General features: G+C 46.9%; 58 protein-coding genes (1 of these 58 running past the window's edge). 39 read left to right on the top strand and 19 right to left on the bottom strand.

Annotation, left to right across the window (positions count from 1 at the left end):
- Both E4663_RS16610 and E4663_RS16605 read right to left on the bottom strand, forming a co-directional pair.
- A protein-coding gene (locus tag E4663_RS16610) for a choice-of-anchor J domain-containing protein (RefSeq protein WP_241657227.1) crosses the window boundary here: on the bottom strand, positions 1–2075 show its 5' portion. It extends 31 nt beyond the left edge of the window; only the first 2075 of its 2106 coding nucleotides appear in the window; it begins with the start codon at positions 2073–2075; the stop codon falls past the left edge of the window.
- A 204-nt stretch (positions 2076–2279) separates the two neighbouring features.
- The gene (locus E4663_RS16605; RefSeq protein WP_135328458.1) at positions 2280–3806 is read right to left on the bottom strand and encodes a BCCT family transporter; all 1527 of its coding nucleotides are present in this window, start codon (positions 3804–3806) and stop codon (positions 2280–2282) included.
- A 332-nt stretch (positions 3807–4138) separates the two neighbouring features.
- Between E4663_RS16605 and E4663_RS16600 the strand changes: the two genes are divergently transcribed.
- From E4663_RS16600 to E4663_RS16575, 6 genes are read left to right on the top strand one after another with little or no spacing between them, the layout of a single operon-like run.
- The gene (locus E4663_RS16600; protein WP_135328457.1) at positions 4139–5545 is read left to right on the top strand and encodes a cytochrome ubiquinol oxidase subunit I; all 1407 of its coding nucleotides are present in this window, start codon (positions 4139–4141) and stop codon (positions 5543–5545) included.
- A complete protein-coding gene (gene cydB, locus E4663_RS16595; RefSeq protein ID WP_135328456.1) occupies positions 5536–6546 on the top strand; it encodes a cytochrome d ubiquinol oxidase subunit II in 1011 nt (336 codons plus the stop codon). The genes E4663_RS16600 and cydB overlap by 10 nt, the downstream gene beginning before the upstream one ends.
- Complete coding sequence (gene cydD / locus E4663_RS16590) at positions 6546–8270, top strand: thiol reductant ABC exporter subunit CydD (protein WP_135328455.1); 1725 nt, start codon at positions 6546–6548, stop codon at positions 8268–8270. Before cydB ends, cydD begins: the two co-directional genes overlap by 1 nt.
- Positions 8263–9993 carry a thiol reductant ABC exporter subunit CydC gene (gene cydC / locus E4663_RS16585; RefSeq protein ID WP_135328454.1) on the top strand — a complete coding sequence of 577 codons (1731 nt, stop codon included), beginning with the start codon at positions 8263–8265 and terminating at the stop codon, positions 9991–9993. The genes cydD and cydC overlap by 8 nt, the downstream gene beginning before the upstream one ends.
- Positions 9994–10005: 12 nt before the next feature.
- A complete protein-coding gene (locus tag E4663_RS16580; RefSeq protein ID WP_158290527.1) occupies positions 10006–10500 on the top strand; it encodes a flavodoxin domain-containing protein in 495 nt (164 codons plus the stop codon).
- Between the two features lie 12 nt (positions 10501–10512).
- Complete coding sequence (locus E4663_RS16575) at positions 10513–10941, top strand: YbaN family protein (RefSeq protein WP_241657226.1); 429 nt, start codon at positions 10513–10515, stop codon at positions 10939–10941.
- A gap of 297 nt (positions 10942–11238) precedes the next feature.
- Here E4663_RS16575 and E4663_RS16570 read toward each other — a convergent pair whose 3' ends face one another.
- From E4663_RS16570 to E4663_RS16560, 3 genes are read right to left on the bottom strand one after another with little or no spacing between them, the layout of a single operon-like run.
- Positions 11239–11928, bottom strand: a complete 690-nt coding sequence (locus E4663_RS16570; protein WP_135328452.1) for an ABC transporter ATP-binding protein — start codon at positions 11926–11928, stop codon at positions 11239–11241.
- The gene (locus tag E4663_RS16565) at positions 11921–12295 is read right to left on the bottom strand and encodes a GntR family transcriptional regulator (RefSeq protein WP_135328451.1); all 375 of its coding nucleotides are present in this window, start codon (positions 12293–12295) and stop codon (positions 11921–11923) included. Before E4663_RS16565 ends, E4663_RS16570 begins: the two co-directional genes overlap by 8 nt.
- On the bottom strand, positions 12296–13045 hold the full coding sequence (locus E4663_RS16560) for a hypothetical protein (RefSeq protein WP_135328450.1): 750 nt from the start codon (positions 13043–13045) through the stop codon (positions 12296–12298). It abuts the gene before it with no gap.
- 113 nt (positions 13046–13158) lie between these two features.
- Here E4663_RS16560 and E4663_RS16555 point away from each other — a divergent pair, with 113 nt between their 5' ends.
- The 3 genes from E4663_RS16555 to E4663_RS16545 all read left to right on the top strand — a co-directional run bounded on the left by E4663_RS16555 (position 13159) and on the right by E4663_RS16545 (position 15363).
- A complete protein-coding gene (locus tag E4663_RS16555; RefSeq protein WP_079478571.1) occupies positions 13159–13503 on the top strand; it encodes a YqfO family protein in 345 nt (114 codons plus the stop codon).
- 127 nt (positions 13504–13630) lie between these two features.
- Positions 13631–14281: an SDR family oxidoreductase gene (locus E4663_RS16550; RefSeq protein WP_135328449.1), complete on the top strand. Its 651-nt coding sequence runs from the start codon at positions 13631–13633 to the stop codon at positions 14279–14281.
- 155 nt (positions 14282–14436) lie between these two features.
- Complete coding sequence (locus E4663_RS16545) at positions 14437–15363, top strand: ribose-phosphate diphosphokinase (RefSeq protein WP_135328526.1); 927 nt, start codon at positions 14437–14439, stop codon at positions 15361–15363.
- Between the two features lie 389 nt (positions 15364–15752).
- On the opposite strand, the gene E4663_RS16540 is transcribed toward E4663_RS16545, so the two are convergent.
- A complete protein-coding gene (locus tag E4663_RS16540) occupies positions 15753–16463 on the bottom strand; it encodes a general stress protein (protein ID WP_135328448.1) in 711 nt (236 codons plus the stop codon).
- 206 nt (positions 16464–16669) lie between these two features.
- Between E4663_RS16540 and E4663_RS16535 the strand changes: the two genes are divergently transcribed.
- The 4 genes from E4663_RS16535 to E4663_RS16520 all read left to right on the top strand — a co-directional run bounded on the left by E4663_RS16535 (position 16670) and on the right by E4663_RS16520 (position 20654).
- Positions 16670–18277 carry an FAD-dependent monooxygenase gene (locus E4663_RS16535; protein WP_158290526.1) on the top strand — a complete coding sequence of 536 codons (1608 nt, stop codon included), beginning with the start codon at positions 16670–16672 and terminating at the stop codon, positions 18275–18277.
- Between the two features lie 84 nt (positions 18278–18361).
- On the top strand, positions 18362–19261 hold the full coding sequence (cidR, locus tag E4663_RS16530; RefSeq protein ID WP_135328446.1) for a cidABC operon transcriptional activator CidR: 900 nt from the start codon (positions 18362–18364) through the stop codon (positions 19259–19261).
- Positions 19262–19753: 492 nt separating this feature from the next.
- Positions 19754–20290 (top strand): acyl-CoA thioesterase, encoded by a 537-nt coding sequence (locus E4663_RS16525; protein WP_079478577.1) that lies wholly within the window; start codon positions 19754–19756, stop codon positions 20288–20290.
- Positions 20283–20654, top strand: a complete 372-nt coding sequence (locus E4663_RS16520; protein WP_135328445.1) for a hypothetical protein — start codon at positions 20283–20285, stop codon at positions 20652–20654. The genes E4663_RS16525 and E4663_RS16520 overlap by 8 nt, the downstream gene beginning before the upstream one ends.
- Positions 20655–20734: 80 nt before the next feature.
- Here the strand turns inward: E4663_RS16520 and E4663_RS16515 are convergent, their stop codons facing one another.
- From E4663_RS16515 to E4663_RS16505, 3 genes are all read right to left on the bottom strand, one after another.
- Positions 20735–22048, bottom strand: a complete 1314-nt coding sequence (locus E4663_RS16515; RefSeq protein WP_135328444.1) for a DUF5667 domain-containing protein — start codon at positions 22046–22048, stop codon at positions 20735–20737.
- A 232-nt stretch (positions 22049–22280) separates the two neighbouring features.
- Positions 22281–22853 carry a YdeI/OmpD-associated family protein gene (locus E4663_RS16510; protein WP_135328443.1) on the bottom strand — a complete coding sequence of 191 codons (573 nt, stop codon included), beginning with the start codon at positions 22851–22853 and terminating at the stop codon, positions 22281–22283.
- A gap of 197 nt (positions 22854–23050) precedes the next feature.
- Positions 23051–23617, bottom strand: coding sequence for a TetR/AcrR family transcriptional regulator (locus tag E4663_RS16505; protein ID WP_135328442.1), 567 nt, complete (start codon positions 23615–23617; stop codon positions 23051–23053).
- A 271-nt stretch (positions 23618–23888) separates the two neighbouring features.
- Between E4663_RS16505 and E4663_RS16500 the strand changes: the two genes are divergently transcribed.
- Positions 23889–25829: an efflux RND transporter permease subunit gene (locus tag E4663_RS16500; protein WP_135328525.1), complete on the top strand. Its 1941-nt coding sequence runs from the start codon at positions 23889–23891 to the stop codon at positions 25827–25829.
- A gap of 2 nt (positions 25830–25831) precedes the next feature.
- Positions 25832–27607, top strand: coding sequence for a YhgE/Pip domain-containing protein (locus E4663_RS16495; RefSeq protein ID WP_338323658.1), 1776 nt, complete (start codon positions 25832–25834; stop codon positions 27605–27607).
- 1034 nt (positions 27608–28641) lie between these two features.
- On the opposite strand, the gene E4663_RS16490 is transcribed toward E4663_RS16495, so the two are convergent.
- From E4663_RS16490 to E4663_RS16480, 3 genes are read right to left on the bottom strand one after another with little or no spacing between them, the layout of a single operon-like run.
- Positions 28642–29730, bottom strand: a complete 1089-nt coding sequence (locus E4663_RS16490) for a LolA family protein (RefSeq protein WP_135328441.1) — start codon at positions 29728–29730, stop codon at positions 28642–28644.
- A 14-nt stretch (positions 29731–29744) separates the two neighbouring features.
- Entirely contained in the window at positions 29745–31208 is a 1464-nt protein-coding gene (locus E4663_RS16485; RefSeq protein WP_158290525.1) for a sensor histidine kinase, read from the bottom strand.
- Complete coding sequence (locus E4663_RS16480; RefSeq protein WP_135328439.1) at positions 31208–31906, bottom strand: response regulator transcription factor; 699 nt, start codon at positions 31904–31906, stop codon at positions 31208–31210. Before E4663_RS16480 ends, E4663_RS16485 begins: the two co-directional genes overlap by 1 nt.
- Before the next feature lie 228 nt (positions 31907–32134).
- Between E4663_RS16480 and E4663_RS16475 the strand changes: the two genes are divergently transcribed.
- Both E4663_RS16475 and E4663_RS16470 read left to right on the top strand, forming a co-directional pair.
- Entirely contained in the window at positions 32135–32722 is a 588-nt protein-coding gene (locus E4663_RS16475; RefSeq protein ID WP_079478585.1) for a TetR/AcrR family transcriptional regulator, read from the top strand.
- A gap of 11 nt (positions 32723–32733) precedes the next feature.
- Entirely contained in the window at positions 32734–33993 is a 1260-nt protein-coding gene (locus tag E4663_RS16470; RefSeq protein ID WP_135328438.1) for an MFS transporter, read from the top strand.
- 27 nt (positions 33994–34020) lie between these two features.
- Here the strand turns inward: E4663_RS16470 and E4663_RS16465 are convergent, their stop codons facing one another.
- Positions 34021–34533, bottom strand: a complete 513-nt coding sequence (locus E4663_RS16465) for a DUF3189 family protein (RefSeq protein WP_135328437.1) — start codon at positions 34531–34533, stop codon at positions 34021–34023.
- An 83-nt stretch (positions 34534–34616) separates the two neighbouring features.
- On the opposite strand from E4663_RS16465, the gene E4663_RS16460 reads away from it, so the two are divergent.
- Positions 34617–34916, top strand: coding sequence for a hypothetical protein (locus E4663_RS16460; RefSeq protein WP_135328436.1), 300 nt, complete (start codon positions 34617–34619; stop codon positions 34914–34916).
- A 38-nt stretch (positions 34917–34954) separates the two neighbouring features.
- Here E4663_RS16460 and E4663_RS16455 read toward each other — a convergent pair whose 3' ends face one another.
- Together E4663_RS16455 and E4663_RS16450 are read right to left on the bottom strand one after the other, a co-directional pair.
- Entirely contained in the window at positions 34955–35977 is a 1023-nt protein-coding gene (locus tag E4663_RS16455; RefSeq protein ID WP_135328435.1) for a hypothetical protein, read from the bottom strand.
- 42 nt (positions 35978–36019) lie between these two features.
- Entirely contained in the window at positions 36020–36868 is an 849-nt protein-coding gene (locus tag E4663_RS16450) for a PspC-like choline-binding domain-containing protein (protein ID WP_135328434.1), read from the bottom strand.
- A 171-nt stretch (positions 36869–37039) separates the two neighbouring features.
- Here E4663_RS16450 and E4663_RS16445 point away from each other — a divergent pair, with 171 nt between their 5' ends.
- From E4663_RS16445 to E4663_RS16410, 8 genes are all read left to right on the top strand, one after another.
- Positions 37040–38080 carry a serine hydrolase domain-containing protein gene (locus E4663_RS16445; RefSeq protein ID WP_135328433.1) on the top strand — a complete coding sequence of 347 codons (1041 nt, stop codon included), beginning with the start codon at positions 37040–37042 and terminating at the stop codon, positions 38078–38080.
- Positions 38067–38891: an alpha/beta fold hydrolase gene (locus E4663_RS16440; protein ID WP_135328432.1), complete on the top strand. Its 825-nt coding sequence runs from the start codon at positions 38067–38069 to the stop codon at positions 38889–38891. The genes E4663_RS16445 and E4663_RS16440 overlap by 14 nt, the downstream gene beginning before the upstream one ends.
- 55 nt (positions 38892–38946) lie before the next feature.
- Positions 38947–39135, top strand: a complete 189-nt coding sequence (locus E4663_RS16435; protein ID WP_135328431.1) for a hypothetical protein — start codon at positions 38947–38949, stop codon at positions 39133–39135.
- A gap of 11 nt (positions 39136–39146) precedes the next feature.
- Entirely contained in the window at positions 39147–39377 is a 231-nt protein-coding gene (locus E4663_RS16430) for a hypothetical protein (RefSeq protein ID WP_139376848.1), read from the top strand.
- A gap of 13 nt (positions 39378–39390) precedes the next feature.
- A complete protein-coding gene (locus tag E4663_RS16425; RefSeq protein WP_135328429.1) occupies positions 39391–39849 on the top strand; it encodes a GNAT family N-acetyltransferase in 459 nt (152 codons plus the stop codon).
- Positions 39850–39984: 135 nt separating this feature from the next.
- On the top strand, positions 39985–40971 hold the full coding sequence (locus E4663_RS16420) for a LytTR family transcriptional regulator DNA-binding domain-containing protein (RefSeq protein WP_135328428.1): 987 nt from the start codon (positions 39985–39987) through the stop codon (positions 40969–40971).
- A 100-nt stretch (positions 40972–41071) separates the two neighbouring features.
- Positions 41072–41911 carry an ABC transporter ATP-binding protein gene (locus E4663_RS16415; protein WP_135328427.1) on the top strand — a complete coding sequence of 280 codons (840 nt, stop codon included), beginning with the start codon at positions 41072–41074 and terminating at the stop codon, positions 41909–41911.
- Positions 41908–42609, top strand: a complete 702-nt coding sequence (locus E4663_RS16410) for an ABC transporter permease (RefSeq protein ID WP_135328426.1) — start codon at positions 41908–41910, stop codon at positions 42607–42609. The genes E4663_RS16415 and E4663_RS16410 overlap by 4 nt, the downstream gene beginning before the upstream one ends.
- A gap of 249 nt (positions 42610–42858) precedes the next feature.
- Here E4663_RS16410 and E4663_RS16405 read toward each other — a convergent pair whose 3' ends face one another.
- Positions 42859–43281, bottom strand: a complete 423-nt coding sequence (locus E4663_RS16405; protein WP_135328425.1) for an organic hydroperoxide resistance protein — start codon at positions 43279–43281, stop codon at positions 42859–42861.
- 156 nt (positions 43282–43437) lie between these two features.
- Between E4663_RS16405 and E4663_RS16400 the strand changes: the two genes are divergently transcribed.
- Positions 43438–43881, top strand: coding sequence for a MarR family winged helix-turn-helix transcriptional regulator (locus E4663_RS16400; protein ID WP_135328424.1), 444 nt, complete (start codon positions 43438–43440; stop codon positions 43879–43881).
- Between the two features lie 39 nt (positions 43882–43920).
- On the opposite strand, the gene E4663_RS16395 is transcribed toward E4663_RS16400, so the two are convergent.
- Entirely contained in the window at positions 43921–44442 is a 522-nt protein-coding gene (locus tag E4663_RS16395; RefSeq protein WP_206663497.1) for a TetR/AcrR family transcriptional regulator, read from the bottom strand.
- A gap of 112 nt (positions 44443–44554) precedes the next feature.
- On the opposite strand from E4663_RS16395, the gene E4663_RS16390 reads away from it, so the two are divergent.
- The 6 genes from E4663_RS16390 (at position 44555) to E4663_RS16365 (ending at position 49233) form a co-directional block, all read left to right on the top strand.
- Entirely contained in the window at positions 44555–44989 is a 435-nt protein-coding gene (locus E4663_RS16390) for a hypothetical protein (protein ID WP_135328422.1), read from the top strand.
- A gap of 107 nt (positions 44990–45096) precedes the next feature.
- The gene (locus E4663_RS16385) at positions 45097–45843 is read left to right on the top strand and encodes a TspO/MBR family protein (protein ID WP_135328421.1); all 747 of its coding nucleotides are present in this window, start codon (positions 45097–45099) and stop codon (positions 45841–45843) included.
- 215 nt (positions 45844–46058) lie between these two features.
- Positions 46059–46742, top strand: a complete 684-nt coding sequence (locus E4663_RS16380) for a response regulator transcription factor (protein WP_193554862.1) — start codon at positions 46059–46061, stop codon at positions 46740–46742.
- Positions 46739–48091 (top strand): sensor histidine kinase, encoded by a 1353-nt coding sequence (locus tag E4663_RS16375; RefSeq protein WP_135328420.1) that lies wholly within the window; start codon positions 46739–46741, stop codon positions 48089–48091. The genes E4663_RS16380 and E4663_RS16375 overlap by 4 nt, the downstream gene beginning before the upstream one ends.
- Positions 48092–48134: 43 nt before the next feature.
- Positions 48135–48638: a PepSY domain-containing protein gene (locus E4663_RS16370; protein WP_135328419.1), complete on the top strand. Its 504-nt coding sequence runs from the start codon at positions 48135–48137 to the stop codon at positions 48636–48638.
- Positions 48639–48729: 91 nt separating this feature from the next.
- Complete coding sequence (locus tag E4663_RS16365) at positions 48730–49233, top strand: PepSY domain-containing protein (RefSeq protein ID WP_158290523.1); 504 nt, start codon at positions 48730–48732, stop codon at positions 49231–49233.
- A gap of 43 nt (positions 49234–49276) precedes the next feature.
- On the opposite strand, the gene E4663_RS16360 is transcribed toward E4663_RS16365, so the two are convergent.
- Positions 49277–50473, bottom strand: a complete 1197-nt coding sequence (locus tag E4663_RS16360) for a cytochrome P450 family protein (protein ID WP_135328417.1) — start codon at positions 50471–50473, stop codon at positions 49277–49279.
- Between the two features lie 193 nt (positions 50474–50666).
- Here E4663_RS16360 and rpsN point away from each other — a divergent pair, with 193 nt between their 5' ends.
- From rpsN to E4663_RS16335, 5 genes are all read left to right on the top strand, one after another.
- Positions 50667–50936 carry a 30S ribosomal protein S14 gene (rpsN, locus tag E4663_RS16355; RefSeq protein ID WP_135328416.1) on the top strand — a complete coding sequence of 90 codons (270 nt, stop codon included), beginning with the start codon at positions 50667–50669 and terminating at the stop codon, positions 50934–50936.
- Positions 50937–51062: 126 nt separating this feature from the next.
- Positions 51063–52118, top strand: a complete 1056-nt coding sequence (locus tag E4663_RS16350) for a metal ABC transporter solute-binding protein, Zn/Mn family (RefSeq protein ID WP_135328415.1) — start codon at positions 51063–51065, stop codon at positions 52116–52118.
- Between the two features lie 341 nt (positions 52119–52459).
- Positions 52460–52873 carry an RrF2 family transcriptional regulator gene (locus E4663_RS16345; RefSeq protein ID WP_135328414.1) on the top strand — a complete coding sequence of 138 codons (414 nt, stop codon included), beginning with the start codon at positions 52460–52462 and terminating at the stop codon, positions 52871–52873.
- Positions 52874–52986: 113 nt separating this feature from the next.
- The gene (locus E4663_RS16340; protein ID WP_135328413.1) at positions 52987–53697 is read left to right on the top strand and encodes a nitroreductase family protein; all 711 of its coding nucleotides are present in this window, start codon (positions 52987–52989) and stop codon (positions 53695–53697) included.
- Between the two features lie 148 nt (positions 53698–53845).
- Positions 53846–54697 (top strand): VOC family protein, encoded by an 852-nt coding sequence (locus E4663_RS16335; RefSeq protein WP_135328412.1) that lies wholly within the window; start codon positions 53846–53848, stop codon positions 54695–54697.
- 487 nt (positions 54698–55184) lie between these two features.
- Here E4663_RS16335 and E4663_RS16330 read toward each other — a convergent pair whose 3' ends face one another.
- Complete coding sequence (locus E4663_RS16330) at positions 55185–55580, bottom strand: DoxX family protein (RefSeq protein ID WP_135328411.1); 396 nt, start codon at positions 55578–55580, stop codon at positions 55185–55187.
- Positions 55581–55704: 124 nt separating this feature from the next.
- Here E4663_RS16330 and E4663_RS16325 point away from each other — a divergent pair, with 124 nt between their 5' ends.
- Positions 55705–56070, top strand: a complete 366-nt coding sequence (locus E4663_RS16325; protein ID WP_135328410.1) for a winged helix-turn-helix transcriptional regulator — start codon at positions 55705–55707, stop codon at positions 56068–56070.
- Positions 56071–56357 lie beyond the last annotated feature (287 nt).

Here is a 56357-nt window from a genome sequence, read left to right as displayed (position 1 = left end):
TACTTCACTTCGTACTCGAAAGAGACCGGGTTCAGGCTATCTTGAGGAGCAGCGTAGTATGTTGTCATATACGTTTTTCCTTTGCGGAAAGCTTGCTGCAAGTCCAATGCTTCCTCTTGGGTGATGTTAAATGGATCCACTTCGATGACTTGATACTTGCCGTTCTGTTTCTCTTTAATGAACGTGACACCATAATCAACGTATTGTTCAAGCAGTTCAGCCTTGGACATGAACGGTTCTTTAGTTGTGCCGTCGTAGTTCAAGCCAATCTCTGGAACTTCGATATTATCGATGAACCAGCCTGCATCGTTGTACCCCCAATCTGTAAGGTAACGGAAGGAGATGTGTACTTCTTGACCAGCGTACTCGGACAGATCGAATGATTCCGATTGATAGTCGTCGAAATGACCAGTGAAACCTGGTACGTTTTCTTTAATCTTCGGATAGCCTTCTTCGACTACGTCGGTGCGTGTATTCTCATTGGATAGGGAGGTCCAAGTTTGTCCATCGTCTGTCGAAACTTGAACGACACCGTAATCCCATGTTTCTTCAATGTCCACATAATGATCGAAGTTCAATGTTGCTTTGTCTACATCTGTTAAGTCAGCTTTGAAGATGAGGTTGTTGTCTAGTTCATCTCCTTCGCCACCCCATAGTACTTCGTTATCAGAACCTAGTGGATCCTGTAGGGATTCCCAGATATTCGACTCGAAGTCTGTACCGTTGAAGTTCAACGTGTCCACTTTTTCATGCGGAGAGAAGTCGAACTCTTTGAAGTCCGTTCCCCATGCTGGTACGCCTTCTTTTTCGTATGTCTTCGCTTTTTCGAAGTTGACTGTGAATCCGCGCTCTCCATCCTCTGTTGGCAACTCGCGCAGGTCAATGTTCTCAAAACCGTACTTACCACCTTTGAACTTGTCATCATCTACAACAAGGGCAGTAGAGAAGTCTTGATACACGTCATTGAAGGTTACACCAAGGTTGAAGTCTTCATAGGCTTGGTTGTAGCTTTCAATACTATTCGCTCCGTCTTTGGCTACGTGGCGAATGAATTCTTGTCCGAAACGTTCGTAGTTGTACAGCGTGAACAGTTGGACGAGTCCATAGTCTGCGATCGTTTCCGGACCTGTAGCTGCATTTACGTGCTCATCCCAATTCGTAAGGGAGTTCTCTGGGTGGTCCAAAAGGAAGTTGATAGAACCGGAATCCAGTCCATAGCCACCGAGGTACTCAGAGAACGTGGACATTCCTTCGTTCAGCCATGACGTTTCGTCTCCATCGTTATCCGCGTGGATCAAGTGTTGGAATTCGTGGATGGTCGTACCGTAGAATGTGCTCTCTAAACGATTTTCCCAGTCACTGGAATCAATAGAGATAATGTTTCTGTCCATATAGTTTTCAAGCGTCTGCCAGAAGAAGCCCGCGACAAAGAATGGATACTCCGGATCAGCATAGTTGTCGTCCTTGATGTTACTTACGTGGATCATCACTTTGTCGCCGTCTCCATTGTAGTAACCTTCTGGAACGATCCCCAAGTCTTCCAGCTGAGCATTGGTTCCGTCTAGTGCATCGGGTGTACCGAAGAATTCTGTTGCTTTATCGTATATGTTTTCATCGAATTCTTTTGCCATTTTATCGACTTGTTCCTGAGTGACGACGTGCGCATCTCGCGGGTCACCTTCACCGAAAGATAAGTCATTCGCTACCCATACTTCTACATGCTCGCCTACGCTGCGAAGAGTGAAGTCTTGGAATCCGAGGTCACGGTTCAAGAACTGCTTCGTACCCCCGTCGTATGTAAAGTTGCCGTCTGAAGAATCATTTGCGGCCTCTTCTTCATTAAAGTTCGTTTCGTTCGCGTTCTCTTTAATGGTTTGAAGGGCTTCTTTTTGGAAGCTCTCACTTTCTGACTGTTTCTGAAGTTTTCCGTCGATGTCGATTCGATCACCATATCGTTCGACATTCCAATTCTCATACGTTGAACTGGATTCGGCATGTGGCGTTGCTACCGGAGTGATTAAAGACAGTGCGAGTGCCCCTGTCGATAGCAAGGCGGTTAATTTATGCTTGTTCAAAATGATTCCCCCTGAAGAAATTTTTGTAAAACCATATGTCTTATTATGAAGAATATTAAGAAAATTTTGAATGGTTAATTCGAATGAAGTTTTTCGTGCCACGAATGAATTGTCCGGGGACATAAGGAGTGGGTACAAGGAATCGTTTAGTGCATATTAGCAAAAACATAGCCTCTCTTATAGGAAAGAGAGGCTATGTTTCGATTAGCTTGATTTTCTATTTTGGACTTTCTCTTGCTTCCTTTGTGGAATCTCTTCTTGCCGGATCATCTTGATAAACGCATACACGAATAAGATAATAACCACCGTAAATGGCAGAGCGGAGACGAGGGAAGCAGTTTGCAGGGCATTCAATCCACCGGCAATGAGAAGGACAGCTGCAATCGCCGCCATCAGCACGCCCCAGACCATTTTGATCAACAAAGCAGGTTGGAGGTCCCCGTTCGATGTCATGCTTGCCAGGATATAAGTGGCCGAGTCCGCAGACGTGATGAGGAACGTCGCAATCAACAAGATAGATAAAATCGATAGGATGCTCGTCATCGGTAAGTATTGATACGTCTCGAACAACGCGACAGTTACGTTTTCACTTACAGCTTGAGCGATATTCGTTCCATTGTTCAAGTCACTGTTCAATGCGGCACCGCCAAATGTAGCAATCCAGAAACATGCAATGACAGGTGGCACGATCAAGACGCCGAAAATGAACTCACGGATCGAGCGTCCTCGCGATACACGGGCGACGAACGCACCGACAAATGGCGACCAGGCAATGACCCACGCCCAGTAGAAGATGGTCCATTCCCTCAGCCAAGAACCGTCCCCTTGATAAGGGGTGAGGCGCAAGCTGTAATGGACGAAGTTCGCAATGTAGTCACCAATACCGAGTGTGAAACTATTCAGTACGAACACGGTCGGTCCGGCAATAAAGACGAAGACTAGTAGAACAAGGCAGAGTCCTAGATTGATATTACTCAGCCATTTGATTCCTTTATTCAATCCGGTTGAAGAAGAAAGTAAGTATAATCCGAGCAGGGCTGCTGTAATCAAGAGTTGGACCCATTTGGCGTTAGGGACATCAAAGACAGCGTTCAAACCGCCGTTCATTTGAAGGATACCGAGTCCGAGTGATGTGGCGATCCCCATCACGGTTGCGATGACGGCTAGCGAATCAATCGCATTTTTGACGGGTTTCTTTTTCCCGATTACAGGTTCTAGAGCTGTCGAGATGAGTCCGTCTTTATTTTTCCTGAATTGCAAGAAGGCGATGAGAAGTCCGACAATCGCAAAAACGGACCACTGATTCACACCCCAGTGGAAAAAGGCATAGCCCATTGCAACTCGCGCTGCTTCTTCGGTTTGCGCTTCGAGACCAGTAAAGGGTGTCTCAAAGAAGTGGCTCATCGGTTCCGCTACACCCCAGAAGACAAGTCCCGCACCGAAACCAGCTGAAAACAGCATGCCGATCCAGGTGAAGAAGGGGTATTCTGGTTTGGAGTCTTGCGGTCCGAGCTTGATTTTCCCGTATTTACTGAATGCCAGCCCGATGAGGAAAAGGACAAATCCGAAGACGGATAATAGGTAAAACCAACCGAAGTTTATAGTCGTGAAGTTGAAGAGAGTGGAGGCGACGGCCCCGAACCCTTCCGGATTGATCGCTCCTATGATAACGAGTATGAGAACGACAGTTGAAGAAATGAGGAAAACGGGATTGCTTAGTTGTTTTTTCATGAGATCTCCTTTCGAGTGGATCGAATGAGTTGCTAAGTATATACCCTCTCAAATCTCTTGGAAACCAAATATAGGAAATAGGGACGAGAGGTGGTTATCTATCATTTTCCCGCTGTAATCAACGCTACTCTTGTTTTATCCATCAAATAACGACGTCAATCGCCGGTTTCGACACGGTTCTCGATCATGATTCTAATTGGTCACGATTTCGTTACAGATGTGCCACAAAGTATACATAATTACCTACGCCATTCGGATGAAAAAGGAATAAAATAGAAGTGTGATATGGACTGTGAAGTGGTGAGCAAAGGAAAAGGTTGGAGGGATGAGCGATGACAGAACTGATGCTGGCAAGGTTGCAGTTCGGAGCAACGACGATTTTTCACTTTTTATTCGTACCATTATCGATCGGTCTGGTATTCATGGTGGCGTTGATGGAAACGTTCTATGTCGTAAAAGGCCAGGAAATTTACAAACGGATGGCCAAATTTTGGGGGCACTTATTCTTAATTAACTTCGCAGTTGGTGTCGTTACCGGTATCATTCAAGAGTTTCAGTTCGGGATGAACTGGTCGGAGTATTCTAGGTTCGTAGGGGACGTGTTCGGGGCGCCGCTTGCCATCGAAGCACTGCTTGCCTTCTTCATGGAATCTACGTTCATCGGTCTATGGATTTTCGGATGGGATCGGTTGAGTAAGAAGGTTCACCTGTTATGCATCTGGTTGGTGTCTTTAGGTACTGTGTTATCTGCATTATGGATTTTGGCTGCGAACTCTTTCATGCAGGAGCCGGTCGGTTTTGTGATGAACAACGGACGTGCTGAAATGAATGACTTTTTCGCCTTGTTGAAAAACCCGCAGTTATTAGTAGAGTTCCCGCATGTCATCTTCGGGGCGCTCGCGACAGGTGCCTTTTTCATCGGAGGGGTTAGTGCGTACAAACTGCTCCGGAAGCAGGAAGCCGAGTTTTTCCGTCGTTCTTTTAACATGGCGATGGTCGTTGCGATGATCGCAGGTGTCGGGGTAGCGTTCAGTGGTCATGAACAGGCGCAGCATTTGATGGAGTCCCAGCCAATGAAGATGGCAGCGAGTGAAGCACTGTGGGAAGACAGTGGGGACCCGGCGAGTTGGAACTTGTTTTCAATAGTCGATGTGGAAAACCAGGAGAACAAGTTTGAAATCTCCATTCCTTATGCACTCAGCTATCTGACGTATGAAGAGTTCTCCGGAAGCGTTCCCGGGATGTTGACCCTCCAGGAGCAATATGAGGAAAAATACGGCGAAGGCAACTACATTCCGCCGGTGAAAACGACGTTCTGGAGTTTCCGGATCATGGCGGGTGCGGGATTGATTATGATTCTCGCAGCAAGCGCAGCACTGTGGTACAGCTTCAAAGAACAATTGATGGAAAAACGCTTCTTCTTGAAACTGATGGTCGCTTTGATTTCCTTCCCGTTCCTTGCAAACACAGCGGGCTGGATCATGACGGAGATCGGACGACAGCCGTGGACAGTATTCGGATTGATGACGACATCCGCTTCTGTTTCACCGAACGTGTCGGTTGCGTCTCTATTATTCTCTTTCATTGCCTTTACGCTTGCTTATACAGCATTAGCTATTGTTCTAGTCTACTTATTCGTTAGAGAAATCAAGAAAGGAACGGAGCATCAGGGAGAGAAAGAAGATCGTCATGAGTCGATCGATCCGTTTGAAAGGGAGGCGTATCACACATGGAACTAAGTGAACTTTGGTTTTTGCTCGTTGCGGTGTTGTTTATCGGATTTTTCTTCTTGGAAGGCTTCGACTTCGGTGTCGGGATGGCGACGCGTTTCCTTGGACGGAATGATTTCGACCGACGGATGATGATCAATACGATCGGCCCATTCTGGGATGCCAATGAGGTATGGCTTTTAACAGGGGGTGGCGCGATATTCGCCGCGTTTCCGCACTGGTATGCAACGATGTTCAGCGGTTACTATATCCCGTTTGTCTTCGTCCTGCTCGCTCTGATCGGGCGCGGGGTGGCGTTCGAGTTCAGGGGCAAAGTTCACTCGCTCAAATGGACGCGCACGTGGGACTGGGTGATCTTGTTCGGAAGTATTCTCCCGCCATTCTTGTTCGGGGTATTGTTCACCAGTCTATTGCGGGGAATGCCAATTGACGAGACGATGACGTTACGCGCTGGATTCAGTGATTTCATCAATCTGTACACCGTCACTGGTGGGGTTACGGTTACGCTCCTTTGCTTCCTGCACGGCCTCGTGTTCCTAACGATCCGTACGGTCGGAGATCTGCGCGAACGTGCCCGTCATCTTGCCGAGCGGCTTATTTTCATCGTACTCGGAATGTTGATTTTGTTTGTCGGCATGTCTTATCTGGAAACGGATTTATTCACGTATCGTCCGCTTGTGACGTTACCGATGGTTGGTTTGATTGTCGTGAGTTATGTGGTCAGCATCTTGGCATTGAGAAAGCAGAAAGATGGATTGAGCTTTGTGATGAGTGGTCTCGGCATTATGCTGACCGTGGCAACGATCTTTTCCGCGCTGTTTCCACGCGTCATGGTCAGCTCACTGGGGAGCACATTCGATTTGACGGTCTATAATGCCGCATCAGGCGCTTATTCGCTGAAGGTGATGACCATTGTTGCGATGACGCTGTTACCATTCGTTCTCGGGTATCAAATTTGGAGCTACTACGTGTTCCGTAAGCGCGTAGACGGAAAGGATATGGTGTACTGATGGGAAGAGACCTCCTCACATACGATGGCATCAAACGAATACTCGGCCTGTTGATTGGTATAACGGTGATCCAAGCTGCGGCCATCGTCCTGCAAGCGGTCCTGCTTGCTGAGGTGGTCACCCATCTGTTTCAAGGTGGGGCATTTTCAGAAGTCTATGCAGAGACTGTTTTGTTTGGAGGGTTTTTCTTACTCCGTCATGCGATGCATCATGTTAAACAGCGAGCAGCTTACCGCTATTCGGAAAAAATCGGAACGGACCTGCGTAGGCTGGTTCTGGACCGTTTGTTCCAGCAAGGACCACGAGTTGCAAGGAAAGTAGGCACAGGAAATGTAGTGACGATGCTGATCGAAGGCGTTTCTGAGTTCAAGCAGTATCTGTTGCTCTTTTTACCGAAGATGGCGGATATGCTCGTCATTCCTGCTTTGGTTGCAGTGTATGTGCTCAGTGAAGACCTGACGTCTGCAATCATTCTAATAGCGACCGTACCGATTCTCGTTGTGTTCATGATTCTACTAGGCTTAGCAGCTCAGAAAAAAGCAGACCGGCAGTGGAGCATGTACCGGGTATTGTCGAACCACTTCGTCGACTCGCTGAGAGGTATAGAGACGCTGAAGTTTCTTGGATTGAGCAAAACGCACGCCAAGCAGATCGAAGGCGTGAGTGAGCGCTACCGGAAATCGACGATGGGAACGTTGAAGATGGCGTTCCTCTCCTCCTTCGCGATGGACTTTTTCACAATGTTGAGTGTCGCGACGGTTGCGGTGTTCCTCGGTCTGCGTCTCGTCGAAGGGGAGATGTTGCTGCAGCCAGCACTTGCGATTCTAATTCTTGCTCCGGAGTACTTCTTACCGATTCGGAGTATTGGCTCCGACTATCATGCGACGTTAAACGGACAGGAAGCTGGGAGGAAACTGCGGGAGATTGTGGCGATGCCTAACTTTGAAGTAGAGGCGAAGTGTCCAGTCGGAACATGGACATCGGAAAGCTGCTTACAACTTGAGCAAGTGAGTATCCAGCATGAAGAAGGGGACGCTCCTTCTTTGGATCGAGTAGAACTAGAGGCAAGAGGTTTTCAGAAAATCGGAATTGTCGGAGAGAGCGGTGCCGGGAAATCTACCCTGATCGATCTTCTTGGCGGTTTTCTCCAAGCAACAGGAGGTTCCGCCACTGTGAACGGTGAAGCGTATAAGCATTTGCAGCGTGAGGATTGGCAGAAGCAAGTCAGCTACATTCCGCAACACCCTCATTTATTCGAAGGAAGTTTGTATGAAAATATTGTGTTCTACCGCCCAGAAGCGACGAAAGAAGAGGCGGAGTGGGCGGCGGCTCGTGCGGGATTACTCGACTTGCTTCGGGAGCTTCCGGACGGACTGGAAGAGCGGATCGGACAGAGTGGACGAAGCTTGAGTGGAGGGGAAGCGCAACGTGTCGCTTTAGCAAGAGCTTTTCTCGTCCAACGGCCAATTTTACTTCTAGATGAACCAACAGCTCACTTGGATGTGGAAACCGAATATCAGGTAAAGGCAAGAATGAACGATCTGTTTCGTGGCAAGCTTGTATTTCTCGCAACCCATCGTCTGCATTGGATGCTTGATATGGACTATATCTATTTTATAAAAGAAGGACGTGTCGCAGAGAAAGGCACACATAAAGAGTTGATGGATAGGCGAGGTCATTATTACGAGATGGTAGAGGCAGCGAGGAGGGGCGAATATGCATAGTTGGGTTTTTCCTTATATAAAAAAACATCGCAGGTTGCTGATGGTGGCGATCGCGCTCGGCGTACTGACCGTATTTTCCGGCGCCTTCCTCCTGTTCACATCGGGTTACTTGATTTCAAAAGCTGCGACGAGGCCGGAGAACTTACTGATGGTGTATGTGCCGATCGTCGCTGTGAGAACGTTTGGAATCGGGCGTGCTGTCGTTCGGTATTTGGAGAGGTTAGTCGGTCATGACGTCGTACTTAAAATTTTGGCGCGCATGCGGGTAGATGTGTACGAAGCGATGGAACCACAAGTCCTGACAGCGAAGTTCAAAATGAGAATCGGGGATGTACTCGGTATTTTGGCGGACGACGTTGAGCGTCTCCAAGATATTTATTTGAAAACGGTCTTCCCGGCATTGGTCGGGTTGAGCCTTTATCTCATGAGTGTTGTGGCACTTGGCTTCTTCTCAATTCCGTTTGCGGTGTTGATGGCGATTTATGCAGGGGTGCTCGTCTTCGTTTTCCCTTTGATCAGTCTGCTTGCGTCCAAAATGAGGCGCGTGAAAATGAAGACCGGTCGCCATGAATTGTACGAATCGTTGACGGATGCCGTGATGGGCATTGCTGATTGGCAATTCAGCGGTCGTCAATCAGAGTTTGTGGAAGCTTACGAACGGGATGAAGCAGTAATTCAATCGCTCGACAGACAACACCAGCGTTTCTCGCGTTGGAGAAATACGATGGCGCAGCTCGTCGTGCTAGCGATGGTCATCTCGACGCTTGGATGGGCGGCGGGGATGACATCTGAAGGGGCGTTTTCCTATACGCTGATTGCCGCTTTTGTTCTCGTGTTGTTTCCTTTAGCCGAAGCGTTTTTGCCATTATCAGACTCGATTAGTGAACTGCCGTCTTATCAAGATTCACTGAAAAGGCTGGACGATGTATCTGGTCAGGAAAAGCCGGCTCCACGGACTTGTGAGCTGGAAGATGTGAGTTCTCTTTTGTTGAAAGTGGAGCACGTATCTTACCGTGCGGACGCGAAGCAAGTGCTTGAGGACGTGTCGTTCTCGATTCTTCCGGGGGAGAAAGTTGCGTTGCTCGGTCCTAGTGGAGCTGGAAAATCCACTTTGATGAAGTTGATCCAAGGCGGTTTGAAACCGAACGAAGGGGCTGTGAAGTTGAACGGAGTGGATGCTCATAAGATCTCCAACCTATCCGATGGAGTCGCCGTCTTGAATCAACAGCCGTACATTTTCGATACGACGATACGCAACAACATCCGTCTTGGCTGTCTTGATGCAAGCGACGAAGAGGTGGAGTGGGCGGCCAAGCAAGTCCAATTGCATGATTACATTATGAGTTTGCCAGAAGGATATGACACGAATCTTCAGGAAACGGGGGCCCGCTTTTCTGGAGGTCAGCGCCAACGGATTGCGCTGGCTCGGATTTTGCTTGAGGATGCCCCGGTTGTCCTATTAGATGAGCCGACCATCGGTTTGGACCCTGTTACGGAACGGGAGCTTATGACGACGATTTTTAACGTGCTGGACGATAAGTCTGTTCTATGGATTACACACCACTTGGCTTTCGTTCATAAAACGGATCGGGTGTTGTTTCTTGAAAAAGGGAAGCTCGTCATGGAAGGTGCGCATGAGAAGTTGCTTTATAACGAGCGGTATGCGCAATTATATGAGTTGGATCATCCGTTTGAAAGGAAGACAAAACAAGCCATCAGTTAGGAGGAATTGATGATGAAAACGTTGATTGTGTACGCGACAAAGCATGGTAGCACAGAAAAGGCGGTCGGTATGTTGGAGGGAGATTTATCTGGGGATGTCCGGGTGATGAATGTGGATGATGCGTGGGGTGTTGATTTGGAGCCGTTCGACCATGTGATTCTGGGCGGGCCGATTTATATGGGGGAGCTACACGAGAAGCTTTCGGCTTATGCGGCACGTTATCAGGATACTTTGCTACAGAAAAGAGTAGGATTGTTCATCTGCGCGGGGATGGAGGATCCGTTCATCCTTCAGGCAGAGCTTGAAAATGCTTATCCAGAGGATTTGTATGAACACGCTGCAGTGAAAGAGGTGTTCGGCTATGTCCTTGATTTCCGACAATTGAAGGCGCAGGAAAGGAAGGACCTTCGGATCAATGGTGTGACGGAAAGTGAGTTCAAACTGTCCGCTCCGGTCATTACAGAATTTGCCTTAGCGATGGAAAGAGGATTTGTTAGAAAGGAATGACGGTGTAGTGATATGCTAATGGAAAGACAAGTTGTGTTGGAGAGATCAAGCATGAATTCATTTGTTAGAATCCTACTCATCGTCATCGGAAGCATATCGCTTGGGCTCGGCGTGCTGGGCATTGTTCTGCCACTCGTGCCGACAACGCCTTTTCTGTTGCTGACCGCCGCCTGCTACGTTCGTAGCTCAGACAGGTTATACAACTGGCTGATGACGAATAAATGGTTCGGCTCTTATATAAGAAATTACAAGGCTGGAAGAGGTATTCCGATCAAAGCGAAGATATCGGTGCTGATCATGATTTGGTTCTCGTTCTTATTTTCCGCGATTTATATCGCACCGAACCTTTTCTTGAGGGCCGGCTTCATTTTTGGGGCGTGTTTCTTTACGGTTGTGATCTATTTGACGAAAACGTACCGGCCAGGGGAAGACGAGACTTGATGTCTCGTCTTTTTTTATTGTGGAGAGCGGTGGTGATTGGACGTAGGAAGGGCTGGTTGTGGGGGAACGGTCGAATAAGAGGAGGTAATACGCCGAAGTGGGCGCTGGTTGTGGTAGAAAGGTCGAATAAGAGGAGGTAATCCGCCAAAGGGAGTGCTGGTTGTGGTAGAAAGGTCGAATAAGAGGAGGTAATACGCCGAAGAGAGCACTGGTTGTGGAAGAAATGTCGAAAAAGGAATTCGTGAGCGACACAGACTTATCCCTCAAAAAGAAAAAAGGGACAGATGCCCTGTCCCCTCATTGCATGTTCTGTTTGAGCCAGCTTTCGACGTCGAGGTGGTGGTTGGTGCGGATGTTGTCGACGCTTTGCTGAGCGTATTTTTTACCTTGGTGGATGATGATCACTTCGTCTAGGAGCGGTTCGACGTCGCGGATTTCGTGTGTCGTGATTAGTAGCGACTGGTGCTCGAAGTCGACGAACTGGATGATGCCTTTGACGATCGATTCGCGTACCATCGGGTCGAGTCCTGACAGAGGCTCATCGAGTAAAAGGTATGGAGCTTCGCGTGCGACTGTTACGGCAAGTTTGGCTCGACCGAGGTTTCCTTTTGATAGGTGGGAAAGTTTCTGGTCACCATCAAGCGACAGAAAGGCAAGGATATCCCACGCTTTTTCCCTATTGAAGTCTTCGAACTGGCTGTCGTAAAAGTCGACGAGCTCTTTGATTTTGAAATAGGGGAAGAAGCGGGTGCTGTCTGTCATGAAAGCGATCTGGGAGGCGGACTTTCTCGTCACCGGTTCTCCGTTGAGTGAAATCGAACCATTCGACGGGTGCAGCAGTCCTGCAAGCAGTTTCATTATGGTCGATTTTCCGCTACCGTTTTCTCCGATGATGCCATAGATCCGGCCCGGCTCGAGGTGTAGATCGATGCCATCTACTGCTTTCTTTTTCCAAAATCGTTTGGTCAGTTGCCTTGCTTCAATCATCTTGCTCCCCCTCTTGGTAATGTGCTAATCCTTCCGACATCTCTTCTAACGTGAACCCGAGATCGCTCATGTCTTGAACGAACGAATGGATATACGTTTCCTTCATCTTTTCCCTCAGCTCATGAAGTTTCCCTGTATCCTCTGTTACAAAAGTCCCTTGGCCACGTCTTGATTCGGCAATGTTCATTTGTTCCATCTTCCTATAGACACGTTGAATCGTATTGGCGTTGACGCCTGTTTCCACGGCATATTCCCGGACGGATGGCAGTTTGTCACCTGGCTTGCGTAACCCTCTGATGATTTCGCCAGCAAGTCGATCAATCAACTGCTGGTAGATCGGCTTATCTGGTTGAAAGTCGATACCCATCTACGCTTCAACCTTTCGATCGAGCACCCACATCCCAAGGGAAAGCAAGATGCCATTAAGTAGTAGGAAGAATGCTATTTTTCCAACTGTGAGAGCTTTTACTCCAAAGTCGAAGTAGATCATTCCGACTGGACCACCGCGCTCGTAGGCGAAGAATTGCGGTCCGAAGGCAGTCAAGGTTTCGTATAGGTTGCTGCCTTGAATGGAAGAGATGAGCCCTGTAATGGCAAAAAATAGTCCGATGCAGACGATCACGCTTAATCCCCCGATGTACTTTTTCATCAATTGATGCAGTGACCAAAGCAAGAATAATATGAACGCAAACGTCAGGCCGATTCCGGAGAGAAAGACTGACATTCGGATGAAGAGCCCTGATATTTGGGAAAGTTCGAGCGTCAGTTCCCTACCTGCTGTGAAAATGCCGAACGTTACAACCAGCGCCAGGGAGAAGAAATAGAACGTCATCGACTGCAACATTTTCACACTCGCCAGTCCGAAACCGGAGCGAGGGGAGTGGAGTGTGATGTCGAGATGGTCGGCTTCTTTGTTGAAACTGTGCAAGACCATACCAGCCATGTAGAACATGTGAACAATCATCAGTGCACTCGTCGTGGAAATGTAGCGACCTGTCTCCATCATGAGTGGTGCGAAAAGCAGCCAGAGAATATTGAACACCATCACGGTCGCATAATACCCGCGCATCATGATCCATTCTTTTTTCCAGAGTCCTTTAAAAGCAGTAGAATTCATCGGTTCTTCTCCTTTATGTATTAGTGTACTAGTTAAATAGTACACTAGAAAATATTAGAAAACAAGAGGCGTGTTATACTAACTACGATACATCTTGGAAAGGGTGAACTTTTATGAAATTAGTGGAGATCTACCGTGTAAAAACGTTTGTTATAGAAGAGAATTTGGAGAAGGTGAAGCAAGGTGTCTTGTCGATCGATTCCTTGCAGGTCGGTAATTACAAGAATGTCATGTGGCAGTCGCAGCCTGGTGTCGAGCAGTTCGTTCCGTCTGAAGATGCGGTGCCGACAGAAGGAGGCATCGGTGAGAAAACGGATGTTGCTTCGATTCGTCTCGAGTTTTCGATACCTCGTGATGAAGCGCTGTTGAGGAAAGTGATTGAAGAGGGCATTTATCCGAACCATCCTTGGGATGAGCCGGTCGTTCAAGTGTCCGAGGAGCTCGAAGCACGGACGTAAACCGATTCAAATAGAGCATCCAACCGTTCTTTCTACACTCGAAATGTTTTTTTCTGCTCCTTTTTGGTTACATATATAGGAGTGATTAGGAAAGTAACTTCGTTTTACTATAGAAAGGATGATCGGAATGAAAGTACTAGTTGTTGGAGCAAATGGACAAGTTGGGAAGCATTTAGTGAAGTTCATTCAAGAAACGGATGACATGGAAGCAAAAGCGATGATCCGGAAAGAAGAGCAAGCTTCTTATTTCAAGGATCTCGGAGCAGAGCCTGTAATTGTTGATCTTGAGGACGATCCGGAGAACGTGGCGAAGGCTTTTGATGGTGTCGATGCGGTCGTGTTCACGGCTGGATCTGGACCGAATACAGGACCGGATAAGACGATGATGATCGACTTGGATGCTGCTGTGAAGACGATTGAAGCAGCGAAGTCCAAAGGGGTAAAACGATACGTAATGGTCAGCTCCTTCGATACGACAAGGGAAGCGATTCAATCCGCACCTGAATCCTTTGCGCCGTATGTTGCCGCGAAACACTATGCAGACGATTGGTTGAGAAGAACGGATCTTGATTACACAATCGTACACCCTGGTGGTCTTACCAATGATGAGGGCAACGGCAAAGTGGAAGCGGCAGAAACCGTCGCGCGTGGGGAAATCGCACGGGAAGACGTGGCACGCGTCCTACTTGAGACGTTGAAGAATAAATCAACAACAGGTAAAGAGTTCCAAGTTGTCAGTGGATCGACATCCATTGAAGATGCACTGAAATCACTATAAAACGTAAGAGGCAGTCTGCTGAAGGAAGCAGGCTGCTTTTTTTTGCATAGTACCTGAAATTCTTGATAGCAAAGAGCATGAATCTTCCTTCCGATTAGTGATATAATGAGTCCAGATATGATTGGGAGGGTCCGATATTGAATAATGAGTCAGAGATGAAGTTATTTACTTTAAATTCGAACGAGCCATTGGCAAGTGAGATCGCAGAGATCTTAGGCATGCCGATCGGGAAAAGCAAAGTCGTTCGATTCAGCGATGGAGAAGTGCAAATTGGCATTGAAGAAAGTGTACGTGGGGACGATATTTACATCATCCAGTCGACAGCACAGCCTGTAAATGATCACGTCATGGAATTGCTGATCATGATTGACGCGCTTAAGCGTGCCTCAGCAAGAACCATCAACGTTGTTATTCCATATTACGGCTACGCCCGTCAAGACCGTAAAGCTCGCTCTAGAGAGCCGATTACAGCGAAGTTGATGGCGAACTTGTTAGAAAAAGCGGGCATCGACCGTGTCATCACGCTTGACCTGCATGCGCCTCAAATCCAAGGATTCTTCAACGTTCCTGTCGACCAGCTGCTAGGGATTCCTATTCTTGCGGAGCACTACCAACAGCAGCAACTAGAAGATGTCGTTGTTGTCGCACCAGCGACAAGTGGCCTGCGTCGCGCTAGACGGATGGCGAACATCCTTGATGTGCCGATTGCCTTTGTCGATAAGCGTGAGCCGGAACCGAACATGCCGGAAGTGATGAACGTCGTCGGTTCGGTTGAAGGAAAGAACGTTATCATTGTCGACGATATGATCGATACGGCTGAAACGATTGTCCAAGCTGCTTCGACGTTGATTGAGAATGGTGTGAAAGATATTTATGCTTGTGGTACGCATGCTGTCTTGTCAGAGCCTGCTGTACAGAAGGTCGAGGACTCCCCGATCAAAGAGCTGGTTGTAACGAACTCGATTCTACTTCCAGACGAGAAGAATATTGCTAAGATGAAGCAACTGTCTGTTGCGCCGTTGATTGCGGATGCGTTGATGCGTATTCAACAGGATCAGTCGGTCAGCGAACTGTTCGATTAAGGAAAAAAGCCTGCTCACGAAGAGCAGGCTTTTTTAGTGTTTCGAGAAAATTCCTTCGGTTCTTCTATATGTAGAAAGCGGTGTTGGAGAAACGGTCCGCTTTCCGCAGGCGTCCGGTGAGCCTCCTCGCTCCCTTCGGTCTCTGTGGGGTCTCACGCTGTACTCCGGTCCTGCAGGAGTCTACCCGTTTCTCCAACACCTTATCTAAAATAAGTGTGAACCTCTTGAGATTATATATCATGTATAGCAGGATCTGATTTCAGAAACCTCAATAGGTGGCGCAGAAAGTGAGTTGCTTTCCAGCCTACTAAAACACTCTGTTCATAAGAAAATCGTTCTCCGTTTTTTCAACAACTTGAAAAAACTACTCAATGAACAGGCTTTTCTATTTATAATCGTTTATTCGACTCGTGTACCTCTGCTCTTCTAGAACGTGTTCTTGTCTCTTTTCGGTCCGAGTTTTCGTTCATAAGTTTAGAATAGGTTTTATCTTTCAAACTAGGGGATTCTTTGTGTTGTTCAGCATTTGTGGAATTCGTATGTTGAGAAGTGCTTTGATAATTTTCCGGATACATCGACTGGTTTTCCGTATGGTTGGAGAGGAAGGTTTGATAGACTTTGTCTTTCAATTTTTCTGTTGCTTCTACGATGACGATGATCTTCCCGTTCTTCAGGTGATTTTCGTAATGCTGTGCTTCATGCTCCGGCATGCCGGCTCCGACAAGTGCCCCGACAATACCGCCGCCGCCTGCTCCTATGCCCGCGCCGGTGAGAGCCGCAGCGATTGGACCAGCTGCTGCGATCTGGCCGATTCCGGGGATGGCGAGGAGTCCTAAACCAGCAATGAGCCCGCCGATTCCGCCTAGTGCACCTCCTGAAACGGCTCCTAATCCTGCCCCTTTTCCTGCATTCTTACCACGGCTACTTTTATTAGAAGTGACGGATGTATCCATTTCGTCTTCCAAGACGCTCACTTTACTCTTGTCCTTGGCAAAAACGGAAATGTCATTCGATCCATAACCGTGATGCTGTAGTTCTGTTATCGCCCTTTCTGCCTGTCCCACTTTCGAAAATACGCCGCCGATAATTTTATTTCCCATCATATGTCCTCCTTTAAATAATTGCTCAACCCTTCCATTCCCTAATGCTGGGAATTTAACCGCTCATCCTTAAGTTTGGGTAAAATGGAGTAAAGCGAATGAATAGGTTGACCTATGCTTTAAGATAGCTAATCAGGGTAAATCCATAAGGACGGGTAATGATAGGTAATGATCGATTAGACATCATATGGAAAGGAGCACGGCTCATGACTTCCGTGATAGAAACTGATGTACTGATTATCGGCGCTGGACCTGCCGGGCTGATGGCAGCCAATATGCTGCAAAAACAAGGAGTAGACTTCATCTGTTTAGAGAAAAGGGCAGAACCTTCCCAACTTTCGAAAGCCCTCGGAATCCAGGCGCGCAGCCTTGAGCTTTTTGAACTGCTCGGAGTTCACAAGCCTTTTCTCAAACAAGGATATCCTGGCCCTGGTGCGAAGCTTCATCTTGGTGGAGAGAATCCTTCCCTTGTCGAGCTTTATCATATTGAAAGCCGCTATCCGTATATGCTGATCGTTCCCCAAAGTGATACGGAACGGATTTTGGAAGAGCATTTGGAGTCTCTCGGTGGCAAAGTGAAGCGAGAAGAGGAAATGCTGGAGGTAAGGGAAACAGAAGACGGCGTGTATGTGAGGACGGGAAAAGAAGAATACCAGGCGCGTTATTTACTCGCCTGCGACGGTGCACATAGTCCGGTTCGTGAAGCGTTTGATGTTCCGTTCGAAGGTCAAGATGAAGGATACACCTTTTTTCTCGGAGATGTAGAGATTCCGGAATTGAATGAAGTGTTCATCAATATGCACATCAACGACCGCGGCGCCCTTGGCATTTTCCCATACAAAGATGGGAGTTACCGAGTGGTCGGGCTGGATCGTTCGAAGCAAAATGAGCCTCACAAAGATAAGCCGACATTTGAAGAAATGCAGGAGAGTGTCCGTACTATTCTGGAAGACCCTTTTACTATCGCGGATCCGAAGTGGCTCTCGAATTTCGGGACGTCCCATAGGCAGGTTCCGAATTACCGAAAAGGACCTGTGTTCTTCATCGGCGATGCAGCACACGTGCACAATCCGATGGGTGGCCAGGGCATGAACCTCGGGCTGCAGGATGCAATGAACATCGCCTGGAAACTTAGCGTCGTACTCAAAGGGATAGCAGGGGATCCGTTCTTGGATAGTTATCATGAAGAACGCTGGCCGCTCGGGAAAGATGTATTGAAAGAAACGTCTCGTATGTTGAAAGTAGCCAACCTGGAAGGTGCCCAAGGAAAGATCCGCAACTGGACAGGGAAAGCGGCGCTGACACAGAACTGGGTGCAGAACCGGATCGCGAATCACTTATCGAATATTTATAACGAGTATGAAGACGCAGAACGCAATAAGTCTTTGAAGGACCCGTCCCTCTCTAGAAAAGCTCTCCAAGCAGGTCGCCGCTTACCGGATCACTTGCTGTTCTTTGATGGTACGACAGACGAACGACTCTACCCCCTTATCGAACGACATGGTCATCTGTGTCTGATCTACACCGATGCTGAGAACGATGACTTGACCGACTATGCCTTTCTCCTTTCGAAAAAAATAGAGGAGGATTACCCTGATTTGATCAAGGTCTTTCTTGTAGCAAAAGGCGGAACGGTCGCACTCGGTCAGGAAAAACTTCCGATCATTTACGATGTTCACCGTCACTTGAATCAAAACGTCGGCATGAAGGAAGGGCACACGCTTCTTGTGCGCCCAGACGGTCACGTCGCTTTTCACGACACAGCGGCCGATGTAAGCCAAACGATGAGAAAGCTCGAAACCTTTTTCCAATAATGTGAAAAGCCCTGTAGCATTTCTGGTTGCAGGGCTTGATTCATGTTCCGTAGAATGGAGATAACTGAATCAAGGAGAGATACGATGGACATCCGACACTTGCAGTATTTCATAGAAGTCGCCCGCTTCCAAAGTTTCACCAAGGCGGCGGAACACTTGTTTATTTCCCAACCGACCATCAGCAAAATGATCAAGAACTTGGAGGAGGACCTTGGCGTGGAGCTGTTCGAACGGACGAAGCGCAAAGTCGTCCTCACCGATGCTGGGCGCCTGATACTCGCGCAGGCTAAGACGATCGACAAAGCTTTTCAAAACCTACAAACCCAGCTGGATGACCTTCTTGGTCTGCAGAAGGGGCATATCCGAATCGGTCTGCCGCCGATCATGGACGCCGACCAGTTCATCAAAATCCTCGGAGGGTTTCACGACCAATATCCGCACATCACGTTCCAGCTCGTCGAGGATGGCGCAAAGAAAATCGAAACGAACATTCTGAGCGAAGACTTGGATGTCGGCATTACGGTTTTGCCGACGCAGGAGGACCGGTTTGATTACTTTTTCTTATCCAATGAAGACCTGGAAGTCGTCCTGCCGCCGTCTCATCGGCTTGCCGACCGGAAGCAGATCCGACTTGAGGAACTTGCTGATGAGAACTTCATTCTGTTCAATAAAGACTTCGTTCTGAATGACAAAATCCGTTCGTCTTGCCATGAAGTAGGATTCACGCCGAAAGTGATTTCCGAAAGCTCGCAATGGGATTTTATCGGCAAAATGATTGCCGCAAACTTCGGCATTTCGATGCTGCCAAAAAGCGTGGCATCGTTGCTGAAAGAAGAAGTGAAACGAGTCCACGTCATCAATCCGACCATCGCCTGGGACTTGGCGATCATCTGGCCGAAAGAACACTACATATCGTATGCCACGAAGGAGTGGCTCACTTATACGCAGAACCGTTTGACGGTGGGAGCGGAGGACCAGCTTTGAGGAGCTGGTCTTTTTTTTGTGGAGAGGGGGTGTTGTGGGGAATCGGTGGTCAGTAGTTGACGTATTGGAGTCGGGGGAGGAGCGAAATGTCATATAGAGGGTCTGTAGATGACGTTTTGGTGGGAAAAGTGGTGCGGAACGTCACATAGAGAGGCTGTAACTTACGTTTTTGTAGAAAGCTAGTAGCAAAATGTCAGCTAGAAGGTTTGTAAGTGACATTTTGGAGTGGGAGGAGGTACAAAACGTCAAATAGGATTCCGTACATCGACGTTTGGAACAAAAAAGAGATGGAGGTCGTCGAATTAGCACATCATAGGGCTCCAATTGCGTTTTTTCATGCCCTTTATCAATGGATGAAAACATTTACATAGATATTGTCTATAAGTTCAATGCTGATTTGCTATTTCACTTTCAGAAAATTCGGGTCTACACTAAAGCCATAACGTTAACGAAGGCATGCCTGAAACTTAAGCGGAAGGAAGGCAAATCATTATGGAATCCAAACGAACGAAAGAAAGTTTAGTAATCAATACAGACCAAGTCATGATCAACGATTTGAATAATTACAACACGCTGTTCGGAGGCGTGCTGATGAAAAAGCTTGATAACAACGCGACGTTATCAGCGAGAAGGCACGCTCGCGTGAAGGAGTGCGTGACAGCTTCAACAGACTCAATTGATTTTCTTCACCCGATTCATCAAACGGATTCGGTTTGTGTGGAGTCCTTTGTTTCCTATACAGGCAACAAGTCGATGGAGATTTTTTGTAAAGTGATTGCGGAAGACATGATTACTGGAGAACGACGGATGGCGGCAACGGCTTTCTTGACGTTCGTTGCGCTTGATGAAAATAAAAAAGCGATTAAAGTACCGAATGTTATTCCGGAGACGGAAGAAGAGAAGTTTCTTTATCAGTCCGGAGAGGAGCGAGCGGAAAGACGTCATGGTCGCCGGGAGCACAGCAGACAGTTGACGGAAATCATCGGTCTTGAGAAACCATGGGAGAAAGGGGAAGATCTCTATGTTTAAGCTGGCGAGTTTGAATACGTTGTACGATGCGAAAGCGGACCTGCAGGAACTGGGGCGTCAATATCCCGACGTTTATGAAAATCTGAAACACGTGGTCAGTTTCACGAGACAGATGCAAATCAAATACGGCTATATGAGAGCATTGTTAATGGAGGAAGATTTGAAGACGACGTACCCGGAATTCGTCAAAGGCTCTATTCTTAATTTGTATAAACAAGAAGTGGACAAGCTGAAAAACCATGAAGATTTTACGGTCGTACAGGACATCCTCAGCAAGTATCGGGAGATCGGGAATGCGAAGATATTCTTGCTGGTACTGGGAGCACGACCGGAAATGCTGCAAGGCTCTACTATTATTAAATGAGAGTTTAACTTAAAAAGATATAAGAAAAGAGGCAATGATTCTAGGAAACAATCATTGCCTCTTACATAAAAAAGAGATCGTTAATCGCGACCGTCCTCGTCTTCGTGGTCGCCATCTTCATCGTAATCGTCATCATCGCGCCCGTCGTCTTCACGCTCAGCATCTTCGTGTTCACGTTCTTCCTCGCGCTTAGCTTCTTCGCGTTCGCGTCTTTCCTCACGCTTAGCCTCTTCGCGTTCGCGTTTTTCCTCGCGCTTAGCCTCTTCACGTTCGCGCTTTTCCTCGCGCTTAGCTTCTTCGCGTTCGCGTTTTTCCTCGCGCTTAGCTTCTTCGCGTTCGCGTTTTTCCTCGCGCTTAGCCTCTTCGCGTTCGCGTTTTTCCTCGCGCTTAGCCTCTTCGCGTTCGCGTTTTTCCTCACGCTTAGCTTCTTCACGTTCGCGCTTTTCCTCGCGCTTAGCCTCTTCGCGTTCGTCTTTTTCTTCCTGCTCAGCCTCTTCTTCGTTGGCTTCTTCCTCGTCTACCTCATCGTAAACATCATCATCAATCTCGACATATTCTACTTCTTCCTGATCTTCAGCTTCTGTAGTTGTTTCAGTCTCTTCTTTTGCTTCTTCTTTTTCTTCTGAGGAAGCATTTTCTTCTTCTTGGGAAACATCATCTTCGGAATTCAGGTCTTCTGTGTCTTCTTCGTCTGAAGTTTGCTCGTCCTTTTTCACACTAGCCACTTCAGATGGGTGAACGCCGAGTTCCTTAGCAACATCGCCGAAGCCTTTATCTCCTTCTGTGAATAGTGCTGCTACGTCATCAATGGACTCTCCAGATTTCTCAGAGAGGAGGAATACTTGGGCGATTTGGCCGTAGCCTAAGCCTTGTTCGCGGAGATCGGAGACTTTCTCTTTAGCAAGTCCTTTCACAACGGATGGCAGTTGTTTGACTACTTCCGTTCCTTCATCTAATTCCTCTTTCACTTCGTCTTCCAATTTCTCTTCTACGTCTTCATCAACGTCTGTTGCCTCTTCCAACTCGATTTGGAGGTTTTCTAAGGCGTCTGCTTCCAGCTCATCGTTCAGAATAAGTTCAGATAAAGACTCTTCTACTGAGCCTAGGTTTTCTATGTAGTCTTCTATGATGCGGAGAACAAGTTCGTCTTTCTCGTTCTCATTCATTTCTTTGGCTTCTGCAAGTCGTTCTTTGGATATGTTCAGCAGGATCTCCGTCTCTTTTTCCTTATCCATCGTGACAAAAAGGTGGACATCTTCAAAGAATTGGTCCAGAGAATAGAATAGCTGATCGGGCGTCGTTCCGGGGTCTATTTCGTCCGATGACGCCGAAACGGTGGTACCGAAGGCGAGGGTGCCTGTTAGAAGTGCGGGGATAATCAAACGTTTTTTCATCCATATTCCTCCTAATGCTTGTTTTACGGTGAAAAGTAAGCGTACGGCAACTGTCCTTCCACCAATAAAACAAGTATACAATTATAAAAATAGCACCAATAGAGGAGGGGGTAAAAACATGTGTTAATACCTAGGTAATTGTTATTTATCCTCAGTTCACATGGCAGGAAACACCCATGTGAAGTCGTTCAAAGTCCCGTCACTATTACATTTAAATGGAAGCGGATGCAAACTACTTATCATTCAATCCTTTTCCTTCCAAAATATGCTGGCTGTATTTCTCGATTCTTCTTGACCGAGTTTCTGATTTTTTCGCTTTAGAAAAATGGAGAATGTACGCTCTCTGTCGGCCAGGCGTCAACGACTCGAATGCCTCCTTAAAAGCAGGATCTTCGTCGAACTTCATTTCGAGCTCGTCTGGAATCTCGTATGTTTTCTTTTTCTCTACTTTAAGTCCTGCCTTCTCGACTTCCATCGCTTCGAGCACGTAGTCTCTTATCGCATTTTCCACTTCCAAAATATCCTCCACGTTAGTGAACCTCATCTGGCGGGCGGATTGGACGTTCTCGGTTTGCTGGATGAGCAAGTGTTGTTCATCCTTCAGCAATGCCCCTTTGAAAAAAAGAAGCGCACAGTATTCTTTGAAGCCTTGGATGAGGACGATGTTCTTCCCGCCGTCGGTGTAGCAGGGCAAATTCCATTTCAACTCCTCGGTAACAGGGCAGTCAATAATGATTTCTCTTAGCGTCTCGAATTCTTGTTTCCAGTTGGATTTGGAGATGGATTGTTCTACTTCTTTTGTCATGAATAATCAACCTTTCTATCTTTTGGATATTTTTGTTAAAATGAAAGAAAAGGAGGTTTTCCTGTGAGTTTTGTCATCGCCGTTCTCGGTCTGGTTTCCGCCGTGATGGTTCTATATTACATGGGTGCTTCCGGATTCGATTTCACTGGTAGAAAAGACGATGAGTAGCTCGGTTCCTATAAGGGAGCCGGGTTTTTTTATTCGAAATAGGACAGGCCGTTGTTGATGAACTGATTAATCATCTCAGCCATTTCCCTCGGAGATTCCTTCAAATCTTGGGCGATCCATTCCTTGATAACATGAATGGCGCCGCTGATCACGAACGAACTTAAATACTTCGACTCTTCGGTGCGCAGTTCATTCGCTCGCGGCCATGTGTTGATCATGAAGTTGCGCGTCAAATCCATCAGACGCTTCTCGAAGGTCGGGGCGGACTGATGATTCAGAAGCGTCTGGAACATCAAACGATTCTCCGTAATGTATTCCAATATCTTCTCTGTCATCTGCAAGGATTCTTCTTCCTTTTCATAATCATAGCTGTGCAGGTAACGGTTCATGTCTTCGGTGATTTCGTCTTCAATTTTGTGAAGGAGGTCGTAGTGATCGGTGTAGTGGGTGTAGAAGGTGGAACGGTTGATATCAGCGAGCTCGCATATTTCCTTCACAGTGATCGAGGACAGAGACTTATTCGCAAGCAAGGTGATCAGGCTATCCTTCAACACTTTGCGTGTGTATTTTTTGCGGCGGTCTAATTTTTGGCTCATAAAGTGGGCTCCTTCTGTGACATTTGTGTGACAATCCAACATTAATCCGTCATTGTGTTGGAAAACTGACGTAAACAATAAAACTGTTTGTTGTCTATCCAACACGGTGTTAATAAAATGATAGAGTGTGTCATCGTGAATTGCAAGAGAGGGGGAGAACGGATTGTGGGCTTCTAAGATTATTGAACATAAGAAGAGTATTGTCATCATTTTTACAATCGTTACATTACTGAGTGCGGTCGCTCAGCTTGCCGTATCAGTCAATTATAATATGGTGGATTATCTGCCAGGGAATTCCCCTTCATTACAAGCAACAGATTTAATGGAGGAAGAATTCGATGAGCCTGTGGAGAATGCCCGGGTCATGGTCCGTGACGTCTCGATTACCGAGGCGCTGGATTATAAAGAGAAATTGGATGAGATCGACGGGGTTACGAACGTCATGTGGCTCGACGACGTCATCGATTTGAAAGTACCCCTTGAAATGGCGAATGAAGATACCGTCGAATCCTATTACGAAGGGGAATCGGCTTTATTTTCGATAACGATTGAAGAAGGAAAAGAGGTCGAGGCGACAGACGCGATTTACGCCTTGATCGGAGAGGATAACGCTCTCGCTGGGGAAGCCGTCAATACGGCGGTTTCACAGAAAATGACCGGCAGTGAATCGATGTATGCAGCAGCACTGCTCGTACCGATGATCATCATCATCCTGGTCATTTCGACGACATCGTGGGTCGAGCCGGTGTTCTTCTTAACGGCGATCGGGGTATCCGTGCTGATCAACCTCGGGACGAACATTTTTATTGGAGAAATCTCCTTCGTCACCCAGTCGGTGGCGCCGATTCTGCAGCTCGCCGTGTCGCTAGACTATGCGATCTTCTTGCTGCACAGCTTTTCAGATTATCGAAAAGAGACGAGTGATCCGAAGGAAGCGATGCTGCGTGCTATGAAGCGTTCGTTCCCGGCGATCATCGCCAGTGCGTCGACGACGTTCTTCGGCTTCACGGCGCTGACGTTCATGGACTTCGGCATCGGAGCCGATCTAGGATTGAACTTGCTGAAAGGGATTCTGCTCAGCTTCATCAGTGTAATGGTCTTCCTACCAGCACTGACGCTCGTGTTTTACAAATGGATCGACCGTACGAAGCACCGCTCGTTCGTTCCTGATTTCAAAGGGATCGGGAAACACGTCATGAAGCTGCGCGTGCCGAGTTTCATCTTGTTGCTGATTGTGATCGTGCCAGCCTTTTTAGCACAAAATGAAACATCTTTCATTTATGGAACAGGGGAGCATCCGGATAACACGAGAGCCGGACAGGACGTAGAAGCGATCCAGGAAGAGTTCGGGAAGAATATGCCGATGGTGCTGCTCGTACCGGAGGGAGACCGCGCTAAGGAAGAGGAGCTTGTGCAAGATCTTGAGGATATGCCGCTTGTCTCGAGCGTCATGTCGTATGTGAACTTAGTCAGTCCGGCGATTCCGCCTGACTATTTGGAGGAGTCGATGACCGAATCGTTCTACTCTGACAACTATGCGCGGATCACGCTCTACACCGAAACGGATGCAGAAGGGGAAGAAGCCTTCTCTTTAGTGGAAAAAGTGAAAGAAACGGCGAACTCTTATTATGACGAGCCTCATCTGCTAGGCGAGAGTGTGACGCTCTATGATATGAGGGACATCGTGCAGGACGACAACACGTTAGTGAACACCTTGACCGTTGTGACTGTAGCACTAGTACTCGTGCTGACGTTTCGGTCGATTTCGATTCCACTCGTATTGCTCGTCACGATTCAATCATCCGTATGGGTCAACTTATCGTTCCCATACTTTACAGAGACGCCGCTCGTCTACGTCGGCTATTTGCTGATCAGTACAATCCAGCTGGCCGCGACCGTCGACTATGCGATTTTGTTCACAGAGTACTACAACCATTTGCGAAAAGAAATGCCTGCACTCCAGGCGATCAAGAAAACAATCGATGACAAGATCTTCGCCATCTTCGTATCGGCAGCGATTCTGTCGAGTGTCGGATTCATTCTGTTCATCACGTCATCGAATCCGATCGTCTCGTCCATCGGCTTGCTGCTCGGACGCGGAGCACTGCTTGCCTTCTTGATGGTGGTATTCGTCCTGCCAGCTTTGCTTGTGCTGCTGGACGGATTCATTAGGCGAACGACTTGGAAAGCGAACTTTTACAAGGGGGAATGATCATGTTCAAACGAATAACGGTTTCGGCGCTTGCGGCTCTTCTTGTCCTGCCGTCCCTACCCGTTTCAGCGGCGACAGGGTCCTACTCCGAAAAGCATGAAGTCGTCTATGCGACACTCGATGCGAACGGAAGTCAGGAAGAGATGTACGTCGTGAACAATTTTACAATGGAAAAGCCGGGGGACATCACTGATTTCGGACCTTACACGAGTGTTCACAACTTGACGAACCTCGAAGAAATTAACCAGTCCGGCAATAAAGTGGAAGTCACCACAGAAGAAGAAGAATTCTACTATCAAGGGGACCTAGAAGGACAGGACCTGCCTTGGGACATCCGTGTTTCCTACAAGCTCGACGGAAAAAAGGTGAGCCCTGAGGAGCTGGCCGGGAAAGATGGATCCCTTGAGATACACATCAACACGAAGAAAAACAAACAAGCGGAAGACGTTTTCTTTAATCATTATTTGATGCAGATTTCGCTTACGCTTGACGGGGACCGCTACGAAAACATTCAAGCACCAGAAGGAACGGTCGCGAATGCCGGAAAAGACCGCCGCGTAACGTATACGGTCATGCCAGAAAAAGAAGGCAGCTTCGTCATGAAAGCTGATGCGACCGACTTGGAAATGGAGCCGATCGAATTCGCGGCGATCCCATCGTCCATGTCAATCGACGCACCGGACATCGGCGGCGTGAAAAGTGACATGACGTCCTTATCCGATGCGACGGCTGAAGTGAACCGCGGCGTCGGCGAATTGAAAAACGGCATCACTCAAACGAACAACGGAGCGGCAAGTCTCTATGACGGCTCCGTTCAATTCCGTAACGGCATCAATGAATTGAGCAGTGGTTCGGATGAACTCGTCCAAGGTTCTGCCCGTATCCAATCAGCGCTGGACGAAATAAGCCAGTCTGTCAGCGGATCTGGTGGAGGCAGCCTCGGTGATTTTGCAAAAATGGAAGAGGGGCTGCGCCAAATTGCGGGAGGTTTGCAAGAAGTCGAAAACGGGCTGGTTGGCTTGAAAGACCAGTACAGCCAAGCGAACCAAGCGCTCGGCCAATCGATTGATGCCATTCCAGGCTATGAAATCACAGAAGCAGACATTCAAAAGCTCTACGAAAGTGGTGCAGACAAGGCCGTAGTCGACAAGTTGCTGGAAACATACAAAGCAGCTCAAACCGTTAAAGGAACGTACGCGGAAGTCAGAGAAGCATTCGGCGCTGTTGCACCTGCGCTTGATCAAAGTGCTGGGGCGTTAAGCGACATGAGTGCGAACTTGAACGGCATGGCGGACCAACTCTCAAGCAGTCTCGATAACGTCGACATCGATGAATCGATGAAGCAGCTGCAAGAAGGACTCGGTCAGCTCGCCAGCCAGTATCAAAGCTTCCACGCTGGACTGAAAGACTATACTGGCGGCGTCGACCAACTTGCCGGCTCTTACTCAGATCTTCATAACGGCATCGCCGGATTGACGAACGGAACGAGTGAGCTTGAAAATGGAGCAGCACAGTTGCACAACGGCACATCAGAGCTCGCTTCCGAAACAAGCGATCTGCCAACTCAGATCGATCAAGAGATTGATAAAATGGTAGAAGAATACGACAAATCGGATTTCGAACCTGTATCGTTCGTTTCGTCTAAGAACGAGAAGGTGGGTTCCGTCCAATTTGTGATTAAAACGGAAAGCATCAAGAAGCCGGAAGAAAAGGAAGAAGCTCCTGAAGTAGAAGAGGAGAAGAATTTCTGGGACCGGTTAGTAGATTTGTTTAAATAATTTTATAGGGGAGGCATTGCTCATTGTGGGCAATGTCTCTTTTTTATGTAGTGGAGTGCTGTATCTGCCGAATTGAAGTGGGGGCTTGAGGAAAATGTCAGATAGGGAGCGCTTCTCTGACATTTTGAAAAAGGAATTGGTACGAAAGGGCAGAGAGAAGCTGTTTCTCTGCCATAATGAGACGTTCGGTACTGGAAAAGGGCAGAGAAGGACCGTCTATCTGCCAAAAAGGAGGGTGAGGTCATGCAAAAGGGAAGCTAGCCGCCCCACATACTTTGAAACTTCTCGCGAGTTTGAACGTATACATACTAAACATTGGAGGTGAAAGACATGTTCTTCCGCATCTTCCACAAAGCTAACCGCCCGACCAAAATCGCACTCCTGGCTGGATCCGTTCTTCTACTATTGTCAGGCATCGTCTTGCTAGCCTTCTAACGAAACGAAAAAGACCAGCCCTTAACGGACTGGTCTTTTCTCAACAGCTTAAGTGACTCAACCATACAAGAATCATCCTCGATTCTTACACGAACTACTTACCAGAAGGATCATTCTTCTCTAGAATTCGCTTCCTTCGATTTCATGGTAACGTTCATTTGGTTCTTCTCTGCACGCCTCCTACAAGTATGGATCTCACTTTCCGTGGCCTTGGAAAAGGAGAACTTGCAAGTGTTCGTTATTCGCTTCTCCATCTCTATGTAGAGGGGGGAGGCACGAATTTCAGAACTACGCCAGAGGGTCTTCCTCATGCTTCACTTCTAAGCATGTCTTGACTACGGGGCCGTAGTGTAGGGCGAATATGCATCCTCTGCACTGGATCGGTGTTCCCTTCATCCCGGCTCTCGTTTCCTCTTTAAATGGGAAACGAACTCACGATGGTTGAGCCACTTAAGCTTTTGATTACAATTACATTATAGCACCATACCTATAGAAAATCCAGTAAAATGTTAGCGTTTTCATTATTAATTTGACGAGGTTTCGGGACTGGTTGTCCAAGGTGCATTTTTTTCGACAAAAAAGAGGCCGAAGCCCCTTTTTTACTCGTTCACTGGTTGTAGGTTTTCTACGATTTTCAGCAATTGTTCTTTCGAGATCTCTGGATTCTGAACGAGAAGAGAGTAACGTAGTCCGTTCTCATCCCAGACAAGGTTCGTGATGACATCTTCTGAATAAACGGCATCTGTTCCGCGTACTTCCAACTCTTCTTCTTCGCCTAGCCCCATCGATAAGCTTTCATCCGGAGACTCGAAAGAACTGAGTGTGAATTGGAGGAATCCGTCCTTATGAAATTCCTGACTTACTTCCGTGCGGTCAAAACTTTGCATGTAAAAAGATTCAATCCGTTCGACGTTGTAGGAATCATTTTTTACGGTGAGCAGTGGTTTGCCATAGTCTGAAGCGGCTTCTTCGAGTGTAACTTCTGTCGACGGGTTCATTTCTTCAAAAGGCTTCACTTCTACATCTTCCGGTAGCTCGATTTCGAAGGTGCTTGCATCAAACTCAGGATTGATCTCAAGTTCTGACACGGAATAATTCACTTTCATATCCTTGGATTCTGTAACGGATTTGACGATGAACCAGTCTTCGGTTGTTAGCCAGTATTCTTCGATTCCGGTCAAGCCTTCACCTTCTTCTTTAGGGACGGCTTTGATGTGGTACGTATCGAACCCATTCCATTTTTCTTCCCCGATCAGCTCCACATTGTGTGTTTCCCGTGTTTGCTCGAGTCGTCGTTCGATTTGGGCACGCTGGCTTTGAGTGGCGGCTCCTTCTTCTGTTTCGGGTGCATCCATTTCGAAGGCAGCGTCTTGCAGGGCGGAGTAGCTGATGATCTTCTCCCCATCATTGAGGGTTTTCGATATATCCCCGTTCGCTGCTTCTGTAATAATCTTCGTCTTGTTGTTTTCGTTATCTGTCCATTGCTCGATCGTCGAGTCATCGATTTGTTCTTCCCCTTTGAAGACTTCCATCTGACCTTTCATATGGAATCCTTTCACAGCACTTTCCTTTGCGACTGCTTTTGCGACGATTTGATCAGGGGAATAGTTAGCGGCTTCTTCTGCAGAACACGCACCTAAAACTAATCCACAGCTGATCACGAGTGTACTCATCCATAATTTCTTCATCTTAAATCACTCCTTTATATTTGCGGAAACCTCATCACGATCAAGGTCCCTCTCTGTTCGAATGACCAAAGCTTCATTTCTCCATCGTGTTTCTCGGCAATTTGTTTAGCGATGCTCAGACCAAGTCCCGCGTGTTTCGACTCGTCAGAAGTACGAGCCTGTTCTCCTTGGTAAAAAGGAGTGAGGACCGAATCGATATGTGCCTGGCTGATCGGAGGCCCGTCGTTCTGAATGAGCAGGAGGGCACTTCCGTCACGGAATGCTTCCAATTCAGAATGTGCTTCTTGAAAGATCCATTCAGGAAGAAGCGCATCCTTACCGATGACTCCTAAGCCGATCCTGCCGTCTGCCTGTGTATAGCGAAGGGCGTTGCTCATCAAGTTATCCAGATAGCGGATCATATGTTGAGCATTCATGTAACAGAAACCGGTGATATTCATTTCTTTTATTAACGTGACGTGTTGCCTACGGGCAAGCTCGTCATATCCCTCAAACACCATTTCAAAGAACTCTTCTGCATCCACCTTCGTAAGCGGCATTTCGTATTGGTTGGACTGCAGTTTTGCGTAAGTGGTCAAGTCCTCAATCATGCCTTTTAAATGAACGGATTTACGCTTGATAATCTGCATATAATCTTTCCGTTCGCGAGGGGTGAGTGACTCTTCGTTTTCCAATGCTTCCGCATAAGCCTGCAGCGAGGTAAGCGGCGTTTTGATGTCGTGAGAGAAAGAAGCCATCATCAATTGTTTCTCTTCCTGCTCGCGCTTGGTCTCTGCTTGTGCCGATTCGATTTGTGTCTGCATCTTCTCGAAATGATGCATCAACTGACCGATTTCGTCTTTTCTTTTAGTTGGGAAAGAGACGATTTTTTGCTTGGAAGCGAAAGCTGACATACCGAGCATCAATTCGTTCAATGGACGGTTCAACTTTCGTTGTAAAAGCCAAATCATTACGCCGTACACCGTAATGAAAAAAGCAATGAACGCGGTCACGATCCATGTTCTTCTGCTTTCCACGCCACTCACCCATTCGGAACGGTCGAGACTCAGTTCATAGACTCCTATGATCTGTTCGTTTTCGAATACAGGTTTCTTCACGGTAAGAGAATGATAGCTTAAATCGTATTGGTACAAGTTCTCCATCAGTTGAGAGCGGTTGATTTGTTGAATAGACTGCTTGGTTGCTTCAGAAGAATAGATTCTCACCGCATCAGAGCGATAGAGCTCAAGCGACACGCCAGCTTCTGAAACACGGTTCGGAAGCTTCGACTCTAGTTTGGATAATGGCTGCATTTCATATAGTTCCGGATCTTGAAGTCCATCTTCTATCCCTTGGATCTGCTGGGTCAGCTCAAACGTGTCCGCAATCCGTTTTGACCGGTCCCACTCTTGGATTAAGACAAAGAATCCGTAAGCAGCAGCAAGTGGGAGGAGCATGACAACCAAATAGGTGATGATCAACCATGTTCTTACTTTCATTAACCGTTCCCACCGATAAAGCGATAGCCTGTGCCCCAAACGGTTTCGATCCACTTCGGCTGCTTCAACTGTTCTCCGAGTTTATTCCGGAGACTCTTGATGTGGACGTTGACCGTGTTGTTGCCTTCTAAATTCGTTTCTCCCCATACATGTTCGTATAGCTCCGCTTTTGAAAAAGTGCGGAGGGGATGGGTGATGAACAGTTGCAAGAGAGCGAATTCTTTAGACGTCAGCATGACTTCTTTTTCATCTACTGAAACAGTTCGGTGCTCAACGTCGACCACAAGCCCTTCCGTAAACGAGAAAAGCTTTGTCGGCTGCTCGATTCCTTGATAGCGGTGGTATCTCCTGAGGTGCGCCTGGACGCGCGCCGTCAATTCTTCCAAGCTGAATGGTTTTGTCACATAATCATCGGCCCCGAGTCCGAGCCCTTTAATTTTCGAGTCGTCTTCTTGCTTCGCACTGATAATAAGAATCGGAACCTCGCTTTTTAAACGGATGTTTTTGCACAGCTGGAAGCCGTCCATCTCCGGCATCATGAGGTCAACGAGAATGAGATCGAAGGAGGTGGATTGAAAGTCTTCCCAACCTTCTTTACCTGTCGATGCCCACGTGACGTGCATTTCCTGTCTTCTTAAGTGATCTTGAACAATTCGCGCGATTTCTTTGTCATCTTCTACTAGTAAAATGGAAACCATGGTCTGCCCCTTTCACAATTCTTATTGTAGTCGCTTATGTAGGAATGGATGGAAATTTAATAAATCCTTTATAATTATCGGAAGCCCTTCTAAATTTTACAATATCATTGGTGTCTGTGCTTTCTATAGTAGTTTAAGAAATGAATGACACTCATTCAGGAGTTTACAAAATCTGTAGGTTGAGTTAATATATGATTGATTAATCAATCATTCAAAAGGAGAGATTAGATGGCGATTCAGAAATCGGAGGAGAAACGGGAGAAGATTCTTCAAGCCGGTATTAAATTGTTCTCAGAAAACGGGTATTCGAAAGCAACCATCAAAGACATTTCCAAAGAAGCAGGCGTTAGCTTCGGTACGGTGTTTACGTATTTCGAGAACAAAGATACCTTGTTCGAAGCGTCTGTCCTAGAGCCACTTGAAGACATGAAGGCTGTGCTTCTATCACAGGCAGAGGAACAAGACGATGTAGCCGCTCAAATCAAAGAAACGATCAAGTTGCATATGACGTACTTCGCACAGCAAGGGACGTACGCCAGAATGGTACAGTATGTGATTGGGCAACGTGACCGCTTTGCAGATCTATTTAATGAGTTGAATGATTTCACGGAGGAGTTCCAAGAGTCGTTAGAACCGTTGATTCGAAAAGGGCAGGAACAAGGTGTGCTGATTGAATTAGATCCAAATAACGTAGCGATAACATACCTCGCCTACATTAACGGGGTGCGGCTGACGACGATTGACGACATCGATCAGCTTCCGAGCTGGAATATGTTCATGGATCATGCGTATCTGTTGTTTGGACCGAAGCAGTGAAGGAGGAGTCTATGAAATTCCGTGACCTGCATCCGAATTTGAAAATCCGAATGGTGACGCAGTTTGTTTCACAGTTTGCCCATCTAATGGTGATGCCGTTTCTGACGGTTTATTTTGCTCAGAAGGTGGGCGAGACGACGACTGGGCTGATGCTTGTCAGTTTAGTATTCGTCGGTATCGCAGGAGGACTTATTGGTGGTCATTTCTCTGATCAGTGGGGAAGGAAGAAGTTGATGGTTTCCGCTGAGATCGGAACGGGGATCGCTTTTCTCGTGATTGCGGGATTCAATTCCCCTTGGCTCGACCTCCCATACGCGACCTATGCTGTTTTTATTCTGGTCATGTTCGCCGGCGGTGTTCTGACACCCGTTTCCCAGGCGATGGTACTAGATGTCACGACGGAAGACAGCCGCCGCTACGTGTTCACCTTGCTCTATTGGATCACGAACTTGTCATCTGCGATCGCAGGAGTCATCGGTGCGGTCTTGTTTCAACAGTATTTATTCGAACTGTTCATAGCGATCAGTGCCGTATCTTTCCTATCTGCGTTCATTACGCTGTTCTTCATCTTAGAAACCTACACAAAATCCCACCAAGAAAACACTCAACCTGTCTCCATGATCAAAAATTATCAAGTCGTCTTTCTCGACAAGCTGTTTCTTGCCTTCCTTGCAGCGGGCGTCTGCATTTTGTCATTGGAAGAGCAGCTTACCAACTTTATAGCGATTCACCTAGCAGACACAATCGAGTCGGAACCACTTTTTCCATGGGGAGAAGGAGCAGTGATGGTCGATGGTGTCCATATGCTTGGAATTCTGCGCTCAGAGAATACATTGCTCGTCGTCTTCGCAACGGGACTTATTGCATGGGCAGTGAAAAAGTGGAGCGACCGTTTCATATTATGGGTTGGCCTCAGTATCTATTCGATCGGTTATGCCGTATTCACTTGGACGGATCAACCATGGATCCTGATCATTAGTATGGTAGCCGTAACCGTTGGAGAGCTTATGTACATTCCCGTACGCCAAGCTATGCTCGGGAAGCTCGCACCTGATTCGGCAAGAAGCTCTTACTTAGCCGTCCATCAATTCATTTATTACATTGCCATGCTGATCGGTGCTGTAGATATCATGTTGTCTGCTATCATGCCGGCTTGGGCAATGGGGGTGAAGTATTTACTGTTCGGAGGAGCTGGCCTGACGTTATTTCTTTTTGTAAATAAGAGAATGGAAGAAAAGGAAGTGTATCAAGAAACAAAAATGATTGATTAATCAATCAATAAAAGTGGAGAATAAAGATCAAATGTGAAAGTCTTTATTCTCCAACACCACTACCTTTTCAGACTGTTCCTCCGCACCAATCCGTTTCGTCTCCTCCACTAATTCCTGAATCAAGGAGTGACACTTCTGCGTACCTTTCACCAATAATGGAACACCTAACGAATCAATACCTAATCCCCTAGATAGGAGTCCACCGATCGACATCACAAACGGGACGGTGGGGGACGTGTTGGAAAAGATGATTTTCTCCTCGAAGTCACATAGCTCAAATAACAGCAAACACATTTCTTTCAAAGCCGGAACAACGATTTTAGACGAGCGCCTACCAATCGTATAAACAGGATTGTCATCTTCGTCTGTCCCGTGAAAAATAAGCTTGCCGGCGTCCTTCGTAGTTAGTTCATTGAAATAAGGGATCTGAAGAATATCCTCTTTTGATAAAGGGAGGTTAGGGGGCAGTTTATTCAGATGATAGGCTGCTGCAATCGACGTCGTGTGTGTGCCTGCAAAGTCATTGTAGATGTAAATCATAAAGTTCCCTCTCTTCATCCATACTAATACTAGATTGAACGAAGCTTAGTGAACTTATTCGTTGAGGAAAGAGGAGGTGTCAGATGGAGGAGTTTCCGATCATCCATACCAACGTGTGGGATGCAGTCGTGGCAGTGCCTACCATATTGATTCTCACGCAAATCTTGAAGAAAGTGTTTCCTATTCCAAAAGCGGTTGTACCAAGCCTTGCTTCGCTACTGGGATTTATTATTTCCATCTTCTTTGCTCATCGCGACAACTTACCGGCAGGAATCTTCATGGGTGCCTTCTATGGAAATGCGGCTGTAGGAGTGTACGCATCTATAAAGACCTCCTACATTGCCTATAAAAAGAAAAAAGCAAAGAAAGAGCCTGACCCATGATGGGCCAGGCTTTTATAAGGATGGGGAGACATCCTGTGTTAGTTTTCCGTTACTACAAGGTCTTCAATAGAAGATTCTTCCGTAGACTCTTCTTCCGCTTCTGTCGACTCATCTTCATCGTCTGAAGCTTCTTCGTCCGTGTCTACTTCCTCTTCTTCTTTACCTTCTTCCATATCCGCTTCTTCTTTGGACTCGTCGTCTTTAGAATCAGCGTGAAGAACAGCGTTTGGAGCGGCCTGTTCGTGAGCTTGTTCGCTTGCATGCTCACTTGCTTGTGCGTGCTCTTTATTGGAAAGGTCTACAGACGTTTGGTCTTCTGTAGCGTCTTCTTCAGAAGCAGTCTCATCAGATGACTCACCTTCCGTAGATTCTTCCTCGACGTCTACATCCGTTTCTTCTTCTTTCGCTTCTTCGTCAACGTCTACGTCTGTATCATCTTTTTCTTCTTCATCAGCCTCAACAGCATCTTCTTCTTTACCTTCTTCGCTTTCCATTTCTTCGGAATCTTCCTCTGTCGGCTCTTGTCCTTCAGATTGTTCTTCGTCTTTAGAATCAGCGTGAACGGCAGAATTTGCAGCTGCGTTTTGGTGGGCTTTCTCACTTGCGCGTTCGCTTGCCATAGAGTGAGCTTTCTTAGAAAGATCTACCTTTTCTTCTTCAGTAGCTTCCTCTTCCGTAGACTCTTCAGATTCAGTTGATTCATCCATTTCTGGCATTTCAACTTCTTCTACTTTCGGCTCCTCCGCATCACGTGCAGGCTCTTCTTTTTCTACTTCTACCTGTTCTTCTGTCTTGTCTTCTGATTCAGCGTGGACGGCAGAGTTTGGTGCAGCGTTCTTGTGAGCTTGTTCGCTCGCGCGCTCACTTGCCATAGAATGAGACTTCTTGTTCTTCTTCTCTTTCTTAGCTTCTTTCTGCTCCATTTTCACTTCCACATGCTTCTCCGCTTTATTGCCGTGGTTAGAAGCTGCGTCGACAGCTGAACCTCCAGCGAATACTCCTACAGATAGAACACCTGCTGCTACGAATGTTTTCAATACGGATGTTTTCATTTTCATCATTAATTCTCTCCTTTAGTTTTTTAGATTATCGGATTTACTGATCTATAAAAATAAAGAAGAGTGTTTCGGCGGTTGTCCTGGTGGTGCATTCATCCATTGGTTCCGGAACATGATGTAGCGCGAAACCATCACTTCGTCCAAGGACGGCTGCACGTCAGCGTTCGTTGCATGGATGAAACTCCACGTCACGTGTCCGTCAGAAGGCGTCCGGTCCTTTCCGTTCTGCCCGAGTGTCTTGTGCGGAGAAGTCGGGAGCGTTACGCCTTCCTTGATCGGTTGAGATAGAGGGCGTGAGGGGTGCTTCGGAATAGGTGGTGTCCTTTTCGAAACATCCTGCTCTGCTTGCTCATCTTGTACCTTTTTCTCCTTAACAGAAGAGGGTTCCGTTTGTTTAGGGGTTTCTGGTGATGCTGGAATAGGATGAGGCTTCTTTTTCACAACGGGACTTGGGTCTTTCTCTTTATGTACTTTGTCCGCCTGCTTTTTTGGTTGTTTGGACTTTCCTTTGGTTGACGACGTTTTTTTCTTCTTGTTGTCGTGCTTTTTGGACTTAGTATCCTGCTGAGCATGCTCAGGTGGTCCTTGCGTTTGGTTATTCGGTTGCTGTTCAGGAGGACCTTTCCGCTCTTCAGGGGATGCACCGCCGGCATTGGAATGGTCGGGAGCTTTCGATGATTGGTTTGTTCGTTCCGTCTTGTCCGGTTTTCGTTCATGGTCGTTATTGGCTTTGTCTGGAGGTTGGTTTTGTGTTTGTTTTTCTTCTTTCTTTTCCTCGGCATGAGGCGGTGGTCCAGGATCTTTCTTTCCATGACCTGTTGCAGCGGATACGCTTACAGAGGACAGGAAGAAAATGATGAGGAACATCATGAAAGACAACACCTTCGCGTTCATTCGGTTCACCTCCTTCGTTCGTGCATTTTTCACAGAGTTACGAATGCGTATACATTTTTCTGACCGTTTTCCCTAGCTTTCTTCAAAATTCGACTTTAGTAGGATAGATTGGAAAAATGAAGGGGATGCCTGTCCGTTGTCGAATCTTAGAAATAGAGGAGGAAGAAGAATATGTTTAAAGTCGAAGAGAACAAGGCGTTTCGTCCAGTGTTCGATCATGTTGTGAATACATACGACCAGGTCATCGGTAGCGGGGCCGCAACATTGGTCATTCAAGACGATTCAATCGTTTTAGAAGAGTATTTTGGGACGCAATCAAAGAGAGAAGATGCCCGTTCCATTCAGGCAGATACACAATTCCACGTCGCCTCCGTGAGAAAAAGCTATATTGGCTTTGCGGCAGCGTATGCGGTGTACAATGGATATATCGAAAGTATCGATGAGTTCGTCGTCGATCATCTTCCAGAAGAGGACAGAGAGCTGTGGGGCGAAACGACCATCCGTCATTTACTGACCCACACCCACGGACTCACGGATAAGGCGGAAGAACCGATGCGCCTCCATGAACCGGGAAAAGAATGGCGTTATGAGGGAATAGGTCTTAAGGCACTTACTCGTATTATAGAGAAGACGACAGGATCGACCGTATCTGAGATTTTGCATCAACAAGTGTTCGAACCATTACATATGACGCAGTCGGACTGGTATAGAGAGCTCGGACCGACAAACGCTGATGTGATCCTCCGCACACCAGGGGATACGGATTGGCAACCGAGTCAAAGTACGAAAGGCGACGACAAGAATATGTACGTATCGGCGCGTGAGCTTGCGCTATGGGGATACTTGCATCTGAAAGAAGGGCGCATGAACGGGAAACAGATCGTACCTAAGGAACTGATTCAGCTAGCCACCACTCTGCAATCCCCTGAAGAATTGGGAGACAATTTTCCGAGAAACGGATACTTATGGTTCGTTCAGGCACAGCCATCGTCTGCAACTGAAATCGGATCTCAGGTCCCTAAAGGATCTTTTCAAATTCTCGGCTACACTGGAGTGACGCTCCTTGTCATTCCAGAGGAAAATGTCGTAGCTGTAAGGATGTTCAACAGCTTTGGTTCACCAGAGGGGTACGACTATTTAGAAGACGTACGTTCTTTCGGTGATACAGTGATGCAGTGCGTAAAGAAAGGAGATCGACATGCCATATTGTAACGTAAGTCATGCAGAGATCTACTACGAAGATATAGAAGAAGGCAAGCCCATCGTAATGATACACGGATATTCTCCTGATCACCGGCTGATGAAGGGCTGTATGGAACCGGTGTTCAACAATACGGACGGGTGGAGGCGTCTTTACATCGATCTGCCCGGAATGGGAGCCACGAAGAATTATGAGGCTATTAAGGATTCCGATGAAATGCTCAAAGCCGTTATCGAATGGATCGATGCGGTTATTCCAGGTCAGGAATACGTGCTGGTAGGGGAATCATACGGTGGTTACATAGCTCGTGGTTTGATCAAGCATCAACCAGAGCGTGTGAGAGGAGCAGCTTTCATTTGCCCGGTCATTATTCCGGAAGCGGGACACAGGACGGTACCAGAGCACCGTGTCCTACGTGCCGATGAAGCGTTTCTTGCTTCTTTATCATCAGAAGAAGCGGAGTATTTCAGTGGCAGTCTAGTTACGCTCGATAAGAATAGCTGGGATCGTTTCAAAGGAGAAGTGGTGAGCGGGATGTCTGTCGCAGATGAGCACTTTCTTATGAAAGTTAAAGAAAGCTATTCGTTTTCATTTGAAGTGGATCAGACAAATTTTGATAAACCTGCATTGTTTCTGCTCGGTAGACAGGACGATATCGTTGGATACAAGGATGCGCTTGATGTGATGGAAAAGTATCCGAGAGGTACATTCGCCGTACTAGATACGGCGGGACACAATCTCCAAATAGAACAGGCGGAAGTGCTGAACAGTTTAATCGCAGAGTGGATGGAACGGGTTCAACAGGAGCAACGGAATGGGTGAACTCTAATTCCATTTTATGGTATTATTGTACAAATGAAACGAAAGGGTGGAGCGCTTGGACTTTTTGCTTGCAATCGTCATTATTGTAGGAGCAGTCGTCATCGATTTTCTTTGGTTGGACCGTGACCGGAAGCGGTGGGGATGGATGAAGAGCTGGTCGACCTTCCATAAGGTGCTTTTCTTTGCCGGTTTCTTTGTCGTCTCCACGTGCATTTATCTCGGTATGAGTGCAGGGTTCATCTGATGGAACTGTCTGTGAAAAAGATTATTTACGCTGTTCAGCTCATCTTGATTCCTATGGCACTTGTATTAATGCGGGTGATCGAAGAGGTCATCCGCGGCTCTTTAAGCTTTGAGACCATCTCAGAAATATTCCCCGTTCTGATCATTTACTTCTTCGTTTCAAATATCGCGTGGTTCTTCATGGAGGAAAAGTTGTCTGTGGCTATTGCCAAAGATAAAGAGAAAATGAACAGACAAAGCTGAGAGGCGGGATCGTATGTATCAATATTTTCATGGATTCATCATTCGCGAAGGGACAGATGGAGTACCGGCTGAGCATGTGCATGATCTTTTTAAGAATGCAGGCTGGACTGGTGAAATTCCGGAGTGGCAAAAAGAAAAGTACACCCTCATGTTTCAGCATTCAACTTGGGCATTTACCGTATGGAAAGAGGAGCAGATGATCGGCATGGTTCGGGTGATATCGGACAGGGTGATGGCTGCAACCATCATGGATTTGATCGTCCATTCTGATTTCCGGGGAAAAGGCATCGGTCAGAAGCTGATCGCTCTATGTGTACAGAAACTACCGCACGGGGATTGGTTTGCCAACACAGCGGCAGATCGTTTCAGCTTTTATGAGCAGTGCGGCTTCGAAGTGAATGACCTTACCGATAATGGGACGTGTGTCTATCACGGGTATATTCAAGCGGGGAAAGAGGGGCATCGTCCCTAACTATCGACATAAATAGATCCAAGAAGAAGCAGTTGTAGCTTTTTGATGACAACTGTCTTTTTTTTATTTCCCCGGAAATAGTTTCTGTCGACAAGTGGAAATGACTGTATAATACAGGGAGAGGAGGTGCGAAATGTGGAAATATTGACGTTCGAGCAAGTCGAGAAAAGGAACCGGGATTCTATTGTTATTCCCCGCTTCGATTTGAAGGTACAGCCTGGGGAAATAATCGCTATTCAATCGAACTTGGAAGTCAGAGAGAGGTTGCTCGGGATGCTACTCGGTCAGGAGCGGCTGACACATGGAAGCATTCAGGTGTTGGGAGAAGCACTTACCTCGAGGAACGGTCACATTGGATTCGTCTTTTCTAAGGAAGGGTTCTATGAGAGATTGACGGTAAAGGATCATCTTAAATTCTTCAAACGTCTCCACGGGTCTATTAAATCAGTGGAGGAAGTCGCAGAACATGTGAAGCTCTCTTCTGTCTTACATAACAAAGTGAAGCATATCTCTTACTCAATGAAGAAGCGGTTGGCTTTAGCCAGGTTGTATAACCAGTCTCCCAAACTGATCGTCATGGAGGAGCCGGATCAAAATGTCGACGTGGAAACGAAACAGTTGATGGTTTCGTTTCTGGAGGCAGCTAAAGAAGAAGGAGCTGCGGTGGTCCTTTTCACGAACCACGTGGAGAGTGCTCTGTCGTTTACTGATCTTGTCTACCAAGTGAAAGACCATGGCATTGAGCAAGTACACCAAGCACAAGAGTCTTCTCATACTCCGATCAAACTAAATAAGATTACTGCCAAACTGGAAGATAAGCTTGTTCTGTTTGACCCAGCCGAGATTGATTACTTTGAGAGTCAGCAAGGTCAGGTGCTGTTATATGGGGGTGGCGAATCGTATCCTTGCCCGTTGACTCTGACGGAGTTGGAAGCACGTCTCACCTCGTTCGGATTCTTCCGTTGCCATCGATCCTATCTTGTCAATCTACAACGAGTGCGAGAGATCGTGACGTGGTCGAAAAATAGTTACAGCTTGAATTTATCTGACCTAACGAAGAGCCAGATTCCCCTTTCCAAGAATAAACTGAGCGATTTGAAGGGGATTTTGAACCTTTCCTGACTCCATTCAACGCTTTTTACCCTCCTCTCATCGGGAAACAGCGGCGCAGCCCGATTGAATCCGATACGCTTGATGGGAAGAAACGACAGGAGGGAAAACGATGATCCGTTTAGAAAAGGTGTATAAATCGTTTGATGGTAAAGCGGCGTTGGATGGGTTGGAGTTTCAGGTAGATAAAGGAGAGATCTTCGGATTTTTAGGGCCGAGTGGATCGGGGAAGACGACGACAATCAAGATGCTGACAGGACAGCTGAAGCCGGATAGAGGGCACGTCGAAGTATTTGGTCAAGACGTGAGTAACGTAACCCGTCCGGATCTACTTCAGCGAATCGGCATCATGACGGATAATAGCAATTTGTATCCAAGACTCACAGTACTAGACAACTTGAACCTTTATAGAAGCTTGTATCGGGTGCCGATACGCAGAGTGAAAGAAGTATTGGAGATCGTTAACTTAGAAGGAGTAGAGAAGAAAAAAACCGCTACGCTCTCTAAAGGAATGAAGCAGCGCGTTCTGCTTGCAAGAGCGCTGTTACACGAACCCGACTTATTATTTCTGGACGAACCGACGGCTGCGCTCGACCCGATCAATAAAGAACGCATCCATGAAGGGTTGAGGCAGTTGAAAGCGAACGGCACGACGATTTTCTTGACGACACACGATATGCAAGAAGCGGAAACGCTATGCGATCGTGTAGCACTTCTGAACGGAGGGCGGATTGTAGAAGAAGGCGCCCCTGTATCGCTTTGCCAACGCTTCTCCGATCCAATCATTACGATCGAACTGAAAGGTGGCCAGGTCGTGACGTTCGAGAACGCACGCGAAAGTGCCAAAGCGATTCACGACTACATGGTGAATGACCAAATTGTATCTATTCATACAGATGAGCCGACGCTCGGGCAAGTCTTCATTCAAGTGACAGGGAGGAACCTAGCATGATCACATCGATTCAGCGGATTTACGCCATTTTCACAAAAGATTTCAAAGACTTAACGAAGAACCTGTACGTATCGACGACATTCCTGCTTCCGCTTTTCTATGCTTTCATGCTTGGAAGAGGAAGTGGGATGGATTCGGCCTATTTCCTTCCTTTGATGGTGAATATGACATTCGCGACGGTCGGCACGTATATCCAATCTGCGATTATTGCGGAGGAAAAGGAGAACGGCACGTTAAGAGGGCTGATGCTGTCGCCCGCTACAACGCTTGAAATACTGACAGGCAAAAGCGTACTATCTGTACTTTGCAGCGTCGTCGTTTTCGTGGTCAGTTTGGAATTTTTCGATGGACCGATGACGATCCCTTCTGCAGCATGGATCGGCTTTATTATCATGACGATTTTTTACATCACGCTAGGTACTCTGGTTGGATTATTGTCTAAATCGTTAATGGAGTCCTCTATCTTCATCTTACCGGTTATCTTCATATTAGGAATGGGAACGATGTTTCGCGATCTGATGGATGAATATGCCTGGTTCAAGGTAGTTGAATGGATGCCGAACTATCAGTTTGAGCAGCTATTTCAAGCATCTGATACGAGCACGATCGTCGCAGCTATTGGGTGGATGATCGGTTGGACGGCTCTTGTGGTGGTTGTGACGTTATGGTTGTATCAAAAGCGTTCGTTTGATGAGTAACTTGAGGCGGCTCTCTGCCTTTTTTCATAGAATGTAGTGGCAAAAGGGAAGAGAAGAGTTCTCTATCTGCCTTTTTGAAACGTGAGAGAGCTGGAAATGTCCGTGAGTGGCTTGTTCTCTGCCCTTTGCGACGTAATGCATTGGGAAAAGGGAAGAGAGAGGCGTTCTAGGTGACATTTTGAAAGCCAATTCTATAAAAAAGGGAAGATAAAACGCTCGGAATCTAGGATTCCGAGCGTTTTCCTATGCTTATTTAGCTGTTGTGTTCAACGTCACTTCGATGTTGCCGCGTGTTGCATTGGAGTAAGGGCAGACTTGGTGCGCTTTGTGTGTGAGTTCTTCTGCTTCTTCCTGGGAAACGCCTTGGATCTCGACGTCGAGTTGAACAGCGAGTCCGAAACCGTGGCCTTCTTTGCCGATGCTGACATTTGCAGAAATGACAGATTCAATCGATTTCTTCGCTTGGGAGGCTACGAGTTGAAGGGCACTGTCGAAGCAGGCAGAATAGCCGGCTGCGAATAGCTGTTCCGGGTTGGTTGCGCCCTCTTTTTCCTGACCGCCTAGAGATTTCGGCATCGACAGTTCGAAGTCGATCGTGCCGTCACTGGATGTTACCGTCCCTTGGCGTCCTCCTTGAGCGGTTGCTTTCGCAGTGTACAATGCTTTTTCCATTATGATTCATCTCCCTTTATTAATTTTGTATAATTTAATTGTGCACAATCTAATTTACAACAACCTGATTAAGATGTCAAAGCAAAACGCTTTGGTAGTGAGTTGTTGTGATCGATAGAAAGTTTGGGTACACTTGGAATAGAAGGAGAGATCGGGATGGCTGAAGAGCATTTGAAGTTAGAAAATCAGATTTGTTTTTCCATATATGCAGCGGCGCGTGAGATGACGAAATTGTACAAACCGCTGTTAGAAAAATTAGATGTGACCTATCCGCAATACTTGGTTCTTCTCGTATTGTGGGAGGAGGAATCGATTACGGTGAAAGAGATGGGGCAGAGGCTCTACCTTGATTCCGGAACACTTACCCCGATGTTGAAACGGATGGAGACGGCCGGATTGTTGTATCGCCATCGTTCTCCAAAAGACGAGCGGAGCGTCATCATTTCCCTGACCGACCAAGGCAAAGAAGCGGAGAAAGAGGCTTCCACGATCCCGTTTCAGCTGGTGGAGCAGCTCGGGATGGAGGAAGAGGAACTGGTACAATTTAAGGCTTCTCTAGGGAAGACGCTGGAACGTGTTCATCAAAAGAATCAAGAATGATAAAAAAGTCGTCCATATATGGACGACTTTTTTTAAAATCTATTTACTTAATGCCTGCAACGCAAGGTTGATATCCTCATCAAAATCAAGGGCATCCATTAGAACGAGCCCTTCCACCATCACTAAAGCAAGAGCGTCCATTTTCTCTTTCGACTCTTCCTTTTGTACAAGTAGCACTTCTCTATAGAAAGCTTTGAAACTTGCGGCAATTTTCCTTGCTGCCGAGTAATATGGCTCTTCCTTTTTAGAGGCTTCTGCCATCAGCTCAAGCCAAAGTCTCAAGTAAGGCTTTACTGCTGGTTCCTTCAACATTTTTCCTAAGTGAGGAACCAATACGTTCAAGGGAAGGGGCTCGGTTTGATTTGCCTTTAATAGATCAATCAGGTCCTGTGTAATCGCTTGAAGGACTTCTGTCATCAGGTCTTCTTTATCTTGGAAATAATGAAGCAGCATTCTATCGCTTGTCCCAGAAGCCTTGGCAAGGTTGCGGAGGCTTGCTTTGGTTAAGCCGTTTTCGAGAATATAGTGCTTCATGCTTTCGATATGTGCTTGCTTTTTCATTTCACCTTTTTTCATAATCATCTTCCTCGTTGTCTTTTTGTGTAGTATATGCTACATTTTATTTATGTAGCAACCGCTACATAAATTGGGAGAGGCGGTGGGATCCGTGGAGATGAGACAAGCGGATGTAAGAAAGAATCAAGTAACCGGAGCAGGAAGGTTTCCTTTCACCAAGAAGCAGACAGGGTTATTGACGATGTTGGGACTTGGGTTTTGGTTTTTAGGCGCCATGACGGTCAAGTTCGGAGCTCAAGTCGGATTGTTCGGTCCGGTCGCAAGCATCTTTGCCTTCGCATTAGGGATCGCGGTCGCTTGGGTTGGTGTGAAGTTCATGATTTCCTTTTGTAAATTGGAGATAGAACAGATTGTACCGGGGGTTGCTTTCGGTCTTGGAGTAGCGACCTTCAGCGACGGCATTGCGATTACTTGGTTTACGCCTTTGTATGGAAACCAGTGGGAAGATGTCGGATTAGGAGCGGCTTGGATCTTATGGGGTGCCTTCACCTTTTTGGCAGCTGCTTTCCTGGAGGCTTATAAAAGAGCATAATGCACCATCGTCAAAGTGACTCTAATTCAAAGAGTCACTTTTTTTATGATTGGAATTTGTTGTGAAAAGGAATAGTAAGGAGTAAAAGAATAGAAAAGGGGATAACCATGGGAAAATTAGTCACGGCCATCATTGCCTATATCATCGTACTAACTGTTAATGCTCTTGCTAATATCCTGCCGTTGAACGGTCAGACGACGGGGGAAATATCGAATAAAATAAATGTTCTCTTTACTCCTGCAGCGTACGTCTTCAGTATTTGGGGATTGATTTACTTGCTGCTCGGAATATGGATTGTCCGTCAGATTCCGAAGTCCCGGCGGAATAAGATGGTGTACAGGAATACCCGGACATTGTTCGTCATCAGCTGTCTCTTGAACAGCTTGTGGATTTTCATGTGGCACTACGAGTTCTTTGCGGTATCAGTTCTCGTCATGCTTGGTTTACTAGGGACGTTGATCCGTCTATACGTCCAGTTGAAAGAGTGGGATGCCTCGTTCTTTGACCGGCTGCCTTTCTCTGTCTACCTTGGCTGGATCAGTGTCGCGACCATTGCGAACATCAGTTATTTTCTTACCTATATCGAATGGAACGGCTGGGGAATCTCGGCCAGCGTATGGACCATGCTTCTTATTGGGGTAGCTACGGTCCTAGCGCTTATCGTATTGTTCAACGAGCACGACCGAATTTATCCGCTCGTATTCATTTGGGCCTTCATCGGCATCGGTGTGCGCAATGCGGATCAAGGGGTTGCGGCAGTTGTTGCGGTGGCGTATGTTGCTGCTGCCCTCATAACGGTGTTTGTCATCATCCGGTTGTTCAAAAGGAAGAAACGCTATATTTTCAGTTCCTAACAGAAGGAAGCACATCTTCCTTCTCGAATAAAAAAAGAAAGAGGTGATCGCATGAAACAGCTGCTGATTCCATTCTTTCTTTTTTTATTGATAGGGTGCCAATCCGAACCTACAGAGCCAGAGGGGAAGTGGCGGTAATGTTGGCTGAGAAAGATAACGGTAGCTATGAGCTATTTGAACGGTAACGATGCATCGAAAGAGGGGGGGAATCAGTGATGATGAAGCCAGTGATCTTGGTCATTGAAGACGAAGAAAAGATCGCACGTGTCTTGGAGTTGGAATTGCAGTTTGAAGGCTATGAGGTAGTGAAGGCGGCTGATGGATTCGAAGGGTTAGAAAAGTTCAGGAGCCGCGCATGGGACCTCGTGCTGCTTGATGTCATGCTTCCAGGTATGAACGGAGTGGACGTCCTTCGCAGAATCCGTTCTGGAGACGAGGACACGAAAGTGATCATGCTGACGGCGAAAGATGCCCTGGATGATAAAGTGACGACGCTTGATCTTGGAGCGAACGATTATATTACGAAGCCGTTCCAGATGGAGGAGTTGTTGGCTCGGATACGGGCAGCACTTCGACTGACGCGACCGAAAGACGAGGCTGTCCTCCGGGTCGCGGATTTGAAAGTGGATGAAGGAACGCATGAAGTGTTCCGCGGGGACGAGCCGATTTCTTTGACGGCGACAGAGTTCAATCTGCTCGTTACGTTCATGAAAAATGAGCGCCACGTCTTGGAGCGTCAGCAATTGCTCGATTTAGTGTGGGGTTATGATTATTACGGGGATTCGAACATTGTCGATGTCTATGTCCGATATTTGCGTAACAAAATCGATAAAGGCTATGATCCTACGCTGATCCACACGGTTCGTGGCGTCGGCTACGTGTTGAAGGATCCGCGATGAAACTATCGAATAGAATCCACGTCTATACGACTGTATTAGTGATTTTACTGCTGGTTTTGATTGATACAGCTGTTTATGTTTCTTTTCAGCGGTCTATTATTCAATCAGAGGTAGAGCAGACGAAAGAAGAAGCGCGGCAGGCACTCGAAGGAGTTGCGGCTGAGCAGGGCGGGTTTCCGGTTCAGGATCTACTGCGCGCTTACGTGCCGCCAGGAGGCATGATCGAGATTGTGCTTCAGAGCGGAGAAGAAGCTGCGACCGTGACTGGTGGAAGTCTGCCTGAACTTGCAGAAGAACCTTCAACATACTTGGAAGGGGAAGTGGCGGAAGTGACGCGGATTGATGGAACACCGTATGCTTTCGTAGCTCTACCTGTCGTCTGGTCAGATGGCGAAGTGGCTTCGTTGCAGTTGACGGAGACGATGGCTTCTGAGGCGAGCACGCTTCAACTGCTCCGGTTCGTCCTGATGATTGTGACGTTGATCGCTATCATCCCGCTGTTTGTTTCTGCTCGTCTGCTAGGAAAGGTGATCACAAACCCGATTACCTCTCTCATCCAGACGATGGAGGAGATCAGAGGTAGCGGGCAATTCCGCCGGATTGAAGCAGATGGAGCGTCTAATGATGAATTGGAGCAGATGAAAGAGACGTTTAACCGGATGATCGATCAACTGGAGCTGAATTACAGGCGACAGGAACAGTTCATCTCGAATGCGTCGCACGAATTGAAGACCCCTCTCACCATTATTGAATCGTATTCGAACCTCCTCAAAAGGCGCGGATTACAGGACGCTTCCCTATTTGACGAATCGATCGAGGCAATCCACTCGGAGGCCCTGCGCATGAAGGATCTGACCCAACAACTCTTACTCTTAGCAAGACAGGAGGAACATTGGGATACAAAAGTCAGTCAGCATGCTTTATCCGATTTGCTCTCAAGCGTAGTGACGGCTTTTGAAAAAGCGTATCAACGGGAAGTGGTGCTTGAGGTGAAGCAGGATGGTCTGATCGAAACCGATGCTGACAAGTTGAAGCAGCTGCTCTATATTTTCATGGATAATGCAAGAAAATACAGCGATGGGGCGATTCAGCTCGTTGCGGGAGTAGAAGAACGACAGTGGCGGATGGAGATTATTGATGAAGGAATCGGCATCCCTGCTTCGAAGCGTCCTCATGTGTTTGAACGCTTTTATCAAGTCTCGGAATCTCGGACGAGCAGTGAGGGTGGCTTTGGTTTGGGACTCGCCCTTGCGGAAGACCTTGCTGCTGTCTTAGGCGGCACCATCGACCTTCAAAGTGTCGAAGGGGAAGGGACGAGCGTGACGGTGACATTTGCGCGTTCTCAGTGAATTTTCATAATTAGGCGTTATACTCATCGTGAGGTGAAGATAGATGAACGGAAAAATAGTGATCGGCGCTGGTGCTATAGTGTTGGCAGTCCTTGTTTTATGGCAAGGCTGGTCGTTATGGGTAGGTCCATCTGCTGTGACGGCAGATCAAGTGAAAGAACAAGTTCAGAGTCAATACAATGGAGAAGTGCTGGGTATGGAGGAGACAGATGACTATTATTTGATTTCTCTCCAATTGGATACTGGGGATTATGCCATCGAGGTGTCGAAAGAAAGTGGCGAGATTGTTCGGATGACGCGACAATCGACCCAGGAAGAGAACTCTGATTCCTCTACCGAAGAACCGTCTGGCCAGCCGATTACAGAACAGGAAGCGGCTGAGATCGCCCTAGGAGAAGTAGAGGGTGAACTGGAGGATGTCGATTATGAATCTTCTGGTGAAGCTCCTGCATTCTTAGTGGAGATCGAGCGCGGCGATGGTCGGGAAGCGACAGTTCAAGTCCACGCCATAACCGGTGAAGTGTTATCAATCAGTTGGGACGATTGATCATTCTCATCAAACTCTCATTTTCTTCTTCCTTGTTTTTCATCTGAGGCGGTTAAGCTGTAATTAGAACAAACAGAAGGAGGAAGCAATGATGAAGAAAAAGTGGATCATAGGTGGAATTGTCGGTGTCGTCTTGCTGGGAGGCGCATTCGGAGTCAGTGCGATGACCGGGGACAGCAGCTTCAGCGAAAAGGATGTATCGATTTCTCAGAAAGAAGCGGAGAAGATTGCAACGGAGGAAGTCGGGGAGCTGACGATTCAGGAAGTGGATAAAGACTTTGAGGACAACGTAGAAGTGTATGAAATAGAAGGAAAAGAAGCGGAAGTCGAAGTGGACGCAAACACTGGAGAAGTCTTGAAAGTCGAGCGTGAGGGCGAAGGCGATGAGATGAAACCGGAAAATGTCGAAGTGTCCAAAGAGCAAGCCGAAAAAATCGCTAAAGAACAAGTGAAAGCTGAGATCGTGAAGGTTGAGCTCGAAGGCGAAGGGTATTATGAGATCGAAATGAATGATGGTCAGAAAGAATACGACCTGAAAATCGATGCCACTACGGGAGAGGTTTTGGAGAAAAAAGAAGATAAGGACGATGATTAATGAATAGCCTTGGCCGCGACGTGATCGCGACCAAGGTTTTTTTCTATGCAAAGCAGACTGGAAGGGAATCCAATCCACGCAGTAAAAATACTCTCCTCCAGGCCGGGGGAGTGGTGGACGTATCCATGCCTAAGTTAGGAAATGCATCGAGCAGCTTCTCAAGAGCGATCTTACCTTCCAAGCGGGCAAGTGGTGCACCTAGGCAGAAGTGGATTCCGAACCCGAACGCCACGTGGGCATTGCGTTCTCTTTCCACGTTAAACGCTTCCGGTCGGTCGAACTTCTCTTCGTCCCGGTTGGCGGAACTGATCGACGCCATCACGAAATCACCGCGGCGGATCGTTGTACCATGGAAATCCATATCCTCACCTGCCCAACGAGCGGTGGAGAAATCGACGGGACTATAGTATCGCAGTCCTTCCTCGATCGCTCCTGGAATCAAGGAATGATCCGCCTTCACTTTTTCCAATTGTTCAGGGTGTTCGAAGAGAGCATACATTGTGTTACCAATGAGGTTGACGGTCGTTTCGTGTCCGGCGATGATCAGCAGGACGACCATCGAGTACAGTTCATTTCTACTCAGTTTATCTCCGTCTTCTTGTGTTTGGATCAACTGAGAGACTAAGTCGTCTTCCGGCTGGTTACTCCTTTTTTCAAAGAGTTCGGTTAAGTATTGGGTGAAGGCTTGGACGTCTTCGAGAAAGTCTCCCTCTTCCTGTTCGGACGCGGCGACGATCGTATTCGACCATTTGCGGAACTTGTCACGATCTTCGACTGGAATACCGAGCAGTTCACTGATGACGATGATCGGAAGCGGGAAGGCGTAATCGTCAATCAGGTCAAAGGAGCCTTCTTTTGTTTTCATTTCTTCTATTAATTCGTCTGCTATTTGTTCGATTCGTGGTGCGAGCTGTTTGATTGTCTTAGGGTTGAAAGAAGGTTGGACGAGCTTTCTCAGTCTTGTATGATCGGGTGGATCGACGTCGAGCATCATGTTTCCGAATATATTCGGTTCTCCTTCGTCCTTGTCTCTGGCGGAAGTGGAAAACAGCTTGTCCTGGTCTTTGATGAAGCTTTGGGATTTCAGTAATTCCTTCACATGATCGTACTTCATCACAATCCATGACGTGTGACCTTGATTCTCTTGCAGGGCAAAGATCGGGTTTTCCTGACGCTGAGTTTGATAGAACGGGTAAGCCCCCACTTTGAAGTTGGAGGAAAAAAGTTGTTCGTGGTCCATCTCGAATTAGTCCCCTTTCTATTTTTTTCCTGTATGTGAAGTATAAACGGAAGTTGGAAAGCTTGTCATGTAATAGCAATCGTGATAAAGTATAAAACACAAATAGTAATGATTACTATTTAATGTGTGTACTGATCTAAATCTCACAAGTTATGAATGATAGATAAATGGATAAAGAAAGGAGAGAAACGGATTGGCGAAAAAGTCTAAAATCGCAAAAGAACACAAGCGCCAGAAGATGGTCGCGAAGTATGCAGACGTAAGGAAAGAGCTGAAAGAGAAAGGCGATTACCAGGCACTACGCAATCTGCCGAGAGATTCATCCCCGACGCGTTTGAATGGACGATGTGAAGTGACGGGACGTCCGCGAGGTTACATGAGAAAGTTCAAAATGTCTCGTATTGCGTTTCGTGACTATGCGCACAAAGGCCAAGTGCCTGGTGTGAAAAAAGCTAGTTGGTAAACGGAGAAGCCGGAGCAATGTGCTCTGGCTTTTTAATTTTTTATTATAAAAAGTAATGATTACTATTTACAATGCGTAACGGTTACGATATTATAATTTAGGACAAAGGAAAGGAGCGGACAAGAAATGAAACATGTACTTAAACTATCTTTATTGATCTTATCTATATTTATCATAACGGCTTGCAGCAGCGAGACCTCATCCGAGAGTTCGGAGAAGAACGCAAAGGATGAAAAGGTGAAAATATTCACGACAGTATATCCACTTCAGTATTTTGCTGAGCAGATTGCGGGAGATGAAGCAGAGGTGACATCGATTCTTCCACCAGGATCCGATCCTCACACTTTTGAGCCGACGACGAAGGAAATGATTGAAATCGCAGAAGCGGACCTATTTATCTATAACGGCGCCGGACTGGAAGCGTACGCGGAGAAAATCGCAGATTCGGTAGAGTCAGAGGATGTACGTATTGTAGAAGCTTCTCAAGGAATCGATTTGAAAGAGCATGTTCATGAGGGGGAAGCGTCTCGCGAAGAGGAGCATGCGCATGAGGAGGAAGGTTCTCATGAAGACGAACACGCTCATGAAGAAGATGCTCACGACGAAGGAAGCACTCATGAAGAAGAAGGACATGAAGGGCACAACCACGGCGACCAGGATCCACACGTCTGGTTGGATCCGACGCTCGCAGCGGAATTGGCACAGAATGTGAAAGATCAACTGGTCGAGGTAGATCCAGAGAATGAAAGCTTGTATCAGCAAAACTTTGAAGACTTAGAGAAACGTTTGCAAGAGCTGGATCAGACGTTCCATCAGGAAATCGAGGATCTGCCGAAGAATGAAATCATCGTATCGCACGCTGCCTACGGTTATTGGGAGCAAGCGTATGGACTGGAACAAATCGCAGTTTCGGGATTGAGTCCGACGAGCGAACCGTCCCAACAGGAGCTTGAGCAGATTATCGAAGTGGCGAATGAACATGGATTGAATCATGTGTTATTTGAACAGAATGTAACGCCGAAGATTGCAGAGGTTGTAAGAAAAGAGATGGATGCGGAAGCTCTAAGGATCCACAACCTTTCTGTATTGACGGAGGAAGACGTTCAGAATGAGGAAGACTACTTCAGCTTGATGGAAGGGAATATAGAAGTGTTGAAAACGGCGCTTTCGGATGCGGAATAGGTCATAGACAAAGGGACAATCGATAGGGATTGTCCCTTTGTCATAGTGTTTTGTCGGTTCTTTTTAGAATAGATAGTCGGTGTTGGAGAAATGGTTCGCTTTCCACGGGCGTCCGTTAAGCCTCCTCGCTCCCTTCGGTCGCTGTGGGGTCTCAACCTGGACTACTATCCCGTAGGAGTCTACCCATTTCTCCAACACCTTTGCTAAAGTAAGCATGAACCTCTTGTAATAGTTGCTGGAAATAGACTCCTGTACAGGGACCGTCTAACACGGCGTCCTGTTGTTTTTTTGACTTTTATTCAAGGATGTTCCAAAATGAACTTGGATAAAGAGGTGAAACGATGTCAGATAAAATGAATAACGTTCGTTGGTTCAGTATGGCTTTGAAGGCTCTGATTGTACTTGCAGAAAATGAAAGTCGTTGTCCGAGTGGTAAGCTTGCAGAAAAGCTTGAGTCCCAGTCCGTCTACCTGCGCAAAATCTTGACGCACTTAGTGAAAGCCGACATCATCGGTGCTAAAGAAGGTCGCGACGGGGGCTATGCGTTGAATAAGAAGCCGGACGAGATCAAGCTGTCGGAAGTGTATGCGGCCATCAGTGCCGAAACCGTTGCGAGGGATCACTTTGAGACAGAAGGGAAGCACTGCTTTTCTGGAACGTCGCGACAGTCCCTTTGTGACTTGCAGAATGAAATGGAATTGTGGATTGTAGAAGGGCTGCGCACGAAGTCCCTTGCTGATTTAATCGAATCTTAAGACGAAGCGGTATCCGTTTCGTTTTTTTTATATAAGTAACTGTAGTTGACAAAAGAACAGTTAAGTCTCTATACTGTATTTGTGAAAGATACAGTTAAAAGGAGTGATTACTCATGTCTAATAAATCTATGACAAAAGAAGAATATCTTAATAAAGTGAAAGAAATCGATACTACGAAAGAAGCGCCGAAAGTTCTTGAGGATACGGATTTCCTAACGGTAGCGAATGAACGTCGCTCTGTGCGCCAGTACGACCCGGAATTCAAGATCGACCGTTCTGAAATCGAGGAACTGCTGCAGACGGCAACGCTTGCGCCGTCTTCCTCTAACCTGCAGTCTTGGCGTTTCCTCGTGATCGATGAGCAGGAAGAGAAAGAACGCCTGCTTCCGATTGCGAACAATCAACAACAAATCGTCGATGCTTCAGCAGTCATCGCGGTATTGGGAGATAAGGAAGCGTTCAAGAAAGCAGACGAAATCTACTCTCAAATCGCTGAAAAAGGGAACATGCCAGAAGATATCAAAGATATGTATGTGAACAGTATTTTCGATAACTACGGCAATTTTCCTGAAGAGCGTCTTGCGAAAATCGCCCACATCGACGGCGGGATCGTCGCGATGCAGCTGATGCTTGCGGCGAAAGCGAAAGGATATGACACAGTACCGATGGGCGGCTACGATGAAGCGCAGTTCCTAGAAGCGTTTAATGTACCGGAACAATATACTTCCGTTATGTTGATGTCTCTAGGCAAAGGAACGAAAGCCGGTTTCCAAAAAACGCGTCTTCCGTTAGAAGATGTCGTGCAGTGGAACCGTTACGAATAAAAGTTGTGAAGACCACCCTTGGATGGGTGGTCTTTATTTGTAGGAAGGTATCCTTAAGTACACCGGGTTTCTGTAAAGTGCCTTCTTGTGCCATTCATCAGAACTACTTATAGTGAAGATAATAGAGAAAAGGAAGGGGATCGAAACAATGGAAACAAAATTCTTTCAAGAACCCGCTACGTATGTCGATTCTGTTGAATTGAATGTTACAGATTTGGAGAAATCGCTCCATTTTTATAAAAACGTCTTAGGGTTACAGGTGATGGAGCAGTCCGACCGTCATGCTGCTTTGACAGCTGATGGCAGGCACCCTCTCGTCGTAATCCACCAACCGGCCCGAGTGACTGTTAAAGAAAAACAGGCGACGGGACTTTATCATTTCGCTATTCTGGTACCGGAAAGAAAGGATCTCGCACGGTTGATTCATCATCTTGCCGAGCAGAAGATTCCTCTCGGAGGCGCGGATCACCTTGTCAGTGAAGCGATTTATTTTAGCGACCCGGATGGAAATGGCATCGAAGTGTATCATGATCGATCATCAGAGGAGTGGGCATGGAACGGCAGCGAAGTAGCGATGGCGACGGACCCGCTGGACACAGATGGGTTGCTCGATTTGGTGAAGGAGTCTTGGAATGGTTTTCCGGAAGAGACCCGGATGGGGCATATCCACTTGCATGCGAGAGAATTGAAGGGAACGCTCGCGTATTACACGGAAGGATTAGGGCTTGATATCGCCAACCATTCCTACCCGCAAGCTGCGTTCTTATCGACCGAAGGCTATCATCACCATGTAGCGTTGAATACGTGGAAAGGGGTTGGCGCACCTTCGCCATCACTGCACAGTGCGGGATTACGCCACTTCACGCTAGTGTACCCTGGAGACCTGGAACGGGAAGCGGCGTTACAGCGACTAGAGAAAATGGGCCACCCATCAGAGAAACAGGATGACGCCGTTTATGTAACGGACCCGTCAGGCAATTCCATCAAGCTTGTTATATAAGGAAGAAAAGGGGTCTGCAGATGTGGGCTCCTTTTTATTTGAAAACGTTTACAATTCTGTCACAAAGTGCCCCGTTATTCACCGGAAACGGTGATATAATAAAAGTGTAAAGAAGATAAACAACTTAGGTGGCTCAACCATCGCGAGAGTTCGTTTCCGAACGAACGAAGGACCTGGTCGACAAAGGAACACAGCCTGTGAAAAGGGAAAGAAAGCCTTGAAAGGGTCAGGTGCTGGAGAAGATCTACAAAGTGTCTGTGGATAGCGATGCCTCCTGGAAATGTCTGTTGCGCGTAGACAAAATAGGACTTAACCAATGAAGCGCGAAGAAGGAAACGGATTCTAATGAGAATTGTCCTCCCCGAGAAAGTCAGTAACCAAGAATGTAGAGAATCCTGGATGATTCTTACATGGTTGGGTCACCTAAGTTGTTTAAGACTTCCCCTGCATGGTGGTGCAGGGGATTTTTTTGTAAAGGTCCCTACTTTTATTCCTCTCCAAACAACACATGGTCTAGTGAAAACAAGCGACTGCCGCTAAGTAGAAGCGCGACCGACATGGCGAACAATGCAAGGTCCAATTCATAGCCTGCGCCTTGCCCATTACCAAGCAGTCCAGCTGGCAGCTTAACGGTGAAAATAGCACCGATCATGACAATCGCAAACAGTGCGGAAAGAATTTTGGTACCTAGTCCGATAATCAATAGCGCACCTCCAACCATCTCGAGAGATCCTACCACATAGGCGAGCATTCCAGATAGTCCGATGCTCTCAAACCAAGCGGCCGTATTCGAAATTCCTCCCATATATTTGGATAGCCCGTGGAAAAAGAAAATGATTCCGAGGATGACCCTTACGATTAACAAACTGATTTCCTGTCTCATAGTCCAGTTCAACTCCTTGATTTGATAGTACGGTTTTTATACTATTACAAGTACAAAGACTAAGTAAGACGGCACTTTAAAGTGACCAGGTTTACTAAAAGATACCCTTAGGAGGAGACGGCATATGACAATACCATGCAAAGCGAACGAAGTGCTCGAGCTGCTCACAGGGAAGTGGAAGCACATCATTCTGTTCCACTTGATGGAGCACGAAACACTCCGGTTCAGCGAACTCCGTCGTTTGATACCAGACATCACGAAGAAAATGTTGACGGCGCACTTACGGGAATTCGAATCCCACCGCATCATCAGTCGGACCATCTATCCTTCCGTTCCTCCGAAAGTCGAGTATGCTGTAACAGACTACGGCAAGGAGCTCCTGCCGATCATGAAAATGCTGGACGGCTGGGCCAGCAGCATATGGAGAACTTGGAAGAATGGGAAAAGGAACAGCCTTCGTCGGAGAGTATATAAATGGGGAACTCACTGATGTAGTGGGTTTTTTTGTGTGAAAGAAGTCTATCTGTCGTTTTGGTTAGGAGTTTCTTCGGAAATGTCAGATAGGGCGGTTCTCTTTGACGTTTTGGACAGGAGGTTCTTCTGAAAAGGGAGAGAAGAGGGGTCTAGTTGCCTTTTTGGATAAAGGATGCGATTAAGTCCTTATAATTGTGTAAAAAGAATAAGCCATCATCATTCCGACCACAATGTTTTTACCGCTAAAAACTTGTGCAGGAGGAATAATGATGACTCACTTTCAGTTTAACCTAAATATGGATG

Origin of the sequence: Halobacillus salinus (genome assembly GCF_004684905.1) — a bacterium.
GTDB lineage: Bacteria > Bacillota > Bacilli > Bacillales > Halobacillaceae > Halobacillus > Halobacillus salinus.
This window is presented reverse-complemented; position numbering and strand designations above follow the sequence as displayed.

Excerpts from the sequence above, each read along its gene's own strand:
- E4663_RS16605 (WP_135328458.1), bottom strand. The coding sequence starts at position 3,806 with ATGAAAAAACAACTAAGCAATCCCGTTTTCCTCATTTCTTCAACTGTC.
- E4663_RS16600 (WP_135328457.1), top strand. The coding sequence starts at position 4,139 with ATGACAGAACTGATGCTGGCAAGGTTGCAGTTCGGAGCAACGACGATT.
- cydB (WP_135328456.1), top strand. The coding sequence starts at position 5,536 with ATGGAACTAAGTGAACTTTGGTTTTTGCTCGTTGCGGTGTTGTTTATC.
- cydD (WP_135328455.1), top strand. The coding sequence starts at position 6,546 with ATGGGAAGAGACCTCCTCACATACGATGGCATCAAACGAATACTCGGC.
- cydC (WP_135328454.1), top strand. The coding sequence starts at position 8,263 with ATGCATAGTTGGGTTTTTCCTTATATAAAAAAACATCGCAGGTTGCTG.
- E4663_RS16580 (WP_158290527.1), top strand. The coding sequence starts at position 10,006 with ATGAAAACGTTGATTGTGTACGCGACAAAGCATGGTAGCACAGAAAAG.
- E4663_RS16575 (WP_241657226.1), top strand. The coding sequence starts at position 10,513 with ATGCTAATGGAAAGACAAGTTGTGTTGGAGAGATCAAGCATGAATTCA.
- E4663_RS16570 (WP_135328452.1), bottom strand. The coding sequence starts at position 11,928 with ATGATTGAAGCAAGGCAACTGACCAAACGATTTTGGAAAAAGAAAGCA.
- E4663_RS16565 (WP_135328451.1), bottom strand. The coding sequence starts at position 12,295 with ATGGGTATCGACTTTCAACCAGATAAGCCGATCTACCAGCAGTTGATT.
- E4663_RS16560 (WP_135328450.1), bottom strand. The coding sequence starts at position 13,045 with ATGAATTCTACTGCTTTTAAAGGACTCTGGAAAAAAGAATGGATCATG.
- E4663_RS16555 (WP_079478571.1), top strand. The coding sequence starts at position 13,159 with ATGAAATTAGTGGAGATCTACCGTGTAAAAACGTTTGTTATAGAAGAG.
- E4663_RS16550 (WP_135328449.1), top strand. The coding sequence starts at position 13,631 with ATGAAAGTACTAGTTGTTGGAGCAAATGGACAAGTTGGGAAGCATTTA.
- E4663_RS16545 (WP_135328526.1), top strand. The coding sequence starts at position 14,437 with ATGAAGTTATTTACTTTAAATTCGAACGAGCCATTGGCAAGTGAGATC.
- E4663_RS16540 (WP_135328448.1), bottom strand. The coding sequence starts at position 16,463 with ATGGGAAATAAAATTATCGGCGGCGTATTTTCGAAAGTGGGACAGGCA.
- E4663_RS16535 (WP_158290526.1), top strand. The coding sequence starts at position 16,670 with ATGACTTCCGTGATAGAAACTGATGTACTGATTATCGGCGCTGGACCT.
- cidR (WP_135328446.1), top strand. The coding sequence starts at position 18,362 with ATGGACATCCGACACTTGCAGTATTTCATAGAAGTCGCCCGCTTCCAA.
- E4663_RS16525 (WP_079478577.1), top strand. The coding sequence starts at position 19,754 with ATGGAATCCAAACGAACGAAAGAAAGTTTAGTAATCAATACAGACCAA.
- E4663_RS16520 (WP_135328445.1), top strand. The coding sequence starts at position 20,283 with ATGTTTAAGCTGGCGAGTTTGAATACGTTGTACGATGCGAAAGCGGAC.
- E4663_RS16515 (WP_135328444.1), bottom strand. The coding sequence starts at position 22,048 with ATGAAAAAACGTTTGATTATCCCCGCACTTCTAACAGGCACCCTCGCC.
- E4663_RS16510 (WP_135328443.1), bottom strand. The coding sequence starts at position 22,853 with ATGACAAAAGAAGTAGAACAATCCATCTCCAAATCCAACTGGAAACAA.
- E4663_RS16505 (WP_135328442.1), bottom strand. The coding sequence starts at position 23,617 with ATGAGCCAAAAATTAGACCGCCGCAAAAAATACACACGCAAAGTGTTG.
- E4663_RS16500 (WP_135328525.1), top strand. The coding sequence starts at position 23,889 with ATGGTGGATTATCTGCCAGGGAATTCCCCTTCATTACAAGCAACAGAT.
- E4663_RS16495 (WP_338323658.1), top strand. The coding sequence starts at position 25,832 with ATGTTCAAACGAATAACGGTTTCGGCGCTTGCGGCTCTTCTTGTCCTG.
- E4663_RS16490 (WP_135328441.1), bottom strand. The coding sequence starts at position 29,730 with ATGAAGAAATTATGGATGAGTACACTCGTGATCAGCTGTGGATTAGTT.
- E4663_RS16485 (WP_158290525.1), bottom strand. The coding sequence starts at position 31,208 with ATGAAAGTAAGAACATGGTTGATCATCACCTATTTGGTTGTCATGCTC.
- E4663_RS16480 (WP_135328439.1), bottom strand. The coding sequence starts at position 31,906 with ATGGTTTCCATTTTACTAGTAGAAGATGACAAAGAAATCGCGCGAATT.
- E4663_RS16475 (WP_079478585.1), top strand. The coding sequence starts at position 32,135 with ATGGCGATTCAGAAATCGGAGGAGAAACGGGAGAAGATTCTTCAAGCC.
- E4663_RS16470 (WP_135328438.1), top strand. The coding sequence starts at position 32,734 with ATGAAATTCCGTGACCTGCATCCGAATTTGAAAATCCGAATGGTGACG.
- E4663_RS16465 (WP_135328437.1), bottom strand. The coding sequence starts at position 34,533 with ATGATTTACATCTACAATGACTTTGCAGGCACACACACGACGTCGATT.
- E4663_RS16460 (WP_135328436.1), top strand. The coding sequence starts at position 34,617 with ATGGAGGAGTTTCCGATCATCCATACCAACGTGTGGGATGCAGTCGTG.
- E4663_RS16455 (WP_135328435.1), bottom strand. The coding sequence starts at position 35,977 with ATGATGAAAATGAAAACATCCGTATTGAAAACATTCGTAGCAGCAGGT.
- E4663_RS16450 (WP_135328434.1), bottom strand. The coding sequence starts at position 36,868 with ATGAACGCGAAGGTGTTGTCTTTCATGATGTTCCTCATCATTTTCTTC.
- E4663_RS16445 (WP_135328433.1), top strand. The coding sequence starts at position 37,040 with ATGTTTAAAGTCGAAGAGAACAAGGCGTTTCGTCCAGTGTTCGATCAT.
- E4663_RS16440 (WP_135328432.1), top strand. The coding sequence starts at position 38,067 with ATGCCATATTGTAACGTAAGTCATGCAGAGATCTACTACGAAGATATA.
- E4663_RS16425 (WP_135328429.1), top strand. The coding sequence starts at position 39,391 with ATGTATCAATATTTTCATGGATTCATCATTCGCGAAGGGACAGATGGA.
- E4663_RS16415 (WP_135328427.1), top strand. The coding sequence starts at position 41,072 with ATGATCCGTTTAGAAAAGGTGTATAAATCGTTTGATGGTAAAGCGGCG.
- E4663_RS16410 (WP_135328426.1), top strand. The coding sequence starts at position 41,908 with ATGATCACATCGATTCAGCGGATTTACGCCATTTTCACAAAAGATTTC.
- E4663_RS16405 (WP_135328425.1), bottom strand. The coding sequence starts at position 43,281 with ATGGAAAAAGCATTGTACACTGCGAAAGCAACCGCTCAAGGAGGACGC.
- E4663_RS16400 (WP_135328424.1), top strand. The coding sequence starts at position 43,438 with ATGGCTGAAGAGCATTTGAAGTTAGAAAATCAGATTTGTTTTTCCATA.
- E4663_RS16395 (WP_206663497.1), bottom strand. The coding sequence starts at position 44,442 with ATGAAAAAGCAAGCACATATCGAAAGCATGAAGCACTATATTCTCGAA.
- E4663_RS16390 (WP_135328422.1), top strand. The coding sequence starts at position 44,555 with ATGAGACAAGCGGATGTAAGAAAGAATCAAGTAACCGGAGCAGGAAGG.
- E4663_RS16385 (WP_135328421.1), top strand. The coding sequence starts at position 45,097 with ATGGGAAAATTAGTCACGGCCATCATTGCCTATATCATCGTACTAACT.
- E4663_RS16380 (WP_193554862.1), top strand. The coding sequence starts at position 46,059 with ATGATGAAGCCAGTGATCTTGGTCATTGAAGACGAAGAAAAGATCGCA.
- E4663_RS16375 (WP_135328420.1), top strand. The coding sequence starts at position 46,739 with ATGAAACTATCGAATAGAATCCACGTCTATACGACTGTATTAGTGATT.
- E4663_RS16370 (WP_135328419.1), top strand. The coding sequence starts at position 48,135 with ATGAACGGAAAAATAGTGATCGGCGCTGGTGCTATAGTGTTGGCAGTC.
- E4663_RS16365 (WP_158290523.1), top strand. The coding sequence starts at position 48,730 with ATGAAGAAAAAGTGGATCATAGGTGGAATTGTCGGTGTCGTCTTGCTG.
- E4663_RS16360 (WP_135328417.1), bottom strand. The coding sequence starts at position 50,473 with ATGGACCACGAACAACTTTTTTCCTCCAACTTCAAAGTGGGGGCTTAC.
- E4663_RS16350 (WP_135328415.1), top strand. The coding sequence starts at position 51,063 with ATGAAACATGTACTTAAACTATCTTTATTGATCTTATCTATATTTATC.
- E4663_RS16345 (WP_135328414.1), top strand. The coding sequence starts at position 52,460 with ATGTCAGATAAAATGAATAACGTTCGTTGGTTCAGTATGGCTTTGAAG.
- E4663_RS16340 (WP_135328413.1), top strand. The coding sequence starts at position 52,987 with ATGTCTAATAAATCTATGACAAAAGAAGAATATCTTAATAAAGTGAAA.
- E4663_RS16335 (WP_135328412.1), top strand. The coding sequence starts at position 53,846 with ATGGAAACAAAATTCTTTCAAGAACCCGCTACGTATGTCGATTCTGTT.
- E4663_RS16330 (WP_135328411.1), bottom strand. The coding sequence starts at position 55,580 with ATGAGACAGGAAATCAGTTTGTTAATCGTAAGGGTCATCCTCGGAATC.
- E4663_RS16325 (WP_135328410.1), top strand. The coding sequence starts at position 55,705 with ATGACAATACCATGCAAAGCGAACGAAGTGCTCGAGCTGCTCACAGGG.